This window comes from Veillonella parvula, from assembly GCF_048309325.1.
Classification (GTDB): Bacteria; Bacillota; Negativicutes; order Veillonellales; family Veillonellaceae; genus Veillonella; species Veillonella parvula_T.
This window is the reverse complement of record NZ_DBFBTX010000002.1, coordinates 346,029-403,699: the sequence shown is the minus strand read 5'-3', so window position 1 is coordinate 403,699 and position 57,671 is coordinate 346,029. Positions and strand designations below refer to the sequence as shown.

Annotated in this window: 43 protein-coding genes (2 of these 43 cut by a window edge); 17 read left to right on the top strand and 26 right to left on the bottom strand. The window is 40.2% G+C overall.

Translation table 11 applies throughout. The features are described from left to right. On the bottom strand, positions 1–762 hold the 5' portion of the coding sequence (ptsP, locus tag ACMKPP_RS02155; protein WP_101928483.1) for a phosphoenolpyruvate--protein phosphotransferase. Its footprint begins 966 nt before the window's first position; only the first 762 of its 1,728 coding nucleotides appear in the window; its start codon is at positions 760–762; its stop codon lies off the left edge, out of view. A 319-nt stretch (positions 763–1,081) separates the two neighbouring features. Between ptsP and dapF the strand changes: the two genes are divergently transcribed. The 5 genes from dapF (at position 1,082) to ACMKPP_RS02130 (ending at position 10,191) form a co-directional block, all read left to right on the top strand. Next, positions 1,082–1,915, top strand: coding sequence for a diaminopimelate epimerase (gene dapF / locus ACMKPP_RS02150; RefSeq protein WP_418369248.1), 834 nt, complete (start codon positions 1,082–1,084; stop codon positions 1,913–1,915). 1 nt (position 1,916) lies between these two features. Then, entirely contained in the window at positions 1,917–3,314 is a 1,398-nt protein-coding gene (locus ACMKPP_RS02145) for a Na+/H+ antiporter NhaC family protein (RefSeq protein WP_042986489.1), read from the top strand. A gap of 28 nt (positions 3,315–3,342) precedes the next feature. Continuing rightward, on the top strand, positions 3,343–4,257 hold the full coding sequence (pfkB, locus tag ACMKPP_RS02140; protein ID WP_021148561.1) for a 1-phosphofructokinase: 915 nt from the start codon (positions 3,343–3,345) through the stop codon (positions 4,255–4,257). 33 nt (positions 4,258–4,290) lie between these two features. Continuing rightward, positions 4,291–6,285 carry a PTS fructose transporter subunit IIABC gene (locus ACMKPP_RS02135; protein ID WP_418369247.1) on the top strand — a complete coding sequence of 665 codons (1,995 nt, stop codon included), beginning with the start codon at positions 4,291–4,293 and terminating at the stop codon, positions 6,283–6,285. A gap of 447 nt (positions 6,286–6,732) precedes the next feature. Then, positions 6,733–10,191 (top strand): subtype B tannase, encoded by a 3,459-nt coding sequence (locus tag ACMKPP_RS02130; protein ID WP_418369246.1) that lies wholly within the window; start codon positions 6,733–6,735, stop codon positions 10,189–10,191. A gap of 271 nt (positions 10,192–10,462) precedes the next feature. On the opposite strand, the gene cysK is transcribed toward ACMKPP_RS02130, so the two are convergent. The 15 genes from cysK to ACMKPP_RS02055 all read right to left on the bottom strand — a co-directional run bounded on the left by cysK (position 10,463) and on the right by ACMKPP_RS02055 (position 25,162). Further along, entirely contained in the window at positions 10,463–11,398 is a 936-nt protein-coding gene (gene cysK, locus ACMKPP_RS02125; RefSeq protein WP_012864824.1) for a cysteine synthase A, read from the bottom strand. A 15-nt stretch (positions 11,399–11,413) separates the two neighbouring features. Beyond that, positions 11,414–11,863, bottom strand: a complete 450-nt coding sequence (locus ACMKPP_RS02120; RefSeq protein WP_004695020.1) for an RrF2 family transcriptional regulator — start codon at positions 11,861–11,863, stop codon at positions 11,414–11,416. Positions 11,864–12,345: 482 nt separating this feature from the next. Further along, on the bottom strand, positions 12,346–12,909 hold the full coding sequence (gene ahpC / locus ACMKPP_RS02115) for an alkyl hydroperoxide reductase subunit C (protein ID WP_004695016.1): 564 nt from the start codon (positions 12,907–12,909) through the stop codon (positions 12,346–12,348). 188 nt (positions 12,910–13,097) lie between these two features. After that, positions 13,098–13,313 (bottom strand): hypothetical protein, encoded by a 216-nt coding sequence (locus ACMKPP_RS02110; RefSeq protein ID WP_060919048.1) that lies wholly within the window; start codon positions 13,311–13,313, stop codon positions 13,098–13,100. Between the two features lie 9 nt (positions 13,314–13,322). After that, positions 13,323–14,933 (bottom strand): CTP synthase, encoded by a 1,611-nt coding sequence (locus ACMKPP_RS02105; protein WP_004695015.1) that lies wholly within the window; start codon positions 14,931–14,933, stop codon positions 13,323–13,325. 15 nt (positions 14,934–14,948) lie between these two features. Next, positions 14,949–16,682 (bottom strand): arginine--tRNA ligase, encoded by a 1,734-nt coding sequence (gene argS / locus ACMKPP_RS02100; protein ID WP_418369245.1) that lies wholly within the window; start codon positions 16,680–16,682, stop codon positions 14,949–14,951. After that, positions 16,648–17,106, bottom strand: a complete 459-nt coding sequence (locus ACMKPP_RS02095; protein WP_004695011.1) for a YwiB family protein — start codon at positions 17,104–17,106, stop codon at positions 16,648–16,650. The genes argS and ACMKPP_RS02095 overlap by 35 nt, the downstream gene beginning before the upstream one ends. Positions 17,107–17,157: 51 nt before the next feature. Next, a complete protein-coding gene (locus ACMKPP_RS02090) occupies positions 17,158–17,439 on the bottom strand; it encodes a GIY-YIG nuclease family protein (RefSeq protein WP_105087148.1) in 282 nt (93 codons plus the stop codon). Further along, complete coding sequence (locus tag ACMKPP_RS02085) at positions 17,429–18,070, bottom strand: peptidylprolyl isomerase (protein ID WP_303929730.1); 642 nt, start codon at positions 18,068–18,070, stop codon at positions 17,429–17,431. Before ACMKPP_RS02085 ends, ACMKPP_RS02090 begins: the two co-directional genes overlap by 11 nt. Before the next feature lie 212 nt (positions 18,071–18,282). Further along, positions 18,283–19,191 (bottom strand): DUF3829 domain-containing protein, encoded by a 909-nt coding sequence (locus tag ACMKPP_RS02080; protein ID WP_038125684.1) that lies wholly within the window; start codon positions 19,189–19,191, stop codon positions 18,283–18,285. A 136-nt stretch (positions 19,192–19,327) separates the two neighbouring features. Next, a complete protein-coding gene (locus ACMKPP_RS02075) occupies positions 19,328–20,104 on the bottom strand; it encodes an HAD family hydrolase (RefSeq protein ID WP_004695003.1) in 777 nt (258 codons plus the stop codon). A gap of 8 nt (positions 20,105–20,112) precedes the next feature. Next, positions 20,113–20,349: a DUF1653 domain-containing protein gene (locus tag ACMKPP_RS02070; protein ID WP_021148568.1), complete on the bottom strand. Its 237-nt coding sequence runs from the start codon at positions 20,347–20,349 to the stop codon at positions 20,113–20,115. Positions 20,350–20,393: 44 nt separating this feature from the next. After that, positions 20,394–21,467 carry an iron-containing alcohol dehydrogenase family protein gene (locus ACMKPP_RS02065; RefSeq protein ID WP_004694993.1) on the bottom strand — a complete coding sequence of 358 codons (1,074 nt, stop codon included), beginning with the start codon at positions 21,465–21,467 and terminating at the stop codon, positions 20,394–20,396. Between the two features lie 149 nt (positions 21,468–21,616). Further along, positions 21,617–22,954, bottom strand: a complete 1,338-nt coding sequence (brnQ, locus tag ACMKPP_RS02060; protein ID WP_418369244.1) for a branched-chain amino acid transport system II carrier protein — start codon at positions 22,952–22,954, stop codon at positions 21,617–21,619. A gap of 204 nt (positions 22,955–23,158) precedes the next feature. Beyond that, on the bottom strand, positions 23,159–25,162 hold the full coding sequence (locus ACMKPP_RS02055; protein ID WP_021148570.1) for a molybdopterin-containing oxidoreductase family protein: 2,004 nt from the start codon (positions 25,160–25,162) through the stop codon (positions 23,159–23,161). Positions 25,163–25,742: 580 nt separating this feature from the next. Here ACMKPP_RS02055 and ACMKPP_RS02050 point away from each other — a divergent pair. The 3 genes from ACMKPP_RS02050 (at position 25,743) to ACMKPP_RS02040 (ending at position 30,393) form a co-directional block, all read left to right on the top strand. After that, on the top strand, positions 25,743–26,882 hold the full coding sequence (locus ACMKPP_RS02050) for an Ldh family oxidoreductase (protein WP_004698291.1): 1,140 nt from the start codon (positions 25,743–25,745) through the stop codon (positions 26,880–26,882). Between the two features lie 295 nt (positions 26,883–27,177). Continuing rightward, positions 27,178–28,815, top strand: coding sequence for an L-lactate permease (locus ACMKPP_RS02045; RefSeq protein ID WP_077707655.1), 1,638 nt, complete (start codon positions 27,178–27,180; stop codon positions 28,813–28,815). A 390-nt stretch (positions 28,816–29,205) separates the two neighbouring features. Further along, a complete protein-coding gene (locus ACMKPP_RS02040) occupies positions 29,206–30,393 on the top strand; it encodes a multidrug effflux MFS transporter (protein WP_418369243.1) in 1,188 nt (395 codons plus the stop codon). 713 nt (positions 30,394–31,106) lie between these two features. Here the strand turns inward: ACMKPP_RS02040 and ACMKPP_RS02035 are convergent. The 8 genes from ACMKPP_RS02035 to ACMKPP_RS02000 all read right to left on the bottom strand — a co-directional run bounded on the left by ACMKPP_RS02035 (position 31,107) and on the right by ACMKPP_RS02000 (position 44,173). Then, complete coding sequence (locus tag ACMKPP_RS02035; RefSeq protein ID WP_418369242.1) at positions 31,107–35,363, bottom strand: acyl-CoA dehydratase activase-related protein; 4,257 nt, start codon at positions 35,361–35,363, stop codon at positions 31,107–31,109. 517 nt (positions 35,364–35,880) lie between these two features. After that, the gene (locus ACMKPP_RS02030) at positions 35,881–36,714 is read right to left on the bottom strand and encodes a MetQ/NlpA family ABC transporter substrate-binding protein (protein ID WP_418369241.1); all 834 of its coding nucleotides are present in this window, start codon (positions 36,712–36,714) and stop codon (positions 35,881–35,883) included. Positions 36,715–37,086: 372 nt separating this feature from the next. Continuing rightward, entirely contained in the window at positions 37,087–38,400 is a 1,314-nt protein-coding gene (locus tag ACMKPP_RS02025; protein WP_008602314.1) for a DUF389 domain-containing protein, read from the bottom strand. Between the two features lie 9 nt (positions 38,401–38,409). Next, a complete protein-coding gene (locus ACMKPP_RS02020) occupies positions 38,410–39,447 on the bottom strand; it encodes a nicotinate-nucleotide--dimethylbenzimidazole phosphoribosyltransferase (protein WP_281782436.1) in 1,038 nt (345 codons plus the stop codon). A 285-nt stretch (positions 39,448–39,732) separates the two neighbouring features. Next, positions 39,733–41,052: a dicarboxylate/amino acid:cation symporter gene (locus tag ACMKPP_RS02015; protein ID WP_281782437.1), complete on the bottom strand. Its 1,320-nt coding sequence runs from the start codon at positions 41,050–41,052 to the stop codon at positions 39,733–39,735. A gap of 196 nt (positions 41,053–41,248) precedes the next feature. Next, positions 41,249–42,115, bottom strand: coding sequence for a hypothetical protein (locus ACMKPP_RS02010; protein ID WP_278604711.1), 867 nt, complete (start codon positions 42,113–42,115; stop codon positions 41,249–41,251). Between the two features lie 30 nt (positions 42,116–42,145). Beyond that, a complete protein-coding gene (locus ACMKPP_RS02005; protein ID WP_278604710.1) occupies positions 42,146–42,976 on the bottom strand; it encodes a hypothetical protein in 831 nt (276 codons plus the stop codon). 24 nt (positions 42,977–43,000) lie between these two features. Continuing rightward, positions 43,001–44,173: an iron-containing alcohol dehydrogenase gene (locus ACMKPP_RS02000; protein WP_278604709.1), complete on the bottom strand. Its 1,173-nt coding sequence runs from the start codon at positions 44,171–44,173 to the stop codon at positions 43,001–43,003. 148 nt (positions 44,174–44,321) lie between these two features. Between ACMKPP_RS02000 and ACMKPP_RS01995 the strand changes: the two genes are divergently transcribed. The 3 genes from ACMKPP_RS01995 (at position 44,322) to ACMKPP_RS01985 (ending at position 49,623) form a co-directional block, all read left to right on the top strand. Next, on the top strand, positions 44,322–45,881 hold the full coding sequence (locus ACMKPP_RS01995; protein WP_418369240.1) for a hypothetical protein: 1,560 nt from the start codon (positions 44,322–44,324) through the stop codon (positions 45,879–45,881). 282 nt (positions 45,882–46,163) lie between these two features. Further along, the gene (locus ACMKPP_RS01990) at positions 46,164–48,446 is read left to right on the top strand and encodes a ribonucleoside-diphosphate reductase subunit alpha (RefSeq protein WP_418369239.1); all 2,283 of its coding nucleotides are present in this window, start codon (positions 46,164–46,166) and stop codon (positions 48,444–48,446) included. A gap of 148 nt (positions 48,447–48,594) precedes the next feature. Then, positions 48,595–49,623 (top strand): ribonucleotide-diphosphate reductase subunit beta, encoded by a 1,029-nt coding sequence (locus tag ACMKPP_RS01985; RefSeq protein WP_004694963.1) that lies wholly within the window; start codon positions 48,595–48,597, stop codon positions 49,621–49,623. Between the two features lie 382 nt (positions 49,624–50,005). Here the strand turns inward: ACMKPP_RS01985 and ACMKPP_RS01980 are convergent, their stop codons facing one another. Together ACMKPP_RS01980 and ACMKPP_RS01975 are read right to left on the bottom strand one after the other, a co-directional pair. Further along, a complete protein-coding gene (locus ACMKPP_RS01980) occupies positions 50,006–50,464 on the bottom strand; it encodes a DIP1984 family protein (protein WP_004694959.1) in 459 nt (152 codons plus the stop codon). A gap of 101 nt (positions 50,465–50,565) precedes the next feature. Next, complete coding sequence (locus tag ACMKPP_RS01975; RefSeq protein WP_221741223.1) at positions 50,566–50,982, bottom strand: GNAT family N-acetyltransferase; 417 nt, start codon at positions 50,980–50,982, stop codon at positions 50,566–50,568. Between the two features lie 473 nt (positions 50,983–51,455). On the opposite strand from ACMKPP_RS01975, the gene aroF reads away from it, so the two are divergent. The 6 genes from aroF to ACMKPP_RS01945 all read left to right on the top strand — a co-directional run. Beyond that, positions 51,456–52,469: a 3-deoxy-7-phosphoheptulonate synthase gene (gene aroF / locus ACMKPP_RS01970; protein ID WP_418369238.1), complete on the top strand. Its 1,014-nt coding sequence runs from the start codon at positions 51,456–51,458 to the stop codon at positions 52,467–52,469. A gap of 74 nt (positions 52,470–52,543) precedes the next feature. Then, positions 52,544–53,596 carry a 3-dehydroquinate synthase gene (aroB, locus tag ACMKPP_RS01965; RefSeq protein ID WP_418369237.1) on the top strand — a complete coding sequence of 351 codons (1,053 nt, stop codon included), beginning with the start codon at positions 52,544–52,546 and terminating at the stop codon, positions 53,594–53,596. Positions 53,597–53,606: 10 nt separating this feature from the next. Beyond that, positions 53,607–54,875: a 3-phosphoshikimate 1-carboxyvinyltransferase gene (gene aroA, locus ACMKPP_RS01960; RefSeq protein WP_418369236.1), complete on the top strand. Its 1,269-nt coding sequence runs from the start codon at positions 53,607–53,609 to the stop codon at positions 54,873–54,875. A gap of 74 nt (positions 54,876–54,949) precedes the next feature. Then, positions 54,950–56,044 carry a chorismate synthase gene (gene aroC / locus ACMKPP_RS01955; RefSeq protein ID WP_418369235.1) on the top strand — a complete coding sequence of 365 codons (1,095 nt, stop codon included), beginning with the start codon at positions 54,950–54,952 and terminating at the stop codon, positions 56,042–56,044. Further along, positions 56,031–57,170, top strand: coding sequence for a bifunctional chorismate mutase/prephenate dehydratase (locus tag ACMKPP_RS01950; protein ID WP_418369234.1), 1,140 nt, complete (start codon positions 56,031–56,033; stop codon positions 57,168–57,170). Before aroC ends, ACMKPP_RS01950 begins: the two co-directional genes overlap by 14 nt. A 124-nt stretch (positions 57,171–57,294) precedes the next feature. Beyond that, positions 57,295–57,671: the 5' portion of a shikimate kinase gene (locus tag ACMKPP_RS01945; protein ID WP_281782444.1), read on the top strand. 859 nt of this gene lie beyond the right edge of the window; only the first 377 of its 1,236 coding nucleotides appear in the window; its start codon is at positions 57,295–57,297; the stop codon falls past the right edge of the window.

Genomic DNA, 57,671 nt, shown 5'->3' with positions numbered 1-57,671 from the left:
GCGCAACCGTTTTAACTCCTCTTGGAACGCCAACGCTTGATTTGTATACTCCGTCCAATCCGCATCAGATGGATTGATTTCCACGATACCATCCGTACCAAGAACGACTGCCTTATCGCCATCTGCAAAGCTTTCAATATCACCAACGCCCATAACTGCAGGAATTTCTAAGGTGCGAGCCATGATAGCCGCATGAGATGTAGGGCCACCTGCTGCCGTAACGATACCTTTTACTACCGCTTTATCAAGGGATGCCGTATCAGATGGTGCCAAATCATGAGCCACCAAGATAACCTCGCCAGAAATATGTGATAAACCGCGAGGGTTCATGCCTAGCATATTACGCATCAAACGATCGCCGATATCCTTAATATCTGCACCTCGTTCACGCATGTAAGCGTCTTCCATACCAAGGAAGATATTTGCAAAGGTTTCAATTGTTTGAGCCGTAGCCGCTACCACATTCATATGGCTAGACTCAACAAGGGATTTAATTCCGTCAGATAAGGATGGGTCTTGAGCAATTTGCATATGCGCTTCAAAAATAGCCGCCTCTTCTGGCCCCATTTCATCCAACGCTTTTTTACGAATAGTATCCAATTGTTTTAAGGTAGATGCCATAGCAGTTGCAAACTTGCCAATTTCTTCTTCTACCTTGTCTTCCGTTACATTGTAATCAGGAATGACAATTTCCTCTTGAATATATCTATATACATTGCCTACTGCAACGCCACGAGATCCAGAAATCCCTTGAATTCGCATATGTGTTCCTCTTTCTATTACGATTAACTACATTACTCTTTATTTTATCATTTCTCTGTTAAACAATAAAGTAATCCAAATACCTATACTCCCTTAAATAACCATCCCATATGGGGCATTTTTTTGTTTTACTATAACTCTTAATAAACGCTGTAAGCTTTCCTTATTTTCCCTTTATTTAGCTATAAATTTATACGATTCCATGCCATGCTTAGGACCTATTTATGATATAATATTATAATATAGAATATATAATAATAAACATATGAGACTTTCACGGGCTTCATGGTGAAAGTCTTACTTATTGATAGGAGACTTTATGAAATTAACGAAAATGCACGGTCTCGGCAATGACTTCATCCTCTTTGCCGACCCACAAGGGACGTCTAAAGACTACACAGACCTCGCCATCCGCCTTTGCGATCGTCGCACGGGTATTGGTGCTGATGGTCTTGCTATCCTAGTTCCTTCCGAAACCTGTGATGTGCGCATGCGCATCATCAACTCCGATGGTAGTGAAGCAGAAATGTGCGGCAACGCCATCCGTTGCTTTGCCAAATACGCTTATGAACACGGTGAAACAACGAAGGAGACTTTCACCATTGAAACCTTAGCTGGCGTAATGAAGCCTACATTGACTATCGAAAACGGTATAGTCACACAAATTACTATAGACATGGGCAAACCATTTTTTAAGGCCCAAGACATTCCTATGAATGTAAACCTGGACAAGGTTATCGACGTAGACCTCAATGTAAACGGTGAAACCGTAACAGTGAGTTCTGTATTGCTCGGTGTGCCTCATACGGAGGTATTCATCGACGACATTACAAAAGCCCCTGTTACAACACAAGGCCCTATCCTTGAAAAGCACGATGCCTTCCCTGCCAACACCAATGTAAACTACATTGAAGTGGTAAACGACAAACACATCAAGGTGCGCACATGGGAACGCGGCGCTGGCGCTACTTTAGCTTGTGGAACAGGATCTTGTGCCTCTGCCGTTATGTCCTTTGAAAAGGGCTTAACAGGCCGCGAAGTAGATGTGGAACTCTATTTAGGAACATTGCATATTTCATACTTGGAGGATGGCACGGTGCTCATGACAGGCCCGGCTGAGGAAGTCTTCGAAACAGAACTTCCTATCGATTAAAATGAAGTGGTTACAACTTATATTAAATGCGTTCCTAAGGTACCAACAGGGCCGCACACTCATGCCACGGAATATAGAGCCCCTTTTGGGACTACTTGCATCCATTCTCGTCATCCTCATCGCCGTAGCCAATAGCATCGCTATTGGTTATGCCTTGATTGTCGTATGGAGCATCATGGCCTACGTGTTCTACCGCAAAGGATATACACTAAAAGAATTATTAAACCTATCTTGGACAGGTGCGAAAACATCCATCGTAGTGATGCAAATCTTCCTTCTCATCGGTTGGCTCATCGCCATGTGGCAAGCAGCAGGCGTTATTCCTATGATTATCGCCACAGGTATCGATTTAATTGATCCATCCATCTTTATCGTCTGTGCCTTTTTAATAACAGCTATAGTGAGTATGTTGTTAGGTACTGCACTAGGCACTGTAGGCACGATAGGCATCGTACTCATCACGATGGCAAGAGCTGGAAGTATTCCAGAAAATATTGTGGCCGGTGCCATTATTGCAGGTGCTTACTTTGGTGATCGAAACGGTCCACTATCCTCTAGTGCATCTCTTGTAGCGGCCTTGACCCATACAAAGGTATCGACAAATATTCCCATCATGTTTAAAGATGGTATTCCAGCACTCATCATCTCTACAGTGCTGTATCTATTACTATCTCAGTGGTACCCACTCAATTACGAAAATAGTTTACTATCCGATACAATTCACTTTATTTTTAATATCGATTGGACTTTATGGATTCCAGTCATCATCGTCATTGGCCTATTGCCTTTGAAAGTATCTATCCGTTGGCCTATCGGACTCAGTGCATTAGCGGCGGCCATTCTAGCCTATACCAATCAGGATGTGAGCCTCTCAGAGTTGGGATGGTATACCTTAACAGGCTTTGAACTACCGCACTACAATCCACTAGCTAATATCATTCATGGCGGCGGTCTACAAACGATGTTTATTCCTACCCTTTCAATTTTTATGGCTACTGCCATTTCAGGCATGCTCGAAGGGGTTGGCTTCTGGAACGATATACGACAACTGTTAGAGCGAGCTAAAACACGGAGCGATGTATTTGCTGCCAATGTAGGTCTTGCTTTCTTAACAGGTGCGGTTGGATGCAGCCAAGCTATTGCGGTAGTTATGACGCACTCTATTATGCGTATTACCTACGCACAGCGAGGTATTCAAGACGAAGATGTAATGCTAGACTTTGAAAATAGTGGCATTCTCATCGCTCCATTACAACCATGGAATATCGCTGCCTACGTGCCCATTGTCATGATGGGTACAAGTTCAACAGGTTATGTACCATTTGCCTTCTTCCTATATCTAGTACCACTCATCTATTGGTTACGATTACGGAAGCAAGATCAACCAATCATACGCTAATTAGTATTATCTCAAAAGGGGAAATTGTATGATTTATACCATTACCTTTAATCCAGCTCTCGATTATATCGTGCGCCTTGATCACCTCAAGACGGGTACTATTAATCGCACCATCCAAGAATACGTTCTCGGTGGCGGCAAAGGTATCAATGTATCTATCGTGCTCAACAATCTTGGCATGGATACGACAGCACTCGGCTTCATCGCAGGGTTTACAGGCGAAGAAATCGTAACACAACTCAAGAAATTCGGCGTGAAAGAAGATTTCATCCGGCTTCGCGAAGGATTAACCCGCATCAATGTTAAGGTAAAAGCCTCTGATGAGGAAACAGAGATTAATGGCCGCGGCCCAATCATTGCTACCGACGAATTAGAAGCTCTATACAAACAGCTTGATGCGTTGACCAAAAAGGACACCTTAATCCTTGCTGGCAGCATTCCTTCTAGCCTACCAAGCGATATGTACGAACTCATTATGGAGCGCTTACAACATAAAAATATTCGCATCGTAGTCGATGCTACAAAGGATCTACTCACAAAAGTCTTGCCTTATAAACCATTTTTAATTAAGCCAAATAATCACGAGCTTAGCGAAATCTTTGGGCGTACCTTATCTACAAAAGATCAGCTTGTAGAAGCAGCAAAAGCATTGCAAGAGAAAGGCGCACAACATGTGCTCATCTCTATGGCTGGTGATGGAGCTATCTTGGTCGCTGCTGACGACACTGTATATACCAGTCCTGCCCCTAAAGGAACTCTCGTGAATTCCGTGGGTGCTGGCGACTCCATGGTAGCCGGCTTTATTACGGGCTATGAAAAGACGGGTGACTTACAAGAGGCGCTCTATTGGGGTATCTCCAGTGGCTCTGCCTCCGCTTACTCTGAAAACCTCGCAACCCTTGAAGAAGTAGAAGCACTACTTTCACAAGTACGAGTTAAATAATTTTATATTTTATGTGCATCAAGGAGTACACATATGCAAATCACTGATTTATTAAAACCTCAATCTATCCTGCTGAATGCAGATCCTGTCACAAAGGCTGACGCCATTTACACCTTAGGTGAATTGATGGACAAAGGCGGCCACTTGACAGATAAAGCAGAATATTTAAAAGCAGTGTTCGCTCGTGAAGAGTCTGGTTCTACAGGCCTTGGCGACGGTATTGCCACACCACACGCTAAATCTGCAGGGGTAAAAGAAGCAGGCCTAGCCGCTATGGTCGTGCCTAACGGTGTAGATTTTGAAGCGCTTGATGGTCAACCTTCCCGCCTATTCTTCATGATTGCAGCTCCAGAAGGCGCCGCTGACACTCATGTAGAGGTATTAAGCAAACTAGCAACTATGGTGATTGACCCTGATTTCAAAGAAGCCCTCATCGCAGCTCCAACGGTAGAACGTTTCTTGGAGCTAATAACAGCTAAAGAGCAAGGCAAGTTTGATCCATCTATAGAAGGATTTATCAAACCAACAGAGGATCAAAAAGCAACCAGCATTACCGATGCTATCGAAGCAAAGGCTACAGAGGCAATTGAAAAGGTAGCACCTAAAATTTCTGTAGATAACCCACATTATGATGTACTAGCTGTTACTGGTTGCCCTACAGGCATTGCACACACCTATATGGCTGCCGAATCTTTAGAACGCAAAGCTAAAGAAATGGGTGTTTCTTTAAAAGTAGAAAAGAATGGTGCATCTGGTGTGAAAGATGCTCTTACAGCAGAAGAAATCGAGCACGCTAAATGCATTATCATAGCTTCTGACCGTCAAGTAGAGATGGCACGCTTTGATGGCAAACCTATGATTCAAACTAAGGTTGCAAACGGCATCAATAAAGCGGAAGAGTTATTGCGTGAAGCTATGGCTGGTACAGCACCTGTATACCACGCTTCTCCATCTGACAAAAATGGCGCAGTAGCAGCATTCGATGCGGCAGATAACTTCGGTCGCCAAATCTACAAACATTTGATGAACGGCGTATCTCACATGTTGCCGTTTGTTATCGGTGGCGGTATCTTAATTGCCCTCGCCTTCTTATTCGACGTATTCGACCCAGCAAATCCTAAAAACTTTGGTTCCGGTACGCCTCTTGCGGCCTTCCTAATGCAAATTGGTGGTGCTTCCTTTGGCTTCATGTTACCCGTATTAGCAGGTTACATCGCCATGAGTATTGCAGACCGTCCAGGTCTTGTAGCTGGTTTCGTTGGAGGCTTATTGGCTAACCAAGGTGGCTCTGGTTTCCTAGGTGCATTGATTGCCGGTTTCGCAGCAGGTTATTTGGTATTATTAGTTAAGAAATTAGTATCTGGTTTGCCTCAAGCCTTAGAAGGTACAAAACCGGTTCTCTTCTATCCTGTACTTGGCGTATTATTCATCGGTATCGCTATTACCTTTATCATCAATCCTCCTGTATCCGCACTTAACCACTGGTTGATGGACTCCTTGCAATCCATGGGCACAACGAGCCGCGTATTATTAGGACTTATCTTTGGTGCTATGATGTCAGTTGACATGGGCGGCCCTGTAAACAAAGCGGCTTATGTTATCGGTACTGGTGCTCTTGCAACTGGCGAATACGGTATTATGGCGGCTGTCATGGCAGGCGGTATGGTTCCTCCATTGGCAATCGCTCTTTGTACTACATTCTTCCCTAGCCGCTTCACAGAGGCTGAACGTAAATCTGGTATTACAAACTACATCATGGGGCTTTCCTTCATCACAGAAGGTGCCATCCCATTTGCAGCAGCCGATCCAGTTCGCGTATTACCAGCTTGTATTATCGGTGCTGGTACAGCCGGTGCGTTATCTATGTTCTTCGAATGCACACTACGCGCTCCACACGGCGGCATCTTTGTAGTACCAACAATTGGTAATCCACTTCTATACCTTGCATCCATCGCAATCGGTTCCGTTGTGGCTTGCTTCATCTTAGCACTTGTAAAGCCAAGCTTAAAAAATAGTATCACTAAATAAATCATTAAAATTAACCATCAATTATAGCTTATATATGATTGATTGATGGCTGATAATTGTTGATTGTTTATGATGAGTTTCGACGATTAGCGGTTAGTAACTAATAGTTAACATTTAGCGACTAATTGATTAATGACTCTTATCGATGGTGAAAACTGGTGTCACACCAGTAGATATAGTAAAAGGACTAGAATATACGTATTCTGAACTGACCTAAAATTGGACACAATTTTGGAACAACAGTTCAGAAGTATACGTGATCTAGTCCTTTTCTTATATTCAAAAATAATTAATATTATTTTATATTTTATAATCTAGACCACTTTCAAAAGTCGAAGCAAGTCCTCAAAATTGTACAATTACATCGATTTATGTTAAACTATATAAATATTAATAAACTTTAAAATTATAAATTATTATTAGAAATCTAGTTCGGAGAGCTAATTCATGAAATCATCCAAAAATTGTAAGGTTACTGCTGCATTTCTTGCTGCAGCTGCACTGGGTGGTGTTGCCCATGCAGAGCCTACACTTAACATGAATGATTTAGTAGGTACGAGTACCAGTGCTGAATCAACGACACAGAGTCCTACAAGTGTAGCAACTCCAGTCGTGAAACCAATGGCAACTCAGCCAGTCTTACCAGCTACACCACAACCGGCCACCGTTGTACAACAACAAACACCACCGATGGCACAACCTCAACCATCCTACGTGATGCAACCAGCAACGGTTAGCCCTGTACAAACTCAACAAGTTACACCATTGCAAGCAGTACCGCAACAAGTAGTACCAATGCAATCTCAACAACAGGTTCAAACTCAACCGCAGTATGTTGTCAATAAAGATACAAAAACTGTCATGGAACCTACATTAGCAATGCACAGTTTGATAAATGTACAACGAAAAACTGAACCTGTTACTGTAGAGAAACCAGTGGATGGTAAGCAACAAGTACAAACTACACAAGTACAGCGTACACCTGTTGTTATTCAACAAGAATCCATAGCTCCATTAACTGTATCAAATACTACAGTAACAAAAGCCGTGGTAGCAAAACAGAGACTTACAATTCGAGATATTCAACGAGCTGAGCGTGAGCGTCTAGCTCAACTAGCCGCTGAAGAAGCATCCCAACAAGAAAATTTATCACAAGCTGATCAACAACAACTTGCTCAAAAACAAGCTGAAGCCCAACGGCAATCAACTTTACAAGCGGAACAAGAACGTGTGGTAGCTCAACAAGCCGAGGCTCAACGCCAAGCGGCTTTACGTGCTGAGCAGGAACGTCTTGCGGCCCAACAAGCTGAGCAAGCGCATATTGCAGAAGAACGCCGTCAAGCGGCAGAGCAAGAACGCATTCGTATCCAAGAGGAACAACGCCGTATTGCCGAGCAACAGGCAGAGCAAGAACGTATTGCAACTCAACAAGCTGAGGCTCAACGCCAAGCGGCTATTAAAGCAGAACAAGAACGTATCGCAGCTCAGCAAGCCGAAGCTCAACGCCAAGCGGCTATTAGAGCGGAACAAGAACGTATCGCCGCTCAACAAGCTGAGGCTCAACGCCAAGCGGCTATTAGAGCGGAACAAGAACGTATTGCCGCTCAGCAAGCCGAAGCTCAACGCCAAGCGGCTATTAAAGCAGAACAAGAACGCATCGCTGCTCAACAAGCCGAGGCGCAACGTCAAGCGGCTATTAAAGCCGAGCAAGAACGTATCGCTGCTCAACAAGCCGAAGCGCAACGTCAAGCGGCTATTAAAGCTGAACAAGATCGTATCGCCGCTCAACAAGCTGAAGCCCAACGCCAAGCGGCTTTAAAAGCAGAACGTGAGCGCATCCTCGCTCAACAGGCTGAAGAAGAACGCTTAGCGGCTGAAGAAGCGGCTCGCCAACGTGCTGAAGCTGCCGCTAAAGCTGAAGCAGAACGGCAAGCGGCTATTAAAGCTGAACAAGAACGTATCGCCGCTCAGCAAGCTGAAGCGCAACGCCAAGCCGCTATTAGAGCAGAACAAGAACGTATCGCGGCCGAAAAAGCTAAAGCTGAACGCGAAGCTGCTATAAAAGCGGAACAAGAACGTATTGCTGCTAAACAAGCGGAACTCGCAAGACAAGCTGCGATCCAAGAAGAACAAGAACGTTTAGCTGCTGAACAACTAGCAAAAGAAGAAGCGGCAGCTGCAGCTAAAGCTCAGGCTGAAGCTGAGGCAAAAGCTAAAGCAGAAGCAGATGCTGCTGCTAAAGCTCAGGCTGAAGCCGAGGCTAAGGCTAAAGCTCAATCTGAAGCCGAAGCAAAAGCTAAATCTGAGGCAGAGACTAAACAGCTTCAAGAAACTAAATTACCGCAATCTTATGTAAATGCTCGTAATGAAGCTTCCACAAAAGGCTCTCCTGTAACAGAAGAGAAAAATATTCTCTCCCAACCAATTGAACCTCCATTGCAAGCTGATGCGTCTGCAAAGATTAGTCTTGCTTTCGACGCGAAAAATTATGAATCCATGTCTACCACAGTAGATAATAAGGAAATTAAATATCGCGCCTTCGAGTATATCCCTTACGTGGCTAATCCAATCGACATAGATCAGCAATACATGAACATTTATGTACCAGAGGAATATTTCAACAACGGCACCATCAATGGTTACAACACCCAAACAGCCCCTATCTTCATGCCAAATGCAGTAGGTGGTTACATGCCGAGCCAAGCTATGACGCCTAAGGTAGAAAATGGAAAACCTAACAGTGTTCTTTACGCATTATCCCGTGGTTATGTAGTAGCTTCCCCATCTACTCGTGGTCGTACCAATAAAGCTTCCGATGGCAACTTTATCGGTAAGGCCCCTGCAGTAATCGTTGACTTACAAGCGGCTACAGCCTACTTACACGCTAACGATTCTGCTATGCCAGGTAATGCAAATCGCATTATCACAAATGGTACTAGTGCAGGCGGTGGTGTATCCTTATTACAAGGTGCAACTGGTAACAGCTCCGACTTCCAACCATATTTACAAGCATTAGGTGCAGCTACAGCGGCAACTAATGTATACGCAGTATCTGCATATGCCCCTATCACTAACCTTGATGCGGCAGATATGGCTTACGAATGGAGCTATAACGGTATCACAGCCTTTAACAAAGTAACTATGGGCCAAGGCGAATTACCACAAGCTAATGTAGGTGGCAACTCTGCTCCACCACAACGTACGATGCAACGTGTAAACTTGAATACAGACGATTTATCATACTCTAAAATACTCAGCGAACACTTCCCTGATTACGTAAATAACTTACAATTACGTGACTCTCTAGGTCGTATACTAAAACTCGACAAGAATGGTAACGGGACTTTCAAAAACTATGTAAAAGAGTTTATCGTTGCTGCCGCTAATAAAGCAGCAGCTCAAGGTACTGATTTATCCAAGCATACATACCTTGTACGAGATAATAAAACAGGGGCCATCAAAGACATTAACTGGGAAGCATATAACCACTTTGTAAGTCGCTCAAAAGCGCCTGGTGCCTTTGACTCTCGTGCTAATGATACAGGTGAAAACAATCTATTTGGTACAAGTACTACAGATAATAATCACTTTACCATTACTGCTGCATTACACGATTCAACAGCTAACCAAGATGTATATGTAGAAAATGCTAAGATCGTTACTATGATGAATCCAATGAACTATCTTGGTTCTCCTGCTGCGACAAATGCACGATTCTATCGTATTCGTTATGGCACAGCCGACAGCAATACATCTGTTGCAATTCCTTTAATCGTAGGTACACGTGCTCAAAACCTTGGGTACAGAGTAGATATGGCAACACCATTTGATGTAGATCACTCTGGTGACTACGATTTAGAAGAATTATTCAACTGGATGGATAATATCGTTAAAAACGGTAGATAATTACAATTAAATACCAAAATACTAAAGGAGCTACCTAGTAGCTCCTTTTTCATATACAATTATAAATTTTTTTGTGTTTTCAATTATAAATGTTATTGTGAAAGTCCCTCTCCGACTATGAATAATCTGCACCATTATTTAATCAGTACATCACCCTATTATAATAATAAAAGAATTCAATCAAAAAAGGATGCCCCCTGTAAAATACAGGGGGCATCTATGTGTTTGAGCCAGGTAAAAGCAATTATTATGCTTTCACCATGATAGGCGATTAAACTTCAGGGAACAATGCTGTAGATAAGTAGCGTTCGCCTGTATCAGGGAGAATTACTACAATATTTTTGCCTTTATTTTCAGGGCGTTTTGCCAATTCTTGAGCCGCCCAAAGCGCAGCACCAGAGGAAATACCTACCAATACGCCTTCTGTGTGACCGAAAGCTTGAGATGTAGCAAAAGCATCCTCGTTAGAAACTTGGATTACTTCATCGTAAATGTTAGTATCCAATGTATCTGGAATGAAGCCAGCACCTAAGCCTTGGATTTTATGAGGGCCTGGTTTACCATTAGACAATACAGGAGAATCTGCTGGTTCTACGGCAACCACATGTACATCAGGGTTTTGTTCTTTCAAGTAGCGACCTGCACCTGTCAACGTACCGCCTGTACCAACACCAGACACGTAGATATCTACAGTACCATCAGTATCTTGCCAGATTTCAGGTCCAGTTGTTCTGTAATGAATTGCTGGATTAGCTTGATTTACGAATTGACCTGCTTCAATAGCACCGGCTGTAGCCGTTACGATTTCCTTAGCTTTTGCAATAGCGCCTTTCATGCCAAGAGAACCGTCAGTCAATACGAGTTGCGCGCCATAACCAAGCATTAATTTACGGCGTTCAATGGACATCGTTTCAGGCATTACGATTACAACTTTATAACCAAGCGCAGCACCTACAGCAGACAAGCCAATACCAGTATTACCAGATGTAGCTTCTACGATTGTGCCGCCTGGTTGTAATTCACCAGATTCAACTGCAGCTTGAATGATTGCTGCTGCGATACGGTCTTTTACGGAACCGCCTGGGTTGAAGTATTCCAATTTTGCGAAAATATTAGCGTTTGCACCATATTTTTTACCAAAACGTGTAGCAGCTAATAATGGTGTTTTACCGATTAATTCAACAAAAGATTTTGCAATTTTAGACATAGTGGTCACTCCTTATTAAATAGAACCATCCCAATTATCATATTTTGTATCAAGTTTAGCATAGGTCCCATCGATTACATCTTGAAGGGTTACGTTTTCTAAATAATCATGAATATAGTTTTGTAATCCTGCCCAGAAACCAACAGTCCGTTCGTTGATCACTGTATCAGTACTCACCCCTTCATCAAGGGTAGAGATGATAGCCATAGATTCCTCTGTAGCAAGCAAAATTTCAATAATTGTATATTCTTTAGGACTTTTAGATAAGCGATAGCCGCCATACTTACCGCGGATACTATCCACTAGTTTTGCAGCGCCTAAACGAGCTACGATACCTTCTAGGTATTTTTCAGATATGCCTTGTCGTTCTGCCACAGATCGCAAGGAGACAGGTTTATCTTGACCTTGCTCTGCCAAATCGATGAGGACCATCAATGCATACCGACCTTTTGTGGAAATCCTCATATATTTTGCCTTTCTTTGTAAACGTTAGTGTTAAACACACCCCATATTATAAAGTACTTATATTATATTTATAAAACCTTTCATATTAATAGGAATTAATTTCATTATAGACCACTCACTATAAAAATGCAAGAACTTATTTCCTACTTTTATAAAGGGATATTTACTCATTCTATATTTATTGAGTTTATCCTATATTTTAACTTAATAACTTGCCTCGTAGAAAGCTCAAGTTATAATACTTTTGTTAATTCGCAACACAACGAAGTAAGGATAATCTTATAACACAAAAGGACCAGCCCGAAGGCCAGTCCTTTTGCGTATAGTTTGTAGTTTGTTATATGAGGTTTACCATGATGAATTGGAGAGGGTTCATCTGGTATTGGGACTTACCGTATCGTCAGGAAAACGATGCGCGCCCGTGTTTATGTCATTTGAGGAGTTGTCTAGATTACTCTAGCATTTAAGTATAAGTTTCTTAATTAGATTTTACCTACAAGATCAAGACCTGGTTTCAAAGTATCTTTACCTGGTTTCCAACGTGCAGGGCACACTTGATCACCATGTTTAGCTACAAATTGAGCAGCTTGTACTTTGCGAACTAATTCTTCAGCGGAACGGCCGATACCCATATCATGAATTTCTGCTGTACGCACGAAGCCTTCTGGATCTACTACGAATGTACCACGGTAAGCCATAGCAGATTCTTCTTGGAATACATCGAAGAAATCAGCCAATTCATGTTTTTTGTCAGCCAACATGTAGTACTCGATTTTATTAATGCTTGGAGAAGCATCAGACCATGCTTTGTGAACGAATTCGGAGTCACAAGATACGGAGTAAACTTCGCAACCCAATTCTTTCAACTCTGCATAAGAATTTTGTACGTCTTCCAACTCAGTAGGGCATACGAATGTGAAGTCTGCTGGATAGAATACGAATACAGACCATTTACCCAACACGTCTGCAGTGCTAACTTTTACCAATTCAGGTTTTTTGAAAGCATCAAGTGTAAATTCAGGAAGTTGTTTACCAATAATAGACATGTTATGTCCTCCTTATTTGAGTTCCATATGTAACGAATATATTTACATTGGTGTACTTAACACCATATCTATATCTATCTTTGTCTATATAATAACAAATATCATTCAATATTGCAAGCGTTATTTTTAAATTTATCGATATATTTTTTCAACATTTTCGATGTAGGCAAAAAAAAGAAGAAAAATGCTCATTTCTGAGCATCTTTCTTCTTTTTACGTACTACAACAGACTTACTGTTCACAGTAGCGTGATCAAAAGCTATTAAACCCGCTATATTAGCAAGCCCTCTCCGTGCTATGTGACCAGTTGTAGATTGTTCTTTTCCCGATTTACCATATACAAACTGCTCTAGTTTGAGTGCAGCTAATATAAATAAACCTATAATAGATAAAATAGATTCCATCGCTTTAATCTATTTTTTTAGTTCTAAGATTGCATCTACGAAACCACGGAATAATGGATGTGCATTATTTGGACGAGATTTAAGTTCTGGATGTGCTTGTGTACCAATGAAGAATGGATGATTTTTTACTTCAATACTTTCAACGAGACGGCCATCTGGAGATGTACCAGAAATTACGAGGCCTGCATCAGTCAATTGTTGACGATATTCATTGTTGAACTCATAGCGATGGCGATGACGTTCATAAATCAAATCTTCTCCATAAGCCTCGTGAGTTTTCGTACCGGCTTCCACTTTGCATGGATAGATACCTAAACGCATTGTACCGCCTTTTTTATCTACATCAACTTGATCACTCATCAAGTCAATTACTTTGTACTTAGCATTTTCGTCGAATTCGCTAGAGGTTGCTCCTTCCATGCCACATACGTTACGAGCAAATTCCATAACTGCAGATTGCATGCCAAGGCATAGGCCGAGATATGGAATATTGTTTTCACGAGCATATTGGATTGTACGAATTTTACCTTCTACACCACGAGACCCAAATCCACCAGGTACGATGATACCTTCAACACCTTCAAATACCTCTTTAGGATCTACAGATGTATCATCAAGTTCTTCAGAGTCAATCCAACGAATATTCACTTTAGTACCCGTAGCAATACCAGCATGATCTAGAGCTTCAACTACGGATAAATACGCATCATGCAACGCTACATATTTACCAACGATAGCAACTGTAATATCTTTATTAGGATTCAAGATCTTATGAACCATTTCTTTCCATGCAGTCATATCACATGGACGATCTTCAAGACCTAACTTTTTGATAACAATATCGTCAAGACCTTGATCTTGCATCATCAATGGCACTTCATAGATAGAGCTACAAGTTTGATTTTCAATAACTGCTTCAGGTTCTACGTCGCAGAACAAAGCAAGTTTTTCTTTCATATCATCAGAGATATGTTTCTCACTACGACATACCAAAATATCTGGTTGAATCCCAATGCTACGCAATTCTTTTACACTATGTTGTGTAGGTTTTGTTTTCAACTCGCCAGCGGCATTGATGTAAGGCACCAACGTAACGTGAATGTAAAGTACATCGTTACGACCTACCTCTTTTTTCACCTGACGAATGGCTTCCATGAATGGCAAGCTTTCAATATCACCTACGGTACCACCAATTTCTGTAATAACTACATCAGCATTATCCTCTTTACCTACACGGTAAACATTTTGTTTAATTTCATTTGTAATATGTGGAATTACTTGTACAGTGCTACCTAGGTAATCACCTTTGCGTTCTTTATTGATTACAGACCAATATACTTTACCAGCTGTAATATTGGAACGTTTACTAAGGTTAATATCGATAAAGCGTTCATAATGGCCCAAATCAAGGTCAGTTTCGGCGCCGTCATCTGTTACAAATACTTCACCATGTTGGTAAGGGCTCATCGTACCCGGATCGATATTAATGTATGGGTCAAATTTTTGAATCGTTACATTGAAACCACGGTTTTTTAGTAAGCGACCCAAAGATGCTGCTGTAATTCCCTTCCCAAGAGAAGAAACAACGCCGCCAGTTACGAAAATATACTTAGTTGCCATGATGCCTCCCACCTATTACATTTTTTCCGGAGCGGAAATACCTAAAATACCCAAGCCTTGACGAAGAACGAGGGCAATCGCTGTAATTAATCCAAGACGAGCTTGTTGTAATGCTGGATCTACGCCAATGATACGACCTTGACGGTAGAATGAATGGAACATGCTTGCCAAATCGTATAAGTACCGAGCAATACGATGAGGTGCACGATGTTCAGCAGCTTGAACGACCTCTTCCGGATATTCAGCTAATTTCTTAATTAATTCTAATTCCATTTCACTTGTAAGTGTTGTGAAATCAGTTTCACTATAATCGCCAAATGCGATGCCAGCTTCACGCACTTGGTTGTATATACTGTGAATACGAGCATGAGCATATTGGATATAATACACTGGGTTGTCATTACTGCGAGATTTTGCCAAATTAATATCAAAATCAAGTTGGCTATCCAAGGAACGCATCAAGAAGAAGTAACGAGATGCATCTACACCAACTTCATCGATTAATTCATCTAATGTAACGCTATCACCGCTACGTTTAGACAATTTAACAAGTTGTCCGTCACGGAACAATACTACCATTTGTAATAGCAATACTGTTAATTTATCAGGGTCATAACCGAACGCCGCCATAGCCGCTTTTACACGGCATACATAACCATGGTGGTCAGCGCCCCAAATATCAATCATTTCTTTAAAGCCACGATCAAATTTATTACGATGATACGCAATATCTGCCGCCAAATATGTAGGAACCCCATTATCACGAATAACTACGCGGTCTTTATCATCACCATAATCAGTAGATTTTAACCATAAAGCACCGTTTTTTTCATAAACTTTGCCAAGGGCCTTTAATGCCTCTACGGAATGATGAATCTCATCCGTTTCATGAACTGTACGTTCAGAGAACCAATTATCAAAAGTAACGCGGAAGTTTCTTAATGTTTCCTCTAAGCGAGCTAATTTTTCTTTTAAGCCCTCTTCCTTAAACAAGGCTACACGATCTGCTTCGTTCATAGCATTTAATTTATCAAAGCCTTCGCGTTCTGCAATCGCTTTCGCTGTTTCAATAATATCTGGGCCACGATAGCCATTTTCAGGGAACACTAAAGCCCCTTCTGGAATATCGAACTCAGGCATAGAACCGTCTTCATTGCGTTTAGGTGGGAATACTAATGTAGCACCTTGTAACTCTTGGAAACGATACTCAATGGAAATAGCCATGTTGTCGATTTGATTACCTGCATCATTGATATAGTACTCGGATTGTACATTATAACCCGCTGCACGTAACAAGTTTACAAGAGCACTACCGTATGCAGCACCGCGACCATGACCAACATGCAATGGACCTGTTGGGTTTGCACTTACGTACTCTACTTGAATCGTATCGCGCGCACGCAATGGTTGAACACCATACTCAGTACCAGCATTCAAAATGGCTTTTAACGTATCGTACACCATATCAGATTTCAAAAAGAAATTAATAAAACCTGCGCCGGCAACCTCAGCACGTTCAAGCCAATCAAAATTCATATGACTAATCAAAGCTTCAGCAATAGCTCGAGGATTTTGACGAGCTACACGAGCGGATTGCATAGCGATGTTTGTAGAAAAATCACCGAATTCCTTTTGAGGTGGCACTTCGAGAACGATTTCTGGATATTCCCCAGCCGGCAAATCACCGCTGTTAATCGTATCTTGTAATGCCTGTTCAATCCCCGATTTCAGGATTTCCTTCATGTCCATGCTCTATATCCTCCCGCACGTCTATATCTAACTGATTATAAAATTGCCATTCACCTTCAACGGAAATATCATATCCTAAATGAACATGACCTACGCCATCATGAAAGTCTACTGTTAATTCATGAGTATTTACAGCCATATGTAAATCACCATATGGTGTTTCATATACGGCTTCACGTTCTTCACCACGGACGTATTGATGACGCATATTGACAGCCCCTGTTCGGAGCAACACGATAGAATCATCATGAATTTTAATGGTCGTCTTAACCCCATCCAATCCAGTCACACTAGATTCTTCATAACGCACATATTGAGCATTACCTTTTTCATGTGACGTACCTGGGGAAATCAGTTCCACTACGGTATCCTTGCCATCCATATCTCGTTGTACACTCTTTACGGACACTAGAACCCGCTTCATTTTCAACCTCCATGGTAGTAATTAATCATCATATTATACCATAATCAAGGACTATTTTGCACCCTTAATGAGTCCCAATTTCTTAGTCTTCGTCATCCGTTTAATAGCATATTCTCTGCGTTGTGCTTCTTGTTTTTGATGAAAGCTTTCAGAATATACCAAGGTCACAGGACGACGTCCTCGCGTATATTTTGCACCACCTGGGATATCTCCATTGTGAGCATCTATTCGACGTTTGAGATCTGTAGTCCATCCACAATACAAAGAATCATCTGCACATCGCACCAAGTACACATAGTGCCGTTCTTCAGACTTAGCATCCTTATTTGCCATTTTTCGCATCATCAGTGATTGGTTCCAATGTGATAGAATTGATAATTACTGGTTCAACTGGTTTATCATTGCGACCAGTCTTAACCTTGCCAATTTTTTCAACTACATCCATACCTTGTACTACAGTACCGAAGATGGTGTGTTTATTATCTAACCAATCCGTAGGTCCCAAGGTAATGAAAAATTGAGAGCCTCCTGTATTAGGGCCACGGTTTGCCATGGCAAGAACGCCCATTTTATTGAAATGTAAATCATTGGAGAATTCATCAGGAATTGTATAGCCCGGTCCACCGGCACCTGTGCCATCAGGATCTCCACCTTGAATCATAAAGCCTTCGATAACGCGGTGAAATGTTACACCATTGTAGAAGCCTTTTTTCACGAGATAATCAAAATTTTTGACCGTAATCGGCGCTTTAGACCCTAACAAACGAACCTTAAATTGACCATAGTTTGTATCAAAAATAGCATATTCATCTGCAATTGGCGCATTCGTAAAATTAGGCATCGCCACAGTTTCTGCTTTCACAGTATTACCTTGTGGTTGCTCCCCAGTTTTGGTACTACATGCTGTTGTACCAAGTACTGTAATCCCCAACATTGCGCATAAAGCCAAGCGTTTCCAGTTCATATGTCCCCCAAAATACTAATATTATATTTAACTAAATGTAGATTTAAAATTTACATAGAAAAACCGCTCAACCCATGAGCGGCTCTTTTTTAGTATATCATATTATGGCACTATTGAGATTAAAAATATAAAAAAATAATATAACAACAAAAAACAGAGCTTCAAAGGAGCTCTGTTTTTGTAGGCCTCAACTAATCACTTAGTTAATTCGATTATTTAGAGTCAAATTGGTCTGGAGTTGTATTATTATAAGACTCAATATAATTATTGAAATTCTCAATCATGTCGTTAAGATTGTTTTCATTTGCATCAGTAAGTACTTGACGAACAGAACCAACTACAGAGTTATAAGAGTTAACAAGCACTTCTCCACGATCATTATTTATGCTCTTAAGCAATGTTTGAATTTCATTAAGTTCTTTTTCTACAGCTTGTTTATCTGCATTTTTAGGAGCTTTTTCTACATTTTCTACAAGAGTAGTCAAGCGAAGCGTAGATTCCATTGCTGCTGCATAGCCTTTTTTACCGTCTTTTTTCAATTTTTCGATTTGTTTCTTAGTTTGTTCGGTGTTAGCTTTGTTAAGAGCATCATTGAACTTCGCATAAGCTGCATCAAATTTTTCTACTTGTGCTACATATTTAGCTGCTAGTTCTTTACCTTTAGCACCACCATCGTTCATGTAGGCTTTAGAATCATCATAAGCTTTCAAATCTTTGAATGTTGGTACTAATTCATTAAGAACATTTAATACATTATCGCGTTCTGTATCAACTTCTTTGAACGTAGAACCCTCTTTTTTAGATTGTTCCAAAGCTTCTTTTAAAGTATCATAGTGAGGTTGACGGCCAATAGCACCTTCTTGGAAACCACCCTTTAATTTAGCCAAACTGTCTGCATAGTTTTGACCCCAAGTAGCATTGTCACCATTGAAGCGATTTGTTGCATCAATAAGTGTATTAAGCTTAGCAGCTGCTTTCTCATCGCTACCGCCATCAACTACGGAGGATACTACGGAGCCAATGCCACCCGCTTTATCACTGCCGCAACCAGAAACAAATAAACCAGCTGTCAATGCTGCTACACAAAGTAAAGTTGAAAATAATCTGCGTTTATTGTTCATATCTTCTCTTCTCCTTTTAACACATGAATATTGAACTAAGCGCATTATACTAACTATACTACACCAATTCTGTAGCCACAGCTACAAAAACAAATCTTCATATAAGCTTCACCTAGTTTAGAGGAATTATCAATAATTAATCGATCCATTTAAAATGCTTACACGCATTATAAATACCATCTTTATCACAGTCTGTAGTAATATAATCAGCCTTTGCCTTTAATTCAGGGCGCGCATTACCCATAGCAATATTTAGCCACTCAGGCCTAAACATAGACAAATCATTATACCCATCACCAAATACAACAGCCTGATTTGGCTTCATTCCAAAGTGTTCAAGCATATTACGAATACCCAACGCCTTTTCCATAGGCTCATATAGAACACAGCCATCACCATAACGAATGAGCTTATGTGTCATATGCTCGATATCCTTCTCCTCTTCCTCTCCTTCCTTGAAAAACACATATATCTTATAAAATTCTTCAACACTATGAAAGTCAAAATTAGGGTCTACAGTTGTTTTAAATACATCCCAATTTGGATGCCACTCTAAAATTTCCTTATACGGCGTAATACGACCGAGTTTATTACGGTCAGTTACGGCCCAAGGAATATTATGTGATTCTAAATACTCTAAATATTTAATACATGCATCACGATCCATACCTATCATGGATACCAATTCATTATTAACAGTGATACTGTGACCACCATCTGCTACGAAATCAGTAAGGCCTGCTTGCTCTGCGAAACGCTTAGCATCCACTTGAATACGACCAGTTGCTAAGGCTACACGGTGACCACGACGCTTTAACTCATCTAAACTGTATTGAGCACTTTCAGGGATTTTACCTTCAGGCCATACAGCTAAGGTATTATCGATATCGAAAAAGAAAAACTTCTGCTCCACAGGCCCTCCTAATCACGTCCACTCATTAACTTAAATCGTTCTTTTTGCACTACATCTGGATATTTTTCACAATCCACATCGCTCACAAACATTTCTAAGGGACGTACATACATATCGCGCTCATCATACAGTTTCTGATATACTACAAACTTTTCACCCGTCTCAGAGTGAGTCGCTACATCTAGCACATAATAATACATGCCTTTAAAATGACGATATAAGCCACCCTTTACAATTTCTTGCATTTATAACCTCATCACATAACATACACAAATAGTTACAAACCATATTAATCAAGAGATTCCATATATTGAATAGCTTTAGTCAACATATCTGCTGTAATTTTATATGGAGATACATCAATATCATGAACAGATGTAGCCTTTTCAACAATTTGAGGAATATGCGATGCAGTAAGATCTAATTGTGAAAGTTTAGTAGGCCAACCTAATTCGCGATATACTGGCAACCACCGTTGTAACTCATCCATTTGTTGGTCAACGGTTAACAAAATAAGTAAGCCATAAGCTACTATTTCACCATGCAAATGATTTTCTTCTGTTTCTTTATTAGTAACACAGCCATAACATACAGCATGAGCCATGTTGCTATTATATGCCATAGGAACACAACCTGATACAACACCGGTAGTAAAGATAACAGTCATAGCAATGGTATCAAAGGCATCACTACGTTTATTAGCTTGACTATCTTTATAGGCTTGTATACCATGTGCTAAAATTGGTTCACTACACATAGAAGCTAGAGTAAGGCCTAACTGAGTATTATAGTCTTGCTCGCGATTGCGAGCAGAAAGATGAGTTTCATAGTGTTTTGCAATAGTATCTCCCATTCCTGCCCACAAGTAACGGCTTGGTGCTTCTACGAGAATATCAGCATCAATAAAGCAGTGCACAGGAGGATGATTTACAAAAGCTACGTCATCAAAAGTATGATCTGCCGTGTATACAGCTGCCACTTCTGACGTTGCCGCACAAGTAGATGCAATGGTTGGAATTGTAAAGAATGGTTTATCATCTAACTCTATAGCTACTACTTTTACTGTATCCATGGCCTTACCACCACCAACAGCAAACAAAAAGTCCGCATCTTTTACAGATGCCATTTGTGCAATTTCCTTGCCTCGAGCAAAAGTACACTCTCCACCAAAGTGGATAATATCTAGCACCTTAATCCCCGCTTTATCAAGCACGGGACGAATGTGTGGCAAAGCTTTAGAAAGAGCTGTTTCGCCACCGATGATAGCTACAGACTTGCCATATAATTTTGTAAACTTTGGAATAGCGTCAAATACATCATGACCTCCAAAACTATAACTAGGTAAACAATGAGTACTACGCATAAAATTTCCTTCCTTCTTTTATCATTTATATCCTTATTTATCCTTATTATAGAAACTTCTACACACAAAATCAATTTTATATGACAACAATCAAAACATAAAAAGGCTCTATACTCTCACAAAATGAAAGCATAGAGCCTTTATCTTTATTACTTATTATCGGAAGCAAGACCTTTATGGATAAGGCCTACAACGAAGCCTAATACCGCAAAGCTCACCCATCCCATACCAGCACTTTGGAATGGAATATATTGAGCAAAGAGCTGTTCCAAATCTGTAGGTGCAATACCTGCAGTTTCAAGACCAGTCATGAGGGCAGAGATCATTGTGAAAGCCATAGTCCATGCATATACGCAACGACGACCACCAAACACATTATGAAGAAGTGCCAACAAAATGATTACGATAGTCAACGGATACAAGAGCATCAACACAGGGATTGCTGCACTGATGATTGTTTTCAAGCCAAACATACTGAGGACAAACGCCGCTAGAGAGAAAATTACTACATATAATTTGTAGCTAATCTTTGGTGTCAGCTTGTGGAAATACGTACCGCAAGAAGTGATAAGGCCAATACTTGTAGACAAGCAAGCTAGCAGAACGATGATAGCCAAGATGATTTGACCGAACTCACCAAACAAATAGTTAGCACTTACGGACAATACAGGAGCCCCTGTCTCGAACAAACCAAAGCGTTCAACACTTGTAGCACCGATATTAGCGATAAATACATACACGATACCAAGAAGGCCTACCGCAATTGCACCTACCTCCATTACTGTTTTTGTAATCACAGCACGAGATGTAGCACCACTGAGGCGTACAAAATCGATTACAAGAATAGCAAATACTACGGAAGCTAAGGCATCCATTGTATTGTAGCCATCTAAGAAGCCTTGTAACACAGCCGTTGGTGCATCACCATATGCCGGTTGTGGTACCGCATACCCACCAAGTGGAGTAATAAAGGATTTAACAATCAACAACAAAATTACAAGTAGTAAAGCTGGTGTCAAAATATTACCGATACGGTTAACAAGTTTTTGCGGACTAATAGATAACCACAAAGAAATACCAAAGAATAATGCCAAGAAAATTGGTTCCATATTCATATTCATGCTTAAACCTTCAGCAAAAGGTTTAATTGCGATTTCATAAGCTACAGTACCAGTACGCGGCGTCGCAAACATTGGACCAATACTCAAGTATAAAGAAATTGTGTACAACAAGCCATAAATCGGATGCACACGACTTGCAAGTTCTTCAACATCTTTACAGGAAGAGTAACCCATAGCTGCAACCCCTAAGAGTGGAAGTCCTACACCAGTTAATACGAAACCGAGCAATGCCCAACCGACATTATCACCAGCTTGTTGACCTAAGGCCGCTGGGAAGATCAAGTTCCCTGCCCCAAAGAATAGAGCAAATAACATCATGCCTATAGCCAGATAAGCACGGGTCGACAGATTATCGTTACCATTCATAAATGTAACCCCCTTTAGGTTATATAAAAATAATATTACTATTATAATCTAAAGGGGCTTGGGTATACAAGAAAAATATCCTCACTATTCTATATCCGTATAGAGTTATTCCCATAAGTAACAGACTTTAACTTTTACTTATAGAAATAAGTAGATAAATTCCTATTTTACAGTAATCATTACAGACTATTAATTGGTCATTCACTACAAAAGATTTCTTATATGAACTTGTACATCATAAAAGGTGCTCCCCCATCCCTGATCGGTAGGACGAGCTGCGGTAAGCGCATTGATTGCCACGTGAGGATCACTCGATTGAGATTGCCACCATACACCTAGTGTTACCAATGTCCCTCTCTGTACTTCATCGTCGTAGTATGCTTTAATTTTTACACTGCCACGATCGTTATAGATTTCTACCTCAGCACCATCGTTTATGTTATACATTTTTGCATCTTCTGGATGGATGCGAAGTTTCATCAACTCAGGATCATTAAAGTCTAATTCGCAGAAGCTAGAGTCCAAAATTCGAATATCATTACCATTTATAAGCCAAAACGGTGCATTATCACCATATGGAGGCATATACCGAATTAATGGTTCTACATCCTGCGGATTATATAATTCAATTTTTCCAGACGGTGTTTTGAAATCCATCTTATAACTCTCAGGTACCGTCATCTCCACAGGCTCACCATTTAAAATCAACTCTTGGTCCCTCTTGGATATACGACTCGAAGTCCGCACAATTTGTTCAATAAGATCTTTTTCACTAAGGTCAAAAAAATCATCCTCCAACCCCATGCGTTTTGCTAACTCAGCAATAACTTGCCAGTTGGAACGAGATTCACCAATTGGCTCAATCAATTTGTAACCCGTCCCAATTGTGTAATGACCATAAGAATTATAAATATCATCATGCTCCACAGATGTTGTGGCTGGTAAAATAATATCAGCATACTTACAAGTATCCGTAAAGAAACGCTCATGTACCACAGTGAATAAGTCATCGCGCATCAACCCTCTACGTACAACATTCTGGTCAGGAGCTGTGATAGCCGGATTTGAAGAGAAGATATATAAACTATGAACTTTAGTTCCTTCAGGGTTTATAAGCATTTCACCCAGTTTAATCATAGGCATCAATCGTTTAGCTGGCGCATGAACATGAGCCTGTTGCATCACATCTTTGCCAATAAATTTACTACCACTAGCACTCGACAACAATCCACCCCCAGGATATTGCCATGCTCCAACCACAGCAGGCAAGGCATTAATAGCACGGCATGTCATAGCACCATTGCCATATCGAGATAGTCCACTGCCGAGACGAATAAACGGCGCTTTTGACTTTGCATAAGCATGAGCAAACTCAGTCATCCGCTCCACAGAAACACCGCAAATTTCAGCCGCTTTTCCCGGCGTAAAGTCAAGCAACACCTCTTTTACCAACTCATCGTAGCCTTGGACATGCTTCTTAATAAAATCTATATCTGCCAAGCCATCACGATGAATGATATGGAGCATCCCTAAAGCTAGTGCCCCATCACTTCCTGGTTTAACGTAAATATGTTCATGAGCTTGGCTAAAAGTATAAGTTTTATGAGTGTCGATAATCCAAACGCGAGCCCCCTTCTTTTTCGCAATGTTCACATCATGTAAAATATGAACATCTGTGGCTGTCGCATTTATCCCCCACAAGACGATAAGATCACTATGTTGCGCCTCTTGTGGTTTAATCGCTAAGGTATCACCGTAAACAGAACGGAACCCCGCTTGTTTAGCAGGAGAGCAAATACCTCGATCTTGGTCTGTAGCACCAATACAACGGAAAAAATAATCTGCTGCAGGACTCTGAATAACCCCCATTGTTCCTGCATAAGAGTAACGCAAAATACTTTCACTGCCATAAGTATCAATAGTTTCTTTGAAATTATTGACAATTGCATCAAGGGCTTCATCCCAACTAATACGAGTGTACTGATCTTCACCAATTCCCTTTTTACCGACACGCTTCATAGGGGACTTCAAGCGCAATGGAGAATGGATTACCTTTTCATAATGTGCCATCTTAGGGCATAGTGTACCTCTTGTGAAAGCATGTGCTCTATCCCCTCGAACAGATATTACTTTATTATTATCGACTGATACAATGAGACCGCATGCATCGGGACAATCGTAAGGGCATACAGATTTATATTCTTTCATAATAAGCACCTCGCTTATAAATTGTATAAACTATAGGATGTATATTTATATTATATTATAGTATGACTCGTATAAGTATAACCTTTTGCACATCTTCTGAATTAAAAAGGTTTTAGAAATGATTATTTTATGTATATCAATGCATTCGATTATCACATTACATTTATGACCTCATCATTTATTTTGATATATATAGTTAGACATTTCAAGTTTTATCGATATCTATCCATTATCATTCTTGTCCAATGCCTAAACAGATATACTAATAAGTTCTATAAAAATACCAAAATTCTTCAAAAAAATCATGTAATCATTACTAAAAGTCATAACCATATAGTTTTAGGTATAATCAGACATTTTAATAGTGTCGTATAGATTATGTGACAAAAATCACCGGTACGTATGCGTATTTAGTAATGTCGTTCAGACTGTAAGACTATTCAATCTCACTTGTTTCTGTGCTATACTGACAGTGTCATTTGAGAGGATATAGAACTCACAAGAAATCATTTTGAATTCATGGTTATCTAATGTGAAGTAGCTATATCAGGTACATATTTTCTGAAAAGAGGTTTTAACGATGGCAGACGCAAAAAACACTGTGTTATTCCCTTATGAAACACTAAAAAAATTGAGCATGGACGCTTTCCAAAAATTTGGTTTCTCCGAAAAAGAAGCTGACATCATCCAAGACGTACTTTTGACTTCTGACTTGTTCGGTATTCAAAGCCATGGTATGCAACGTATGGTTCGTTACCATAAAGGTATCACTAATGGCTTGATTAAAATCGACGCTAAACCTGAAATCGTAAAAGAAACTCCAATTTCTGCAGTTATCGACGGTCATGACGGCATGGGTCAATTATTGGGTCATAAAGCTATGGAAATGGCTATCGAAAAAGCTAAAAAATCCGGTGTTGGTATCGTATCCGTACGTAACTCCAACCACTACGGTATCGCCGGTTACTATGCTAAAATGGCATCCGACCAAGGCTTAATCGGTTTCTCTTGTACAAACTCCGAAGCAATCATGGTTCCTACATATGCTCGTAAAGCTATGCTTGGTTCTAACCCTATCGCTTGGACTGTACCAGCTGATCCTGTTGACTTCTTCTTCGATTGCTCCACTACAGTAGTAACTCGTGGTAAACTTGAAATGTACAATAAAATGGGCAAAGCTACTCCAGATGGTTGGGCTGTTAATAAAGACGGCGTTCCTTCCACTGATGCAGCTGAAGTATTGGGCAACATCTCCCGTCATGAAGGCGGCGGTATCCTTCCTTTAGGTGGTGCTACAGAAGTTCTTGGGGGCCACAAAGGTTATGGTAACGGCATGATTGCTGAATTATTCTCCTCTATCTTGTCCCAAGGTGGTACTTCCAACAAATGTATGGTTGGTGGTAAATCCAATATCTGCCACGGCTTCATGGCTATCAACCCTGAATTCTTCGGTGACCCTGCGGAAATCAAAAAACACTTCTCCCAATTCTTACAAGAATTACGTGAAGCACCTAAAGCTCAAGGTCAAGATCGTATCTATACTCATGGCGAAAAAGAACATGAATCCGTTGAAAAAGTTAAAGCTGAAGGCATCCCTGTACTTAACGGTACAATGCTTGAAGTTCAAGACCTTTGCAATGAATTAGGTCTAGACTTCAAATCCTACTTCGGCGATTATGTACCAGAAGCTCCTGCTACAATGTTCAAAGGTAACTACTAATACCTAAACTTAGTAATGGCCCTAACAAGGACTTGTAGTTAGTACAGAAGGGGACATAAACACTGTTTATGTCCCCTCTCTTATGTTTTTAACCTCATAGGCTATGAGGTTAAAAAATTTTATGTACTATATCAATTTTTATGATAAGTATATCTGTTATTTTATTGTAAGCTTTTATTTTAACTGAACTTTTACAAATTAACATCATAGCGATTTATTCATCAATTAAATTGATTAAACTACGTCGTCCTGTTGAGCATATATTTTTGTTTTACTTGAAAGGATGATCTTAGAAATGAGTGCTATCACCGTTCTATTAGCGCTATCTCCAATCATTTGGTTGATTGTAGCGTTATCCATCTTGAAATTACCTGCATGGCAAGCAACAAGTGTTGCTGCGATTGGTTCTTTCATTATCGCTATTACAGCATTCCAAGCTGACCCATTTATTATGGTCACTGGTGCCCTTGAAGGTGCCGCATTGGCAATCTGGCCAATCCTATTAGTTATTACAGCTGCTATCTTCGTTTATAACTTGGTAGTACATACGAAAGCAATGGAAACTATTAAAACCATGCTTTCTTCTGTAACATCTGATACTCGTGTACTTGCATTACTACTTGCATGGGGCTTTGGTGCCTTCATGGAAGGTATGGCTGGCTTCGGTACTGCCGTTGCAATTCCTGCAGCTATGATGGTTGCCGTAGGTTTTGACCCACTTAAATCTATCATCGCATGTCTCGTTGCAAACTCCGTACCAACAACATTTGGTTCTATCGGGATTCCAACAACTACATTGGCATCCTTAACAAACCTTGATCCAAGCCATTTAGGTACATTCATTTCCGTACAATTGTTCTTGCTTAACCTTATCGCTCCATTCTTTGTTGTTATGATTATTGGTGGCGGTATTAAAGCGTTAAAAGGCGTATTCCTTGTAACATTACTTTCTGGTTTAGCATTAGCAGTTCCTGAAACTGTAATCAACGCTGTAATGGGTCCAGAATTATCCGTAATTTCTGCATCCATCGTTATCATGGCAGTTATCATTGGTTGTGCAAAAATCATGCCTCCTAATGATCCTAAATACGCAGTTAAACAAACTGGCGAAGTCCCTAAAGTTTCTGGTGGCGAAGGCCTTGTAGCTGCAATGCCATTCATCTTAATCTTCGTATTATTGTTATTAACTTCTAAATTGTTCCCTGCAATTAATGGTCCTCTTGCGTCCATTAAAACATCTGTACCTATTTATCAAGGTGCTGGTGCAAAACCTTACACATTCGTATGGATTGCAACTCCTGGTATTATGATTTTTATCGCTGGTATTGTTGGTGGTTTCATCCAAAAAGCAAAAGCTGGCGAAATCTTCGGTACATTGGGTAGCACAGTTAAAAACTTGAAATTCACATACCTTACAATCATCACAGTTGTTATGACAGCTAAATTGATGACTTACTCTGGTATGACTGCAGATATTGCAAAAGCAATGGTTGCTGGTACAGGTACATTGTACCCTCTATTCGCACCTATCGTAGGTGCGTTAGGTGCCTTCTTGACTGGTTCTGGTACAAACTCCAACGTATTGTTTGGCCCACTCCAAATTGCCGCAGCTCAAGGCTTAGATCCTACAAACTTCGAAGACCTTGGCTTCTGGTTGGCAGCAGTTAACTCCGGTGCAGCTGGTATCGGCAAAATGTTGTCCCCTCAATCCATCGCGATTTCTATTGGTGCCGTAGGACCTGCTTTGAAAGCATACCTAGAAAATCACAAAGAAATCAGCTCTGAAGAAGCTCATAAACTAGAACATGAAATCGAAGCAAGTGTTATCATGAACAGTGCATTCAAATACTTTATTGTATTCATCGTAATGCATGGTTGTATATCCTTCTTCGGTCAACATTTCATTCATGAAATTCATCATTTCTTCTTCTAAGAATTAGTGAAACAAAAAAGAACAGCTCATTACGAGCTGTTCTTTTTTGTTGCCACATATGAGAATACTACATATAACATGGTTTAATGATATTGCTTCTACAGATGAAACCGTAGCTGTCCCGATTACTACTATTGCAGCTAACACAAAACCTTTTAGTTAATATTTCATATAATTCTCCCATCGCCAATAAACACATTGATATTTTTAGATATAATTAATATACTAATTGTAATCTATAAATAGAGATATAGCAAACTCAATATTTCATATAGATATTTTTTCTCAATCATGGTAAAATACATCGTATCAAATAGAAAAAATTAAATGCAGTCTGCGAAGTGCGATTCGCAGACTTTTATTTTTCTCACTTTAGTATAGGAGGGTTTTATGACTCAAGAAAATTCTGCTAAGGTCTCTTTCATCTTAGTAGTATTCCTTGGTCTGTTGACAGCCATCACACCACTTGCAACAGATTTATATTTACCAGCATTACCAATTATGCCTAGTGAACTAAATACATCTGCATCAAATATTCAAATGACCATTGGTGTGATGACTTTTGGTGTTGCATTAGGTCAATTATTTGGAGGTCCTATTAGTGATACTATGGGCCGCAAGTTGCCTCTTATAACAGGCAACTTACTTTGCGTTATCTCTAGCATAATCTGTGCTTATGCACCAAGCATTGAAATACTTTTACTAGGACGCTTTCTACAAGGTTTAACAGGATCTGTGGGCGTTGTAATTGCTAAGGCCATCGCTCGAGATTTTGCATTTGGTCAAGAATTGACTAAACTCTTTGCATTGCTCATGATGGTTAACGGTTTGGCGCCAGTAATCGCTCCGCTCATCGGAGGTCAATTATTACTATTCACTACATGGCGCGTTATCTTCGTTATTTTAGCAATATTTTCTGCTATTCTATTAGTGGGATCTCTTCTCTTCCGTGAAAGCTTACCTAAAGAAAAACGCGTTACAGGTGGCGTTGCAACTGCTACAAAGAACTACATTACGCTTATTAAAGATAAGCGATTCCTTGGGCAAACACTAATCCAATTCTTTGCTTTTGGTGGATTCTTTGCGTATATCTCAGGTTCATCCTTTGTATACCAAAACATCTTCCAACTATCTGCACAAGAATTTAGCTATCTCTTTGGTATCAATAGCTGTGGTATTATCTTAGCTAGTGCCATAAGCGCTAGATTAAGTAATGTAATCACAGTTCGACAATTACTAACATTTGCCCTCTGGCAACTAACAATCGGCTCCTTGCTATTCTTAATAGCTATGCTTTTCGAATGGCCACTTATTCCTGTAACGGCCATTCTATTCTTTACCGTATGTACAGTATCCCTATTTGGCTCTGCCTCTTTCTCTATGGCAATGGCTAAATACGGTAAAACGGCTGGAAGTGCCTCTGCAGTACTTGGCTTTGCTAGCATGTTCTCTGCAGGAATCGTATCTCCATTAGTTGGTATTGGTGGGGAATATACAGGGATTCCCATGGGGACTACAATGCTAGTATGTTCAGCGCTTTCCTTATTGTGCCTATATGGTTTGGTAGAAAAAGATTAATCTCTTTTACACATTTGTATAAGCCCCACAATGGGGCCCGACTACAACAGAATAATATTAGTATATAAATAAGATACCCCTTTCCTTGCTCAGTACTTCGTAAAATCGCTTCGTAAAGGGGTATCTTATTTATATTAACACTACCTGTGAAGGCGTCCCATTGCGGGACTTTACAAGCATATTTCAAAATAGATTAATTCTTTAACTCTACAAACACCTAGGCATAATAACGAAAACCACCTACACAACTGATTGTAGGAGAAAGGAGATGTGCCATAGGCACATCTCCACATTTCTCCCCCTCCTCTATCCAGTTATATTTTCAATGGGACATCTTCATAGCGAGCGTTTATAGAAAAAAACACAGCCCTCTCTCTTCTTTTTCCGTTAGATGTATTGCGAATTTTTTGTGAATAATGAGATAAAAAAACGATGGAGCTATTAGATATACAGTAGATTGAATCATTTACATTTTATAATGGGACATCTTCATAATTAGCGTATATAGAAAAGAATACAGCCCTCTCTGCAGCGATTTTACGGAACGTAGTAACGTACTGAGCCAAGAGAGGGCTGTATTTTTTCTATACTAGTAATATGCAGTTGTATTCGGGCCCCATTATAAAATGTAAGGGACCTTATCACTTATTTACAGTAGCTCCATCGAGTTACACAACTATTAGTTTAGCAAAAATTCGCAATACACTAACTACTTACTCGAACATTGTCGATAGTAGTAGTTTCAATCGGTTTGCTTGGTTAACCGCACTGGATCCTGGATCGTAGTCGATAGCTGCGATTCGCACGTCTGGGTAGGCAGCGGATAGTGTTTTCACCATGCCTTTACCTGTTACGTGGTTTGGTAAGCAGCCAAATGGTTGTAAGCATACAATTTGCTTAGCTCCTTTTTCGATAAGGTCAATCATATCTCCTGTGAGGAACCAGCCTTCACCACATTGGTTACCAAGTCCGATGAATTGGGCTGCTTCTTTTGCTACTTCTGTCATACGTTGTAGCGGGTCAAAGTGTTTTGACGCTGCTACGGCTTTTGCATATGGCAAGCGGTAGAGCTCAAGGGCTTCACGAGCCAATGTACCAAAGAAGCCAGATAGCCATGTACCATCAAGGTGCTTAGCACGGTATGTGCTATCCATTGCACAATACAAGAAGAAATCTAGCAAGCCAGATGTAACGACTTCGCCGCCTTCCTTTTCGATAAGCTCATTAATATGATTGTTAGCACTTGGATGGAATTTAACATAAATTTCCCCTACGACACCAACACGAGGTTTTTGTACATCTTTATTAATTGGTAAGTTATCAAAATCATGGATGATTTCTTTGATGTACTTATTATATTGTCGAAGACTGGCAGATGTAATATTATCACGTAATTTTTTAATCCAATAATCACATAATGCATCGGTAGAACCAGGATTTGTCTCGTATGGCCGTGTGGCAAGAACACATTGCATGAGCGCATCACCGTATACAACGGCTTGAATCATGCGATGTAAAAAGCCTTTTGTCAACTTAAAGCCTGGTTGACGTTCCATATCACTCGCATTGAGAGATAGGATTGGTACTTGTTTCATACCTGCATCAATCAATGCTTTACGTAAGTAACCGATGTAGTTTGTAGCACGACAACCACCACCAGTTTGAGAGATGATAACAGCCGTCTTATCTACATCATATTTACCGGATAACAGTGCGGACATGAGCTGTCCTACAACGATAATCGCTGGGTAACATGCATCATTATTGATATATTTCAAGCCCACTTCAATATCGTCACGTGTTGGAGCTGGCAACATTTCAAAATTGTAACCTTCATGTTGAAGAACAGGCTCCAAAAGACTAAAATGCAATGGTGACATTTGTGGCACCAAGATTTTATAAGTCTTACGCATTTCTTCTGTGAAGACAACGCGATTGTAATCGTAAGTTGGTAATTTTTCTATCACTATTTCTTCCGGCGCCTCAGGATTATGATGACGACGCAAGCTACGTTCCATTACAGATTGCAAGGAACGCAAACGGATTGTCACGGCTCCAAGGTTTGTACCTTCATCGATTTTGAGCAAGGTATGGATTTTGTGATTTGCTGAAAGTATATCTTTTACCTGATCTGCTACGATGGAATCGAGGCCACAACCAAAGGAGTTAAGCTCTACAATTTGGAATCCTTCAGTTCTACTTACGAATTCAGCGGCACGATATAGGCGACTATGGTAGGACCATTGGTCTACAACACGTAAATGCTTGATTTCATTGCCTAATGGTGCAACGCCATCTTCTGTAAGAACAGCCATACCAAGAGATGTGATAAGTTCAGGAATACCGTGGTTAATACCGGAGTCCAAATGATATGGACGGCCAGCCAATACGATTGTCGGAATTTGTTCTGCCACTAGGCGAGACACAGTTTTCTTTGTCGTTTCACGGTAAGACGCTTTACAGTTTTCCTGCTCTTCCCAAGCGAGGTCTACAGCCTTAGCAATATCCTTCTTCTTTAAGCCTAAGAAATCCAATGCTTTCACAAGGGCCGGAACAAGGGATTTTTTATCAGCTAGCGGCAAGAATGGTGCGTGGAACGGAGTATCGCCCAATACCTCTTGCATATTATTTTTGATAAGTTCTGGATAGGAAATAACCATTGGACAATGGTAATTATTGTCGCGGCTAAATTCCTTAGGGCCATGTTGAATACAAGGGTACCAAATAAAGTCTACCTGTGCATTCGCTAAATCGCGAATGTGACCATGAACAGCTTTTGCTGGATAGCAAGCCGTATCGGATGGAATCGTATCGATAGCCTTATTGTATTGATCCTTAGTCGTATAATCTGAAAGGATTACTTCATAACCCAAGCTATTGAAGAATGTAAACCAGAATGGGAAGTCCTCATACATGTTGAGAACGCGAGGAATCCCTACACGCATTTTACCTTCAAACTCTGGAATGTTTTTCTTCAAGTAGTAATCAAAGTAACGACGTAATTTTACATCTACCAAGTTAGGAACTGGTTTACGTTTCTCTTGAATCATATCGCCAGCACCGCGATCACAACGGTTACCCGTTACGTACGTACGACCATCGGAGAAGGCATTAATAGTAAGCATGCAGTTATTTGGGCAAAGGCCACAATTGCGCATTGTCGTAGATACTTGTAAAGAATTAAGGCCTTCACTATCTAGCAATGTACTTTCACCCTTTTGCAACTCTTCCGCCGTTTCCGCGGCAAGAAGAGCCATACCATATGCCCCCATCAAACCAGATACATCAGGGCGAATCACCTCTACGCCCATCAATTTCTCAAAGGCACGCAAAACAGATTCGTTATAGAACGTACCACCTTGTACAACGATATGATCGCCTAATTCTTTAGGGTCTTTCACCTTGAGAACCTTATAAAGGGCATTTTTAATTACAGAATAAGCAAGACCTGCCGCGATATCTTGTACCGTAGCACCTTCTTTTTGAGCCTGCTTAACCTTAGAGTTCATAAATACGGTACAACGAGAGCCTAAGTCGATTGGCATAGGTGCCAATAACCCTTCTTTTGCGAATTGATCGATTGGAATTCGTAGACCAGATGCAAATGTATCAATGAAAGAGCCGCAACCAGATGAGCAAGCTTCGTTCAACACGATATCTTCGATATACCCATCACGAACCTTACAGCATTTCATATCTTGACCGCCAATATCCAAAATAAAGGATACCTCAGGGCAGAAGAATCGAGCCGCACGATAATGAGCCATCGTTTCTACTTCGCCTATATCGATGCCGAGGGCGCGTTTAAGAAAGGCCTCACCGTAGCCAGTTACACCAGAGTGTGCAATATAAGCACCTTTAGGCAATAATGTATAAATCTGCTCGATAATTTCACGAGATTTTTCTAATGGTTTACCATGGTTAGGACCATAGTGGGAGAAGATAATTTCCTTATTGCTATTAATGAGTACTACCTTTAACGTAGTAGAACCAGCATCAATACCAAGATAGCAAGGACCTTGAGCATCCTCAATATTCGCCTTTGGCGTTACCGCCTTAGCGTGACGAGCACGAAATTCTTCTAATTCTTGTTCATTCTTAAATAGTGGATCAACACGGTCTGTAGCTTCCATAGGAATACCGATAAGTGCACCGATTTCCTTTGTCAATTGACCGACAGTGATCTCACGGCACTCATCTTTCATCAATGCCGCCCCTAAAGCAATGAACAACTCACCATTCTCAGGGATAATGCGATGCGCTTCATCCAACTCTAAAGTATCGCAGAAGCATTGGCGCAACTCGGATAAGAATGTCAATGGACCGCCAAGGAATGCTACATTACCTTCGATTTTATGTCCGCATGCAAGGCCAGCAATCGTTTGGTTTACAATTGCTTGGAATACGGATTTTGCAATGTTTTCATGAGATGCGCCTTGATTTAACAAAGCTTGTACGTCCGTTTTAGCAAATACGCCACAACGTGCCGCAATTGGATAAATCGTATCAGCATTCATGGCTAATTGGTTGAGACCAGATGCATCTGTCTGCAATAAGGTCGCCATTTGGTCGATAAAAGCACCCGTACCACCAGCACAGGAACCATTCATACGGTGTTCCGCAGTTTGACCTAAATACGTAACCTTCGCATCTTCACCACCAAGTTCGATGATAACGTCTGTCTCTGGATAGAGGGCTTTTACAGCTCGCGTTTCAGCAATCACCTCTTGTACGAATGGGATGCGCACCTTTTCGGCCATAGCCATCCCACCAGAACCAGTAATACATACATGAACAAGAGCGTCTTCATGACCAACTTGAGCCTCTTGTAACAAGGTATATACTGTGTCCAATATGTTTGCATAATGGCGTATGTACTTTTTATACAAATAATTATCGTGTTCGTCCAATAATACAACTTTAACCGTTGTAGACCCCACGTCAATCCCCATGCGTAGCATGTGCTGCATAAATACCTCTCTTTTTAACGACCGTATGACCACCTAAGTGACCATACTTATTTTTGTGAAAGTCTCACATGTAATATGTATAACATATATACTGTACTAAGCATCTAAAATAAAAATTAAATTAGATAAGGATATAATACTTCCACTAAAATATCTAAATTTTTAAATATCCTATCTTTATTATACAACAATAGCAGTTAAAATCTAAGTTATTTCTATATCTAAAATGTTATAGAAAATATGTTAAGATTTGAATTTCAAAGTCATATATATAATAGGATGTAAAAAGTATTATACCATTTTACAATGAAAAATAACGTAACTTTTGCAACATAACAGGACAAATCAAATATATTAATTGCATTAGACAATATGCAATAGATAAAAAAAAACTAACCCCCAAAATGGATTCCAATTGGGGGTTAGTTCATAAGACAGTACATCTTATTCGTATCTATAAAGTTATGTCATGAGAGAGTATTGTATTAAATACATATATGTTATTAACGATCATTGATTAAAACGCTGGAATAATAGCCCCTTTGTAATGCTCTTCGATGAACTTCTTAACCTCTGGAGATTGTAATGCTTTAGCTAATTTTTGAATAGCTGGTTTATTTTCATCACCAGGGTTTACGGAAAGAAGATTTGCATATGGAGAATCCGCTTTTTCTACGAATAAGCCATCTTTTGTAGGATTAAGACCTGCTGGCAATGCATAGTTAGCATTGATTACAGCTGCATCTAAATCTTGAATGGAACGAGGAATTTGAGCTGCTTCCAACTCTGTAATTTGAATGTTTTTAGGGTTGCTAGTCACATCAAACGGTGTGTTAGTCAAACCAGTTGGGTCTTTCAATGTGACAAGACCTGCACTTTGCAACAAGAGAAGTGCACGAGCACTGTTTGTCGGGTCAGATGGAATCGCTACTTTTGCGCCATTAGGCAAATCTTTCAAATCTTTAATTTTTTGAGAGTAAATAGCCAATGGTTCGATGTGAACTGGTGCAAAGCTTACGAAGTTTGTGCCATGATCTCTGTTAAAGTTATTTTGGTAAGGCACGTTAGCAAAGAAGTTTGCATCTACTTCATGGCTAGATAATGCCATGTTTGGTTGAATGTAGTCTGTAAATTCAATAATTTGAAGATCTACACCTTCCTTAGCCAAAAGAGGCTTGATTTGATTTAAGATTTCAGCATGAGGTACAGGGTTTGCTGCCACTTTTAACGCCTCTGCTTTAGAACTACCAGCACTGCTGGAACTTGCGTCATTTGTGGAAGAACCACAACCACTAATCAATAAGGACGCGCCTAGTACGGCCGTCGCTGCTAATGCTAACCATTTTTTCATGTAATCCTCCTATCTACGATGAACACCTACATCTATTGACGAGGACTCATGCGTATACAACACACGTAGATATGTTAATAAATCTATATATTCTTACACTGTATCTACATTTAATTATTTAATAATTTCGATGTAGTAAGTATAGCAAATTTAATTCCTATTCGTATAATAGATTTTATATATCAATTAATATAACCTTAATCTATAGCAAGATAAGAGTAATTACATTTAGCTATGCCAAGTACATAAAAACGGTACTAAGATGATTCCCCGTACTACTAGGTAATATACCTAATAGGTACAATCAAACTTAGTACCGTTATAAATATCGCTCTATATAATAAACAATCTAATCAAAATCAAAAGATTCAATTATAAAGTTGACGTTGTTTGCTCCACAGAAATAGTTACAGGTGCTGATAATTTAGCCTCTAACCAAGCTTTTATTCGTTCCGAATCTGCATCAGATACAGTGGACGCGGTATGGATAATCACCATATAGCGATTCGCTTTAGGCTGTTCTAAATTATCTATCAAAGGCATGCCTTCCACTCTGCTTACAAACGGGAATAACGCCTTTGCTTCAGCTTCTGTCGTTTTCATAGTGTTTATAGTTTCACTTACTAGTTGATAAGTCGGCTGGTACAGATTACTCAAGTTTGTATATTTTTCATGATCCTCCGAGGCTTTATTCAAGCTCGTCTTATCCACAGCAGATTTTTTCTCATCTACACTATTAACAAATCGTACTGCATAAGACTGCAAATACTCGTCTTTCTGTAATTTATCATCCAACTGGGATCGTTCCTCTGAAGTCACAGGAGCTCCTACAACTACTATATCTACTAGCTTATTCACTCGGTCCAATGAATAATCAATCACTAGTCGACGCCCATCTTGATTAATATTGGTCTTAATAAACTGCTCTATATGATTTGACTCAGAATACTTGATGGTCATATCATAGCCTGCATAAATGCTTGGTATAGCCATAATAAGACCAATCACAAGAAATATTAGCTGATTACGACGATTAATCTCTTCTGCTTGCTTATGGGATGGCAAACTATATACACCTTTTAAAACAATAAAAGATGCAAAGAAGATGAAAAATGCATTTATAAAGAATAGATACCCAGCCCCAAAGAAATAATGCCAATTTCCATTAGCCAGTCCATATCCTGCCGTACACAGTGGTGGCATAAGTGCAGTCGCAATCGCTACCCCTGGTATGACATTATCTAAGGTCTTACGCGTTTGACCAATAATCCCAGCTAACCCACCAAATATAGCAATGAATACATCAAAAATATTCGGTTCTGTACGCGCTAATAGTTCAGATGTAACTGTCTGAACGGGGGAAATATAAAAATATAAAGCAGATGCCAAAACAGCAATCGTAATCTGTAAGGACAATCTTAAAATAGCACTTTTCACAACTGTAAAATTAAGCGTAGCGAAGCCAAAGCCAGTTGCTAGAATCGGTCCCATCAACGGCGATATAAGCATAGCACCAATAATAACGGCTGTACTATTCATATTCAACCCAATAGAGGCAATAAACATGGAGAGGATCAGGATAACCAAAGCAGGACCCTTAACCTTAGCCCCACCTATCAACCTTTTAGCAATAGTTGCATCATCGGCTCGTTCAAAATGTATATCAAAGTATTTATTTAGTTCCATTCTTCTACCTCATAATTTCATCAAATCTGCAAAGGTCCCCACATTTACAAACATGTATTGTGTGGTCTTTAACATTTGAACCATCAAGATGGCACCTGTACCTTCTCCCATCGACATTTGTGCTTGTATAGGAACCATGTCTTGAGTGATCCCCACCTCAGCCAAAGCCAGTTCCGTGCCTTTTTCTTTAGACTGATGCGATGGTAACGCATAGTCCACAACATGAGCGTTTATATGTGCTGCACAAGCAGCTGCTACAGCTGTAATAAAACCGTCAATGACAAAAGGCTTTTTAAAATCTGCACAAGCTAGCATGGCGCCAAGAATAGCCGCAATATCAAAACCACCTACATGAGCTACGATTTCACGAACTCGGTCTGATTCACTTTCAGAACCAATATTAGCCTTGTGCTTGTCTAATACAGAACGTACAAAGTCAATTTTTCGTTTCATCAAATCTGGTTTATCTGGCCAAGAACCAGGGCCCACGGTTTCCGTCGGATCAGCCCCTATCAATGCAGACAACACACACGCAGAGGTCGTCGTATTCCCTAACCCCATTTCACCAAAGGAGAACAGATTGATTCCTTGTTCTACATAATGCTGAACCCGTTCATAACCAGCTTGAAAGGTTCTATTAAATTCATCGTCAGTCATGGCCGGATGGTGCAAAATATTCTTTGTACCCTTAGCTACTTTGCGATTAACGCCGATACCATCATCTGAGGCAATGCCTACATCCACGACCTCATAAGGAATATTATTAAAGTTGCAAAATTGTGTGGCTGACGAGCGACCGAGTAACATATTACGGGATTGCTTTTGTGTCACCTCATAGTTATAGCCCACATAGCCTTCTATATTGCAACCATTATCGGCAGAAAATATGATATGCTGTGGTCGAATTTCACCATTAATCTCGCCCCATGCCGTACAAATCTTACGGAAATATATTTCCCATAAACCAAGACCACCTGGGATAAGGCATTTTGGTTGGAGAAATTTATTTAATTGTTTCTCTATCGGTAATACTGACTTATCTTTCATTTTATTCTCTAATCCGCACCTAATATGCCAACTAGCCTTCTATTAATTCGATATTATTCTATCTGAAAGTATAACATAAAATGCATATCTAGTAATGTGACTATTATTAGTTTTTAGAAGTATAATTTAGTTTTGAAATATAGTATTCTAACGGCATTATTTCTAATCGAAATTATCATTACACAATTACAACTACTCTAGTAGATAAAAAAGGTTATCCCCTTACAGGATAACCTTTTTTATCTATATAATGATGTATTTCTTACGCTTCTTTTCCCTCTAGAATTAAGCACCTTGGAATTGAGGCATATCGTCGCCACTAGAGTCGTCCAATTTGCCTTGAAGGTCATGGTCAACCATGGCACATACAGATGCATCAGACCATACGTTTTCAGCGGTTTCAATCATATCGATAATCGTATAGATTGGCAAGATGATACCAAGCAAACCAATTGGTGCACCGATGGAACTCATCAAGGATAAGGTTAAGAAATAACAACCCATTGGAACGCCCGCATTACCAATCGCAGCGAGAACAGCAATAAATAACCAAGCCACCATTGTGCCCATAGTCAATTCCATTCCCGCATTTTGCATTACGAATAAAGATGTGACAAGAATGAAAGCTGCGCAACCATTCATATTAATAGTTGTACAAATTGGCAATACGAAACGAGCTACTGCAGGATGAGCTTTCAAATTATCCTCAGCAGATGCCAATGTAACAGGCAAAGTTGCAGCAGAAGATTTAGTAAACAACGCAACGGCTACGGCTGGAGACATTTTGCGGAATACATCCACAGGGTTCAAACCGCGGAATAACAAGAACAATGGAATTACGATAAAGAATTGGATCAAGTTACCACCGATAACAACAGCCGTATATTTACCTAAGGCGCCAACGATTACGCCCGCTTCGATTTGCGCAGATAATTGACCTGCAAAGGCGATGATACCAATTGGCAATACATAAAGTAATGCTTTAATCAATGTAAATAGTAATTCTTGTAAACCAAATAAGACTTTCAACACCGCTTCGCGATTTTCAGTACGTGGCATGAACGCAAAGGCTAAACCAACGGAAGCAGAAATAAACATTACAGACAATACATTGGCTTGTAAGTATGGTTGCAAAATATTGTTTGGAATAACAGATAAGAAATGATCATAATACGTAACATTGCCAAGTTTTTCAGGCACTTGAGCTGCACCGGCACCGATTACATCAAGTGGTAAATTACCTGGTGCAATCCATAGGAATAAGCCAAGTCCTACAGCTGCTGCACAAACTGTAGTAAGCAATGTGTATACTACGGCGTGTCCAAAGATACGGCCTGTATCCTTTTTAGCTCCTAGCATGGATAATGTTGTAATTACCGCTAAGGATACGGTTGGAATTGCGATAAATTGGAACAAACGGGTAAAGACCGCTGCAATAAAGTTAAAGAGCTCATTTAAAGCCGGAATATGTTGCCATCCTAAGATAGCACCAATGATGAGTGCCCCCATCCATAAAATGAACTGACGCAATTTACCTTGACCACGACTTTTTAAGGTAATCTCTTGCGCTAAGGCATCCACATTCTTGTCGTTTTGATCTGCCATAATAACACCTCTCTACAAACTAAACTACTAGAGACTAAAAAAAGAAATCCCAGCCCTAGGGCTGGGATAATGAATATCCGAGTCTCTCTTTAATTCACATTATAGAGATATGATTTAAAATTGTCAATTCCAATATTTGAACACATTATAATATATTCAAGTATTATTTCAATTTTTATAGACATTCTAATAAAAACTAATGATACATATCTATATCTACAGTAATCATTCGCGTTTGCTCTGGATTAAACATAAAGTAAATGACTCTAGGCTGGTCATGATCAAAGTTATGGTAAACAACATATACTATATATTTCTCAGCTGATATCCGAGTACTATAATAATAATCTTCCTTAGGATCATCACCGACACTCTGTGTACCATCAATTACCCAGGGAAATAATTTCCAGTTTTGTCGTTGAACGGTAATAATCTCATAATATTCATTCACGTCACTAACTAATAAATTTCTATCCTTTGGATATGTAAATGAATTAAGTGCTTTAAAGGTACTATCATTTTTCCTACCATTTACAAACGAATACCAAGCATGGGATTTAACAGTTTCCTCATACTGTGAAATAGTAGTTTTATCACCATCTAATACCAAGCAACTATAACTCCCACCCAATCCAATTACCTCAGCAGAAGAAACCACTTTCAAGCTCTCTGGTAAAGACTTAGGTGTTTGTAATGGAGCCGGAATATACCCCGCTTTAGATGAGGGCCATGTAGAGTGCCACTGTTTTGTATCATAATGAGATACCCCTATAGCAGAAAATGCTAAATTAACAGCTAATGTAGGAAGCATACACAGGAAAAAGATTACATAAAAATATGTTAAAAATCTTTTTCGTATAGCTTTCTCACTATCGATTACTCCACATTTTTCAAGCAATAACACAATCGTAGCTACTAACAAAATCAGATAGTATAACCCAGAATATGATATCTCATCCGAAAACAAAAATGTTAGTATCCAAAGAATTATAAAGAACCATATACTTTTTCTATATGGAGGCTCAGTAAACAAATTCTTTAAATACATTAAACACTGTCGCATATACACTCTCCACAACAACACCTATTCAAGTTACTTAGATTGATAAAACACAGCTCGAGTCCCATCATCACTAATCAAAAGTTCCACAAAATGAGGTCTCTTTGTATTACCATCATCAACAAATACATATAATCTATGATTCCGCGTAGAATTATATGTATCCTTGACTACTGTTTTTGTTTCTTTTCGAGGTGCAAAGCGCAACCACTCTATAAAATTCCGTTGCGGCAAATTTAAAGGTTCTTCTCCTATACTTTCTATAATGTTATAGCTATTTGGGTGAGATATAAAGCGCTTTTTCTCCCCAGTATCTAAATCACGCAATACACCATCCGCATCAATTTGCGCTGTATAAGCTGCATTTTGCTTAGCTATCGCTTCATATTGTGAGATTACTTTAAGGTCTCCTTCAAATACTGTATATCTTTCTCGATATGCATTAGCCCATACTAAATCACTACGAAAAGCAGATGCTCTATAAATACCTTCTGGAAGTTTCTCTGGTCGTTTTAACCCCTCCGGCAATTCTTCACTATTAGGCCAACCACGTTTCCAATCCATCGTACTAAACTCAAAACCATCAGTTTGATCACGAGTCGTTTGAGTATCATATTGAACCCAATCAGCTACAAGCCAAGATATACAAAGGGTTATGACAATAAATAAACCACAAGCTAGTCGGCTATGGGCTCTTTCAGATATGGTTTGTTTCTTAAAGCGACCATATTGCAGTAACACACTCAATACTATGGCTATACCAAAAACCATGTATGTAATAGGTGCTATGTTAAATAGCGCTACCACGATTGCAAACAACACGCATAGCATAACCGTTAATAAACCATAAAATCCTTGAAACAAAACTCTCTCCTATCATGACAATACTTAGAACATTTTCTTATACAACATTTCTATATCTTCCTGACTCACATCAGCCACTGTATTAGCAATATTGCCAGTAGCTACGACATACACGTTATCGACAAGCCAAGGAATGTCTTTTTTTGTAAAACCAAGTTCTGTAAGGTTTGTAGTAAGGTCTAGGTCATGTACAATCAAGCGTAATGCTTCACCTAGTTCGGATCCATCTCCGTGGTTGAATATACGAGCTAAGGCACCAAATTTATCGGGGTTTGCACTCCATGTATATTCCACCGCAACAGGTTCAATAACGGCAAGGCCTACACCGTGAGTAATATCCTTAAGCCCACTGGCAGGGTGTTCCATGCCATGAGCAAGTGTTACACCGGCGGTATTAATAACCATGCCTCCAATTGTGCTAGCCAATGTAACGGACTCCCAAGCTTTTGTAAGTTGAGTTTCGTTGAGAACAGCTGATTTGCCTTCAGCCATTGCTTTCACATGTTTATATAGTGGCACAAGATATTGTGCTAATAAGGTTACCGCATAATGAGCTAATGCATCGGTAAAAGGTTGTGCCGTTTTAGAGGTATACGCCTCGATATTATGACAGAGTGCATCAAAGCCCACAGATGCCAATACATAAGGAGGCATTGTACCCATTACAGCAGGGTCTACAATGGATACCTTTGGTACGATGGCGTTACATCGCAAGGATTTCTTGTCTCCTGTTTTGGGATTAGTAAGTACACCAAAGCCATTACCTTCGGAGCCGGTGCCACAGGTTGTGGGAATTACAATAAGAGGCAACGCCTTATCACTGGTTTTACGGTTAAATATATAGTCGTTAATGTCACCATCGTTAACGGCCATAAATGCAATGCCTTTTGCACAGTCCATGATAGAGCCGCCACCGATGGCAATGACCATATCACAGCTTTCAGATTTAGCTAAAGCAGCACCGTCCAACGCAGTCGTCGTTAAGGGGTTTGCATCCACTTGGTCAAACAACACATGTTCGATATGTGCCGCATCAAGTTTAGCCGTCACACGGTCATATAGTCCAGATTTTTTGGCACTTGTCCGCCCTGTTATGATGAGTGCTTTATTGCCATAAGGCTTAACAAAATCAGCAACACTATCGACCTTATCCCAACCAAATTGGATATGTACTGGTAAAAAATAAGAGAACTCCATGTGAACGACCTCTTTTCTATAAATACTAGCTCTTAATGTTATTGTAATGTAAATTCAGACGCCTGTAAAACCTCATAGGACTTTCACTAGAAAACATGTATACTACAGATAAGAGGGGGGCATTTATTTTTATAAAGGGAGAGAATCTATGAAATCTGCAATTACACATTTATGGTCTTCGCTGCGTGACCTAGCAACGCAGTCACCTATATTACTGGCATTAATTGCCGTATTTTCATGTACACCGTTTTATCTAGAGCAAGATTGGTTTGCCGATATAGACCTTTGGTTCTATGGGCTGTATTTCTTCATCGTCATACTACAATCATATATAACACGAGATCGAAAGTTCTCCATAGTATATACATTATTAAGCATAGGTATCAGCGTTGGTCTATATACGATTCATGAAACGTACCATCACATACGAGGCATAGAGCTAGCCACAGAAAACATATCATATCTATGGCTGTACTCTATGATTGCTCTGTATTTTACATCGCCTGGAGAATACTACATTGGCGAAATCATCAATCGCCTGAAACGGATTGGTATTACCATTGTTACATCAACACTGTATAATGTCGTCATAATCATGACTCTATGGTTTTTCTTCATCATTCTGAACAAAACATTTACCTTTGATGATCTAATCTTTAAAGTATTAGCCGCTATTAATATATTTATCTGTATGTCCATGCTGTGCACTTACAAAGAGGAGCCTGATGGACCACCAGAACCAAATACATTCTATAATGTTGTTTTTGGAATCATACTACCAAAGGCTTCCATCATTACAGGTATTCTAGCTAATATCTACTTGGTATTGATTCTCTTAGGCCTCCGCGAAGATGCGCGGTTCCTTTATACATATTATCCGTATGTAGCCATTTTCTATCTATTTTACTTGGTTAGTTTCAGATCTAGTGAAAGCAGCAAGACACAAAGGATCCTATGTTTCTTATTTATTACGATTACAATATTGTGCCTAATCCTGATTGGCAAACGCGTAATAAATGAGCCTGTACTCTGGCTCAATACGATTTACGTAGCCGCATTCAATCTAATCTTCTTAGCACATAACGTATATTCCTTTGTAAAGCGTTTGACTCCATCGATCCATACAACGATTATGGCACTCGCCCTAGGTGCAGTCCTTTTAATGCCTTTTATCGGTTACACATCCCATCGAGAGTTTACAAACTATACAAAAATTGACGGTCAATGGCACGTATACTTGCCTATTACAGAAACATTTAACCCTGATTTTACAGACTATGGCAGGACGATTATACAGGGGGATTCTTCAAAACTAGGAGCAACGGAAATATATAAGGAACGAAATATTCAGTTTATCAGCTTTACGGCCGTTGAAGAACCTCATGTTATTTCGCTTGTAGGATATAATAAATTCATTTCTAACATCGAATTAGAAGTACGTGAGCCTGCTGATAATACAGCTGACATACCAACAGCATCCTATGAATCTATCAACTTTAGATTCATCAATGAAGGTCTTGATTTAGAGGTATCCCGCCCCAATGGCGTGACCGAAGTTCATCATATATATGAAAAATTTCTCACTGTTCCAAAAACGGCTTCAGATTCAGTCATTATAGAAGGCACGGGATACAAACTCTTAATCCACTCCTACTACGCATATCAAGACAGTGCACGAAGAATTATTTTTAGCGTATTATATAATTAATTATGAAAGCTAGTAATTTAAGGCATCTTTAACCATATCAACATTTTTTGCGAAACTATATTAAAAATTTTACAAATGTCAATATTGATTATATAGAAATTTTTCGCTATAATCGTAACATAATGTATAAGCTAGATAAGAAAACTACCATATATAGTAGTTTTCTTATTTTTCTGATTAGACTCAACTTAAAGATAATTTATATAATTCATTCTAATCTTATATATGCTTATACGACTATATTAACAGTTTTATGACTTTTTGCTCTCAAGGGGAACAGTAATGGAGATTATGATCAAGAAACGGGATGGCCATTTCGAGCCGTTGTCCGTTGAAAAAACGAAACGAATGATAGCCTTCGCATGTTTGGGGTTAGATTCTTGTGATCCACTAGAATTGGAAATGGATGCGAAGTTGCAATTCGTTGATGGCATGACCACTAAAGAAATTCAAAAAACTTTAGTCCAAACAGCTATCGAAAAAGTTATATCTAAAAAAGACGACGGCTTCGGCAACCAAGTTAATAAAATGAACCAAGATTGGCAGTTCGTAGCAGCCCGCCTATTCTTGTTCGATCTCTATAAAGAAGCCGCTATTACTCGTCGTTACAAAGCATTTGGCTACGGCAACTTTCCAAATCTTGTAAACATGCTTGTAGAAGAGAAAAAATACGCAGACTTCTTCGTTACAGAATACACCGCTGACGAATTACAAGAATTAGGCGATTACATCAAACCTAAGCGCGACTATCTCTTCAACTATGAAGGTCTCAAATTATTGGCTGACCGTTACTTAGTAAAAGGCTTCAACAAAGAAATCTTTGAATTACCGCAAGAACGTTTCATGGCTATCGCAATGCATTTGGCTCTTGTAGAAGGGGAAAATAAAGTAAAATACGCTAAGAAATTCTACGATTTGATGAGCCAATTAAAAATGACGACAGCTACACCTACTTTGGCAAATGCTGGTACACCATTCCACCAATTGTCCTCTTGCTTTATCTCTGGTGTAGACGACAATTTATGGTCTATCTACGACGTAAATAGCAAGTTCTCTCGCGTATCTAAACACGGTGGTGCTCTTGGTATCTACCTTGGTAAAGTTCGTGCATTGAACTCCGATATCCGCGGTTTTAAAAACTCCTCTGGCGGCGTTATTCCTTGGATCCGCTTGTACAACGATACAGCCGTTGCGGTAGACCAATTGGGTAAACGTAAGGGCGGCGCTACAGTAACGCTTGATATTTGGCACAAAGACTTCTACGAATTCGTAGAACTTCGTACAAATAACGGTGATGATCGCCGTAAAGCTCATGATATCTTCCCTGCTATCTCCGTTCCAAACATCTTTATGGAACGTATGTTAGCTCGTGAAAACTTCACCCTCTTCGACCCTCATGAAATCTTGGCTGTAAAGGGCTATTCCTTAGAGGACTATTACGATACTAATGACAATAAAGAATTCACAAAACGTTACCTCGAATGTGAACAAGATCCTAACTTACACGGCATCGAAGTACCAGCATTAGATATGATGAAAAAAATCATGCGTTCTGCTGTTGAAACTGGTACGCCATTTATCTTCTTCCGCGACACTGTAAACGCTGCAAATCCTAACAAACATGCAGGTATGATTTACGCGTCTAACTTGTGCCACGAAATCGCACAAAACGTTGGCTTCACTAACTTAGCTGAAGAAATCATCAATGAAGATGGTACAATTACTACTAAAACAAATACAGGCGACATGGTTACATGTAACTTAAACTCCATCAGCCTTGGCCGCATTACGGACGAAGAATTGGAAGAGAATATTGCCCTTCAAATTCGCATGTTAGACAATGTTATTTCCATCAACCAAGCGCCAGTACCAGAATCTCGCATGACTTCTGATAAATACCGTGCTATCGGTCTTGGTACTTCTGGTTACCACCACTACCTTGTAAACCACGATATCCAATGGGAATCCGATGAACATATCGAAGTTGCGGACAAATTATTTGAAAACATCGCATTCTATGCGATTAAAGCTTCCATGGAGCTTGCTAAAGAAAAAGGTGCGTACCCTGCGTTCAAAGGTTCCGAATGGGAAACTGGTGAATATTTCACTCGTCGTGGCTACACATCTGATCGTTGGAAACAACTCGCTGCAGACGTTGCAAAATACGGTATCCGCAATGGTTACTTAATAGCCGTAGCTCCTACAGGTTCTACATCTAACATTGCAAATACAACAGCTGGTATCGACCCTATCTTCAAAAAATTCTTCATCGAAGAAAAGAAAGGTTCTTTCACACCAAAAACGGCACCAGATTTAAACGACAAAACATTCTGGCTCTACAAAGAGGCGCATACAATCGACCAACAATGGTCCATCAAAGCTTGTGGCGTGCGTCAACGTCATATTGACCAAGCACAATCTTTCAACTTGTATATCACGCCTCAAATGAAAGCGAAAGAAATTCTTGACCTTTACGTAGAAGCCTACAAACAAGGAATCAAAACTATCTACTACATCCGTAACCAATCCCTTGAAATGGATGAGTGCACTAGCTGCTCCTCCTAATATTGAAAATATAATTGCTATATTTTGCAAAACCTATTCACTATAAATAGAGAGTACCGATTTCGAGAAGGATACTTTCACCAGCACTATAAATCTGATGACGACCTATAGCCGTATAGGTCGCATCATTGTATAAAGGAGTCCTACTATGGAGAAAAAACTGATTTTCAACGAACATGGTGAACGTGGCACGCAATCTATGATTGGCGGCAACACAACAAACCTTCGCGAATGGAACCGTATCAAGTACGACTGGGCAAATCAAATGTACCGTACAATGCTCAACAACTTCTGGATTCCAGAAGAGATTTCCTTGAACGAAGATGTTAAACAATTCCCATACTTAACAGATTACGAGCGTCGTGCCTTCGATAAAATCATTGCGTTCTTGAACTTCCTTGATTCCATTCAATCTGAAAACTTGCCTAATTTGAGCCGTTATATTACAGCATCTGAAGTGGCATCCTTATTGAATATCCAAGCATTCCAAGAAGAAATTCACGCTCAAAGTTATTCCTACATTTTGGACACTGTAACAAATCCGATTACACGTGACAAAATCTATGACGAATGGCGTACAGACAAAACATTGCTTGAACGTAACCGCTTCATCGCCGATGCATACCAACGTTTCAGCGATGATCCTAGCGAAGCAAACCTTATTCATACAATCATCGCTAACTATATCTTAGAAGGCATCTACTTCTACTCTGGCTTCAGCTTCTTCTACACATTAGCACGCCAAGGTAAGATGACAGCTACATCCACAATCTTCAAATACATCAACCGCGATGAAGTAACTCACCTCGTATTATTCCAAAACATCATTCGCGAGTTACGTCGTGAACGTCCTGACTTGTTTACACCTGAACTAGAAGCGAAAATTACGGACATGATTCGCCAAGGTGCAGAGAACGAAATCGCTTGGGGTCAGTACATCACTGATGATAAAATCCTCGGCCTTAACAATGTTCTTATCGAACGTTACATCAAATACCTTGCAAACATCCGCTTAGAAGCAATCGGCTTGCCTCATCTATATCCTGAAATCAAGGAAAACCCTATGGAATGGATTGAAAGCTTCTCCAACTTGAATAGTACAAAAACTGACTTCTTCGAAGCAAAAGTTACAAACTATACAAAAGCGGCAGCATTTGACTTTGACGATTTAGAATAATAGACGTTATAAAATACAATATCTAGGGACGTACGGGCCAATAGAAAAGAGCTAATAGCTATAACGCTATCAGCTCTTTTTTCATGATTTTTTAAACCTTAGTTATGAGGAATTGCTGCAAGTTTAAACAGCTCTCTCCTATTTATCTCTAAAAAAACAAAATACTATCATATCAGTGTATATGTTGCTAGAAATATAGTCCCCAAACGCCACCCTCGTTTTTACAGTTGACACATGGTTATACATTGTAAATTGTATCAATACATTTGTGCGCAAATAGGCCTACACCGTAGATTTTCATTCGCCCCATGAATGTATTCATAATAAGCTTGGTAAAAGCAAAAGTTTTTGTGTCCACCCTGTTTCAAACTACCAACTATTATTAGCTTTCAATCAATTCAGTTGTCCAGTTAGCAGACTGCAATAGATTGTCTAATAAGCGGACTTGTTTTGCGATATGATCAGCTTCTTTTTGGACGTCTGCCACATTCACGGTCGGCATTAGCTTAATCTCAGACCCTCTCGCACGGAAATTAATACTACCTGCGCTAGATGCCAATGTTCGATAAGCAGTTAGACGCAAAGCAGCGCAATCTTTTTCGGCAATGATTTCAGTAATAGATCGACCTTCTATAATAGTTTTGCAATTTGTTAAATTAATATCTGCAATTAATTTTTGAAGTCTATTTACACATTGTTCTAATGTTTTCAAAAGTTCTTCAGGGTTCTCATTCGGTACTTCCCCTTCTTGCACTAAACTATTTTGAGTTAAGCGAAGCTCTAAATCGCTTATTTTATAATTTAAATCAGATCGTTCTTGTAATGCTTCTGCTAGTTTCATAAACTCTCACCTCTCAAAAAGATATATCAATTTACTTATAAAATACTATGTACAATAATAATATATTCATCAATTCTTATTATACAACACTATTGAACGGCTTATAATACTTTCCGCATCATCACATGCGGACAGCCTTCATCAAGGTATTCGTCCCCTTCAGCACGATATCCAAGGGATTCATAGAATGGTTTGGCCTGTACTTGCGCTGACAAAGAGCACGTTTTAAAGCCGTCACGACGAATAGCATTTTCGGCGGCCATCATGATCTTAGTACCTAAATGTTGTCCACGATACAACTTACGTACCGCCATGCGCCCAATATGTGCATCTCCAACTGTGTCACTTGGAAAATATCGACACGTACCAGCCGCTTTACCATCAATGGATAAGAGCACAAACTTTGCAGTCTCATCGATTTCATCAAACTCGTCTTCAAACCCCTGTTCTTTCATAAATACATCGACACGAATTTGTTTTATTTCCTCTGTTATATGATCTAAGATTTGAATAATCATAGGTGCCCTTTCTGATTATAAGCATATTTATAAGAATCGATTTAGGCGTATTACGAAATACTCTATAAACAATGAAAACTTCTTGTTTTTATTATATCAAAAATACGATTAATACCACAAAGCATCTCAGTTCCTATTAATTCCCACATCAAAAATATTTTAAAACTTCCATGAAATTCATTTTTAGGTATTGCATAATTTTATCATTTGGGTTTATACTATACCCAACATTTTAGAAAGGAGCAACCAAAGATGACTAACCAAATTAGCCTCACAGCAAAGCAATACTTTTATTGGTTCTTTATCCAACGTACGGGTAAGGAACTATTTGTGATGCGCTAATTAAGGATTATTCAACATTAGTTGCTTAGAATAGTAAAAGGGCTACCCGTATTAGATTACGGGTAGCCCTTTTTGTTTGCTATCCGTATGGTCAGCCCAACTATTCACTGTAGTTACAAGGAGGAATTATCATGATTATTACATTGAAACAAAATGCAGCAGCGGAAGAAGTATCTCGTTTACGCAGTGAATTAGAGGCTCAAGGATTTGTTATCCACCCAGTAGAAGGAACGCGATACAATATTCTAGGTCTAATTGGTGATACTGCATCTCTTGATGCGCGTCAAATCGAATCTCTAGATTTCGTAGATAAAGTAACTCGCATTCAAGAGCCATACAAAAAAGCAAACCGCAAATTCCATCCCGATGACTCTGTAATCAACGTAGGTGGTGCACTTATCGGTGGTGGTCACTTCGCAGTAATGGCTGGCCCTTGCTCTGTAGAGACACCTGAACAAGTATTAGCCACTGCAAAAGCTTGTAAAGAAGCTGGTGCCACAATTCTTCGGGGCGGCGCTTTCAAACCTCGTACATCCCCATATTCCTTCCAAGGCATGGGGCCAGAAGGCTTGGAATTGTTAGAGCTTGCTAAAAAAGAAACAGGTCTTCCTATCGTTTCCGAAGTTATGGATATCTCCCAATTACAATACTTCGATAATGTAGATATGCTTCAAATCGGCGCTCGTAACATGCAAAACTTCACGCTTTTAAAAGAAGTGGGCAAATTGAATAAACCAGTTCTTTTAAAACGTGGTTTATCTGCCACATACGAAGAATGGTTGATGGCTGCTGAGTACATCATGTCCGAAGGCAATGAACAAATTGTATTATGCGAGCGCGGTATCCGCACATTCGAAACAAAGACTCGCAATACCTTAGATGTAACAGCAATTCCTATGATGCATGAATTATCTCACTTGCCAATTATCATGGACCCTAGCCACGCAGCAGGTATGAGCCGCATGGTTCATCCGCTTTCACTTGCATCCGTAGGCGGCGGTGCAGACGGCCTTATGATCGAAGTTCACAATGATCCATCCAAAGCATTGTGTGACGGCCCTCAAGCATTACGTCCAGACCAATTCACTAGCCTTATGAAAGAAATTAACGCGTTACGCCAAGCATTGGTAGAATGCACTAAATAATCTTACATATCACACAAATAAGCTAGTATCCGTTATAATAGATACTAGCTTATTCTTTTAAGAAAGGAACCGTTATGACTCGCATCCATATTAATGCATCTACACCGTATGATGTTGTCATCGAGGAAGGCGCTTTACAACGCATCACCGATTATATTAAACCATTAAAACCAAATTGCCGTGTTATCATCGTCAGCGATAGCAACGTGGCGCCTCACTATTTGGACTCTGTGAAAGCTAATATGGAACATGCGGGTTATGCTGTTTGTGATTATGTTTTCCCTGCTGGTGAAAGCTCCAAAAATGCACGTCAACTCATCGATTTAGTAGAATACATGGCGGCCCAATCATTGACTCGCAAAGACTTGCTCATCGCCCTTGGCGGCGGTGTTGTAGGCGATATGGCGGGCTTTGCGGCAGCGACCTATTTACGTGGTATCGACTATGTTCAGGTTCCTACATCCCTATTAGCCGCAGTAGACTCGTCTGTAGGTGGTAAAACAGCGGTCAATCTCGAAGCCGGGAAAAACCTATGGGGCGCTTTCAAACAACCTATCCTTGTCCTCTGTGATCCAGCTACACTCAATACATTACCTAAAATGGAATGGATTAATGGATGCGGTGAAATTATCAAATACGGCTTCCTCGACGTACCGGGTTTACTCACTCAACTCGAGAACAGACCATTAATTAAACATCGCGGTAGTGTAAGTGGCGTTATTGCCCGCTGCGTACAAGCAAAAGCGGATATCGTAGAACAAGACGAACGCGAATCTGGCGTACGTGCCCTCTTAAACCTCGGTCATACCTTTGGTCACGGCATCGAAAAAGCGAGTCATTTCGAGGTGCATCATGGCTATGCCGTTGCCATTGGCATGGTCCTTATGGCACAAGGTGCTGTCAAACATGGAGAATTAGATACGGAGGCTTTAGAGAAATTAAAGGCCCTCATCAAAGCACACGATTTGCCAACCACAACAACGATAAGTAAAGAAGAGATTCTAGCTGCCGCTAAGCACGACAAAAAAAGCGAAGGAGCAACCATTAAAATCGTAGTACCTACTAGCTATGGTCACAGCGAACTCAAGGTAGTAACGCACGAAGAACTTGCTACCTATTTAGATTAAGGAGATTTATATGCATTCTGTAACGAACGCCATCCCTACGGGGACTATCGCGTCCATCCCTGCAAAGGCTCATGCGCACCGTGCATTGATTTGTGCCGCTCTCGCAAACTCGCCATCTACCATCCTACTGAGCCGCACCTCTAAAGACATCGATGGTACTATGGACTCCTTACGAGGCTTAGGCGCACACGTTGTGTATGAAAATAAAGTTGTCACTGTTACACCTAATCCTGCGCCCCATAAAGGCAATGTGGTTCCCCATGAATCGGGTACTACATTGCGCCTCTTGTTACCAGTGGCAGCCTCCATTTGTAATGAGGTAGATGTGGATGCGAAAGGTCGTTTACCAGATCGTCCTTTAGAGCCCATGCTCGGTGAAATGAAAGCTCACGGCGTAACATTCTCCCAAGATAAACCACCATTCACCATGACAGGTCTTCTCCAAGGTGGTCAATTTAGCATGGTTGGCGATGTGAGTAGCCAGTTTTTCTCTGGATTATTGTTAGCAGCTCCACAATGTGGAGGCGCTATAATTACATCTACTACTCCACTTCAATCTAGCGACTATGTAACATTAACGACTACAACGATGGCAGACTTCGGCGTAACAGTCGACCATATACCTGCCTCTGACACAGTCCAAGAATCCTTTACGGTAGCGACTAATGCTACTTTCAAAGGACAGAACGATTACCAAATCGAAGGCGATTGGTCCAATACAGCAATTTGGATGGTCGCTGCCGCTATGACAGGCAAACCTATTACAATTACAGGTATGAACAAGAATTCTGTACAAGCTGACCGCCGTATCATGCAGGTCATCGAATCCGCAGGGTGCACTATTACATGGGACGGCATGAATATCACTGTATCAGGTCGCGCTAGTAAGCCAGTTCATGCCGACCTCGAACAGATGCCCGATATGTTGCCAGTCATGGCAGCCCTCGCTTGCTCTATCCAAGGTGAAAGCGCCTTTGTTAAGGGCGCGCGCCTACGCTTGAAAGAATCCGATCGCCTCGAAGCCGTTGCTAATCTCGTCAGAGATTTAGGAGGCACGGTTCGCGAAGATGGTGATGACCTATATATCATCGGTAGTGGTATACTAAAAGGAGGACAAGGTGATTGTGTTAACGACCATCGCCTTGTTATGGCAGGTACATTGATGGCCCTCATCAGTGAAAATCCTGTGATATTAAAAGATAGCCAAGCTATCACAAAATCCTATCCTGACTTCTTTGAGGACTGGAACATACTAGGTGGCAATGCACAACCAATATAGCTGCCTAATCATAGCTAATGCGTTTCAATAGATAACAATACTAGTCATACATACTATAAGTAGGAGTAAATATAATGGCATCTAATTTCGGTAAAACCATACAAGTATCTACCTTTGGTGCGTCTCATGGGTACGCCATCGGTGGTATCGTAGAAGGCCTCCCTTGTGGACATACCATCGACATCGACGAGCTACAAGCCTTCTTAAAGCGCCGTGCGCCAGGTCAAAACCAATTACAAACGCAACGTAAAGAAGCCGATATACCTGAATTCTTATCAGGTATGGTAGATGGCATGCTCAGTGGATCTCCATTAGCATTTATGATTCGCAATACATCGCAGCACTCCGGTGATTACAATAACTTACGCGACATTCCTCGCCCATCTCATGCGGATTTTACGGCTCGCATGCGCTATGGTGACAAGGTAGATATGCGCGGTGGCGGCCACTTCTCGGCACGTCTTACAGCACCTCTTTGCGTAGCTGGTGGCATTGCACTACAGTTATTGCGTGAAAAAGGTATCGAAATTCACGGCCATTTAAAACAAGTTGGTACAATCCAAGATACTCCTATCGATATGGTTCATCCAGATATGAAAGCACTTGCCAAAATAGCTACCGAAACTATCGCTATGGTCGATGCAGACAAGCGTCCTGAAGTAGAAAACTTAGTCATGAAACTAAAAAAAGACGGCGACTCTACCGGTGGTATCGTTGAGGTTGTGGCTACAGGTCTACCAATCGGACTTGGCAATCCAAACTTTGACGGCATTGAAAACCGATTAGCTCGCGTGATCTTTGGCGTACCTGCCATCAAAGGCGTGTCCTTTGGCGGTGGCTTCGACATGTGCTCTCGTCTTGGATCAGAAGTGAACGATGCTTTCACCATGGACGGCGATATAATCACAACAACTACCAATAATAGCGGTGGCATTCAAGGCGGTATCACCAACGGCTTGCCCCTCATTATGCAAGTGGGCATCAAGCCTACTCCATCCATTTATAAGGAACAACATTCTGTGTCGCTTTCACAAAAAGAGGACACATTACTCACCATTAAAGGTCGTCACGACCCATGTGTAGCGCTTCGTGCTGTACCTGTTATCGAAGCCGTTACAGCCCTTGTCATTCTTGATTTCTTAGGAGATATTGACCATGAACTTAGATGAAGTACGCGTTAAGATTAACGATATAAACGACCAAATGCTCGCCCTCTTCAAAGAGCGCATGGAACTCTCTAAGGACGTAGCGGCTGCAAAAAAAGAAATGAATAAGGCTATTTATGATGCCAAACGAGAGCGCGACATCCTCGACAAGGTAACAAAAGATGCAGGTCCAGACCTCGATCTATATGCACGCCGCTTTTTTGAAGCATTATTTAGCTTGAGTCGTACATACCAATCTGAGCAACTATTCCAAGACAATGAATTCACTTTAAAAATGAAAAAAGCCATCGAGCAATCCCCTACTTTGCCACCTCAACGAGGTAGCGTAGCTTGCGCCGGCGTATTCGGCAGCAATGCGCAAATGGCGTGTGATAAATTATTACCCCTCAGCCAAATCCATTATGTAACGGGTTTCCGTGCCGTATTTGATGCCGTTGAGTCAGGCGAATGTCAATTCGGTGTATTACCTATCGAAAACAGCTCCAATGGGTCCGTAAAAGAAGTATATGACCTCTTAGAAGAGCGCAAATGCTATATCGTTCGCGGCACGCGCCTTTGGATATCTCACGACTTGCTCGTGAAAAAAGGCACAAAACTAGAAGATATTCATACCATAATTTCCCACCCTCAAGCGTTGGGCCAATGTAGTCACTTCCTAGATACGTTAGGAGGCGTAGAATTACGCTCCTATGACAATACGGCTCGAGCTGCACAGCTCGTAGCGGCTAGTGATGACCCTGGAGTAGCGGCTATCGCAGCACCTCAATGTGCAGACCTATATAATTTGTCTCCATTATTGAGAAATATCCAAAACAGTGATAACAACTATACGCGCTTTATCTGCATTAGTAAGGATTTCCACGTATACCCAGGAGCCAATAAAATCTCAGTAGTAACGACTGCAAGTCATGCTCCAGGGGGCCTTGGTACATTGCTCACCAAGTTTGCTAATATCGGTGTGAACCTTACAAAACTCGAGTCCCGTCCGATCGTAGGACATAACTTTGAATTCTTGTTCTACCTCGATTTAGAAGCATCCTTGGCAGATCCAAAAGTACTTTCCGTATTAGCAGAGCTCCACGCATCGCAAGATAAATTCCGCTTGCTCGGCAATTATCCTGAAAATTGATATTTTCCTTTATGGTAGTGCTTATTAATGGCATATATAGTACAATGGATATAGTTTTAAAACTCCAATGGCTAATAGGTGACAGCCTATTAGCCATTTTGTGTATATTGACCTAGGAGGTCCTATGAAATTTGGTTTACTTGGCCGTACGTTGGGCCATAGCTTTTCCCCACGCATCCACAATGCTTTGGGAAATACTAATTATGAATTATTTGAACGAGAACCGAGCCAACTGCAAGAGTTCTTTGCAGACCAAGAATTACAAGGTATTAATATTACCTTCCCTTACAAGGTTAACGCCCTTGAAGCTTGCGATGTAGTAGACCCTCGCGCAGAACGCATTGGCTGTGTAAACACGATGGTCCGTAAAGACGGCAAATGGCACGGTTACAATACAGACTACGATGGATTTGTATTTACTCTAAAACACGCTGACATCGATGTATCCGGTAAAGAATGTATCATCCTTGGCGATGGTGCCTCCTCTGCTACGGTTCACGT

Coding starts and splice junctions, on each gene's coding strand:
- ACMKPP_RS01980 (WP_004694959.1), bottom strand. CDS start 50,464: ATGAAACTAGCAGAAGCATTACAAGAACGATCTGATTTAAATTATAAA.
- ACMKPP_RS02010 (WP_278604711.1), bottom strand. CDS start 42,115: ATGCGACAGTGTTTAATGTATTTAAAGAATTTGTTTACTGAGCCTCCA.
- ACMKPP_RS01985 (WP_004694963.1), top strand. CDS start 48,595: ATGGAGAAAAAACTGATTTTCAACGAACATGGTGAACGTGGCACGCAA.
- ahpC (WP_004695016.1), bottom strand. CDS start 12,909: ATGTCTATTATTGGTAAACAACTTCCTGAATTTACACTTGATGCTTTC.
- ACMKPP_RS02030 (WP_418369241.1), bottom strand. CDS start 36,714: ATGAAAAAATGGTTAGCATTAGCAGCGACGGCCGTACTAGGCGCGTCC.
- ACMKPP_RS02130 (WP_418369246.1), top strand. CDS start 6,733: ATGAAATCATCCAAAAATTGTAAGGTTACTGCTGCATTTCTTGCTGCA.
- aroB (WP_418369237.1), top strand. CDS start 52,544: ATGACTCGCATCCATATTAATGCATCTACACCGTATGATGTTGTCATC.
- ACMKPP_RS02095 (WP_004695011.1), bottom strand. CDS start 17,106: ATGAAGCGGGTTCTAGTGTCCGTAAAGAGTGTACAACGAGATATGGAT.
- ACMKPP_RS02145 (WP_042986489.1), top strand. CDS start 1,917: ATGAAGTGGTTACAACTTATATTAAATGCGTTCCTAAGGTACCAACAG.
- aroF (WP_418369238.1), top strand. CDS start 51,456: ATGATTATTACATTGAAACAAAATGCAGCAGCGGAAGAAGTATCTCGT.
- argS (WP_418369245.1), bottom strand. CDS start 16,682: ATGGACATGAAGGAAATCCTGAAATCGGGGATTGAACAGGCATTACAA.
- ACMKPP_RS02015 (WP_281782437.1), bottom strand. CDS start 41,052: ATGGCAGATCAAAACGACAAGAATGTGGATGCCTTAGCGCAAGAGATT.
- ACMKPP_RS02050 (WP_004698291.1), top strand. CDS start 25,743: ATGGCAGACGCAAAAAACACTGTGTTATTCCCTTATGAAACACTAAAA.
- ACMKPP_RS01975 (WP_221741223.1), bottom strand. CDS start 50,982: ATGATTATTCAAATCTTAGATCATATAACAGAGGAAATAAAACAAATT.
- pfkB (WP_021148561.1), top strand. CDS start 3,343: ATGATTTATACCATTACCTTTAATCCAGCTCTCGATTATATCGTGCGC.
- ACMKPP_RS02105 (WP_004695015.1), bottom strand. CDS start 14,933: ATGGCAACTAAGTATATTTTCGTAACTGGCGGCGTTGTTTCTTCTCTT.
- ACMKPP_RS01990 (WP_418369239.1), top strand. CDS start 46,164: ATGGAGATTATGATCAAGAAACGGGATGGCCATTTCGAGCCGTTGTCC.
- ACMKPP_RS02070 (WP_021148568.1), bottom strand. CDS start 20,349: ATGCAAGAAATTGTAAAGGGTGGCTTATATCGTCATTTTAAAGGCATG.
- ACMKPP_RS02135 (WP_418369247.1), top strand. CDS start 4,291: ATGCAAATCACTGATTTATTAAAACCTCAATCTATCCTGCTGAATGCA.
- ACMKPP_RS02110 (WP_060919048.1), bottom strand. CDS start 13,313: ATGGAATCTATTTTATCTATTATAGGTTTATTTATATTAGCTGCACTC.
- ACMKPP_RS02000 (WP_278604709.1), bottom strand. CDS start 44,173: ATGGAGTTCTCTTATTTTTTACCAGTACATATCCAATTTGGTTGGGAT.
- ACMKPP_RS02065 (WP_004694993.1), bottom strand. CDS start 21,467: ATGCGTAGTACTCATTGTTTACCTAGTTATAGTTTTGGAGGTCATGAT.
- dapF (WP_418369248.1), top strand. CDS start 1,082: ATGAAATTAACGAAAATGCACGGTCTCGGCAATGACTTCATCCTCTTT.
- ACMKPP_RS02080 (WP_038125684.1), bottom strand. CDS start 19,191: ATGAACAATAAACGCAGATTATTTTCAACTTTACTTTGTGTAGCAGCA.
- ACMKPP_RS02020 (WP_281782436.1), bottom strand. CDS start 39,447: ATGAAAGATAAGTCAGTATTACCGATAGAGAAACAATTAAATAAATTT.
- ACMKPP_RS01995 (WP_418369240.1), top strand. CDS start 44,322: ATGAAATCTGCAATTACACATTTATGGTCTTCGCTGCGTGACCTAGCA.
- ACMKPP_RS02045 (WP_077707655.1), top strand. CDS start 27,178: ATGAGTGCTATCACCGTTCTATTAGCGCTATCTCCAATCATTTGGTTG.
- ACMKPP_RS02040 (WP_418369243.1), top strand. CDS start 29,206: ATGACTCAAGAAAATTCTGCTAAGGTCTCTTTCATCTTAGTAGTATTC.
- ACMKPP_RS02025 (WP_008602314.1), bottom strand. CDS start 38,400: ATGGAACTAAATAAATACTTTGATATACATTTTGAACGAGCCGATGAT.
- brnQ (WP_418369244.1), bottom strand. CDS start 22,954: ATGAATGGTAACGATAATCTGTCGACCCGTGCTTATCTGGCTATAGGC.
- ACMKPP_RS01950 (WP_418369234.1), top strand. CDS start 56,031: ATGAACTTAGATGAAGTACGCGTTAAGATTAACGATATAAACGACCAA.
- ACMKPP_RS02085 (WP_303929730.1), bottom strand. CDS start 18,070: ATGAACTGGAAACGCTTGGCTTTATGCGCAATGTTGGGGATTACAGTA.
- aroC (WP_418369235.1), top strand. CDS start 54,950: ATGGCATCTAATTTCGGTAAAACCATACAAGTATCTACCTTTGGTGCG.
- cysK (WP_012864824.1), bottom strand. CDS start 11,398: ATGTCTAAAATTGCAAAATCTTTTGTTGAATTAATCGGTAAAACACCA.
- ACMKPP_RS02090 (WP_105087148.1), bottom strand. CDS start 17,439: ATGGCAAATAAGGATGCTAAGTCTGAAGAACGGCACTATGTGTACTTG.
- ACMKPP_RS02035 (WP_418369242.1), bottom strand. CDS start 35,363: ATGCAGCACATGCTACGCATGGGGATTGACGTGGGGTCTACAACGGTT.
- ACMKPP_RS02120 (WP_004695020.1), bottom strand. CDS start 11,863: ATGAGGATTTCCACAAAAGGTCGGTATGCATTGATGGTCCTCATCGAT.
- aroA (WP_418369236.1), top strand. CDS start 53,607: ATGCATTCTGTAACGAACGCCATCCCTACGGGGACTATCGCGTCCATC.
- ACMKPP_RS02055 (WP_021148570.1), bottom strand. CDS start 25,162: ATGAAAGAATATAAATCTGTATGCCCTTACGATTGTCCCGATGCATGC.